Annotated in this window: 52 protein-coding genes, 1 tRNA gene and 1 pseudogene (2 of these 54 cut by a window edge); 28 read left to right on the top strand and 26 right to left on the bottom strand. The window is 72.4% G+C overall.

From position 1 onward, the window contains the following. Positions 1–1,040 carry the 3' portion of an LCP family protein gene (locus ACF08D_RS25550; protein ID WP_392225537.1) on the top strand. 727 nt of this gene lie to the left of the window's left edge, so the window shows 1,040 of its 1,767 coding nt (coding positions 728–1,767); its start codon lies beyond the left edge, outside the window; it ends in the stop codon at positions 1,038–1,040. A gap of 29 nt (positions 1,041–1,069) precedes the next feature. After that, positions 1,070–2,848 carry an LCP family protein gene (locus ACF08D_RS25545; protein WP_392225535.1) on the top strand — a complete coding sequence of 593 codons (1,779 nt, stop codon included), beginning with the start codon at positions 1,070–1,072 and terminating at the stop codon, positions 2,846–2,848. A 9-nt stretch (positions 2,849–2,857) separates the two neighbouring features. Here the strand turns inward: ACF08D_RS25545 and ACF08D_RS25540 are convergent, their stop codons facing one another. After that, positions 2,858–3,877, bottom strand: coding sequence for a glycosyltransferase family 2 protein (locus ACF08D_RS25540; RefSeq protein WP_392225533.1), 1,020 nt, complete (start codon positions 3,875–3,877; stop codon positions 2,858–2,860). Positions 3,878–4,149: 272 nt separating this feature from the next. On the opposite strand from ACF08D_RS25540, the gene ACF08D_RS25535 reads away from it, so the two are divergent. Beyond that, positions 4,150–5,517, top strand: a complete 1,368-nt coding sequence (locus ACF08D_RS25535; RefSeq protein ID WP_392225531.1) for an LCP family protein — start codon at positions 4,150–4,152, stop codon at positions 5,515–5,517. 117 nt (positions 5,518–5,634) lie between these two features. Here ACF08D_RS25535 and ACF08D_RS25530 read toward each other — a convergent pair whose 3' ends face one another. The 3 genes from ACF08D_RS25530 to ACF08D_RS25520 form a co-directional block, all read right to left on the bottom strand. After that, a complete protein-coding gene (locus tag ACF08D_RS25530) occupies positions 5,635–6,108 on the bottom strand; it encodes a hypothetical protein (protein WP_392225529.1) in 474 nt (157 codons plus the stop codon). A 140-nt stretch (positions 6,109–6,248) separates the two neighbouring features. After that, entirely contained in the window at positions 6,249–6,431 is a 183-nt protein-coding gene (locus tag ACF08D_RS25525) for a hypothetical protein (RefSeq protein ID WP_392225527.1), read from the bottom strand. Next, complete coding sequence (locus ACF08D_RS25520) at positions 6,428–6,691, bottom strand: hypothetical protein (RefSeq protein WP_392225525.1); 264 nt, start codon at positions 6,689–6,691, stop codon at positions 6,428–6,430. Before ACF08D_RS25520 ends, ACF08D_RS25525 begins: the two co-directional genes overlap by 4 nt. Positions 6,692–6,905: 214 nt before the next feature. Between ACF08D_RS25520 and ACF08D_RS25515 the strand changes: the two genes are divergently transcribed. Further along, on the top strand, positions 6,906–8,024 hold the full coding sequence (locus tag ACF08D_RS25515) for a helix-turn-helix domain-containing protein (protein WP_392225523.1): 1,119 nt from the start codon (positions 6,906–6,908) through the stop codon (positions 8,022–8,024). A 4-nt stretch (positions 8,025–8,028) separates the two neighbouring features. Here the strand turns inward: ACF08D_RS25515 and ACF08D_RS25510 are convergent, their stop codons facing one another. After that, positions 8,029–8,568: an acyl-CoA thioesterase gene (locus ACF08D_RS25510; RefSeq protein WP_392225521.1), complete on the bottom strand. Its 540-nt coding sequence runs from the start codon at positions 8,566–8,568 to the stop codon at positions 8,029–8,031. A 119-nt stretch (positions 8,569–8,687) separates the two neighbouring features. Between ACF08D_RS25510 and ACF08D_RS25505 the strand changes: the two genes are divergently transcribed. Next, positions 8,688–9,935 (top strand): LCP family protein, encoded by a 1,248-nt coding sequence (locus tag ACF08D_RS25505; protein WP_392225519.1) that lies wholly within the window; start codon positions 8,688–8,690, stop codon positions 9,933–9,935. 68 nt (positions 9,936–10,003) lie between these two features. Here ACF08D_RS25505 and ACF08D_RS25500 read toward each other — a convergent pair whose 3' ends face one another. Further along, complete coding sequence (locus ACF08D_RS25500) at positions 10,004–11,161, bottom strand: acyl-CoA dehydrogenase family protein (protein WP_392225517.1); 1,158 nt, start codon at positions 11,159–11,161, stop codon at positions 10,004–10,006. A gap of 200 nt (positions 11,162–11,361) precedes the next feature. On the opposite strand from ACF08D_RS25500, the gene ACF08D_RS25495 reads away from it, so the two are divergent. Together ACF08D_RS25495 and ACF08D_RS25490 are read left to right on the top strand one after the other, a co-directional pair. Next, positions 11,362–12,705, top strand: a complete 1,344-nt coding sequence (locus ACF08D_RS25495; RefSeq protein ID WP_392225515.1) for a UDP-glucose dehydrogenase family protein — start codon at positions 11,362–11,364, stop codon at positions 12,703–12,705. 143 nt (positions 12,706–12,848) lie between these two features. Next, positions 12,849–13,220, top strand: a complete 372-nt coding sequence (locus ACF08D_RS25490) for a VOC family protein (protein ID WP_392225634.1) — start codon at positions 12,849–12,851, stop codon at positions 13,218–13,220. A 10-nt stretch (positions 13,221–13,230) separates the two neighbouring features. On the opposite strand, the gene ACF08D_RS25485 is transcribed toward ACF08D_RS25490, so the two are convergent. The 4 genes from ACF08D_RS25485 to ACF08D_RS25470 all read right to left on the bottom strand — a co-directional run bounded on the left by ACF08D_RS25485 (position 13,231) and on the right by ACF08D_RS25470 (position 17,344). Further along, on the bottom strand, positions 13,231–14,316 hold the full coding sequence (locus ACF08D_RS25485) for a dipeptidase (protein ID WP_392225513.1): 1,086 nt from the start codon (positions 14,314–14,316) through the stop codon (positions 13,231–13,233). 168 nt (positions 14,317–14,484) lie between these two features. After that, a complete protein-coding gene (locus ACF08D_RS25480) occupies positions 14,485–15,675 on the bottom strand; it encodes a dipeptidase (RefSeq protein ID WP_392225632.1) in 1,191 nt (396 codons plus the stop codon). 8 nt (positions 15,676–15,683) lie between these two features. Next, positions 15,684–16,208, bottom strand: coding sequence for a 5-(carboxyamino)imidazole ribonucleotide mutase (gene purE, locus ACF08D_RS25475; RefSeq protein ID WP_392225511.1), 525 nt, complete (start codon positions 16,206–16,208; stop codon positions 15,684–15,686). Then, positions 16,205–17,344: a 5-(carboxyamino)imidazole ribonucleotide synthase gene (locus ACF08D_RS25470; RefSeq protein ID WP_392225509.1), complete on the bottom strand. Its 1,140-nt coding sequence runs from the start codon at positions 17,342–17,344 to the stop codon at positions 16,205–16,207. Before ACF08D_RS25470 ends, purE begins: the two co-directional genes overlap by 4 nt. Positions 17,345–17,461: 117 nt before the next feature. Here ACF08D_RS25470 and ACF08D_RS25465 point away from each other — a divergent pair, with 117 nt between their 5' ends. After that, positions 17,462–17,974 carry a GtrA family protein gene (locus tag ACF08D_RS25465; protein WP_392225507.1) on the top strand — a complete coding sequence of 171 codons (513 nt, stop codon included), beginning with the start codon at positions 17,462–17,464 and terminating at the stop codon, positions 17,972–17,974. A gap of 64 nt (positions 17,975–18,038) precedes the next feature. On the opposite strand, the gene ACF08D_RS25460 is transcribed toward ACF08D_RS25465, so the two are convergent. Continuing rightward, the gene (locus ACF08D_RS25460; RefSeq protein WP_392225505.1) at positions 18,039–19,316 is read right to left on the bottom strand and encodes an ATP-binding protein; all 1,278 of its coding nucleotides are present in this window, start codon (positions 19,314–19,316) and stop codon (positions 18,039–18,041) included. Positions 19,317–19,325: 9 nt separating this feature from the next. Then, positions 19,326–20,003 (bottom strand): response regulator transcription factor, encoded by a 678-nt coding sequence (locus ACF08D_RS25455; RefSeq protein WP_392225503.1) that lies wholly within the window; start codon positions 20,001–20,003, stop codon positions 19,326–19,328. 487 nt (positions 20,004–20,490) lie between these two features. On the opposite strand from ACF08D_RS25455, the gene ACF08D_RS25450 reads away from it, so the two are divergent. Continuing rightward, positions 20,491–22,011 carry a peptide MFS transporter gene (locus ACF08D_RS25450; protein ID WP_392225501.1) on the top strand — a complete coding sequence of 507 codons (1,521 nt, stop codon included), beginning with the start codon at positions 20,491–20,493 and terminating at the stop codon, positions 22,009–22,011. A gap of 242 nt (positions 22,012–22,253) precedes the next feature. Here the strand turns inward: ACF08D_RS25450 and ACF08D_RS25445 are convergent, their stop codons facing one another. Both ACF08D_RS25445 and ACF08D_RS25440 read right to left on the bottom strand, forming a co-directional pair. Next, positions 22,254–22,835, bottom strand: a complete 582-nt coding sequence (locus ACF08D_RS25445; protein ID WP_392225499.1) for an ATP-binding protein — start codon at positions 22,833–22,835, stop codon at positions 22,254–22,256. A 149-nt stretch (positions 22,836–22,984) separates the two neighbouring features. Then, entirely contained in the window at positions 22,985–23,353 is a 369-nt protein-coding gene (locus ACF08D_RS25440) for an STAS domain-containing protein (protein WP_392225497.1), read from the bottom strand. A gap of 240 nt (positions 23,354–23,593) precedes the next feature. On the opposite strand from ACF08D_RS25440, the gene ACF08D_RS25435 reads away from it, so the two are divergent. Further along, positions 23,594–24,490: an RNA polymerase sigma factor SigF gene (locus ACF08D_RS25435; protein ID WP_392225495.1), complete on the top strand. Its 897-nt coding sequence runs from the start codon at positions 23,594–23,596 to the stop codon at positions 24,488–24,490. A 137-nt stretch (positions 24,491–24,627) separates the two neighbouring features. Here the strand turns inward: ACF08D_RS25435 and ACF08D_RS25430 are convergent, their stop codons facing one another. Both ACF08D_RS25430 and ACF08D_RS25425 read right to left on the bottom strand, forming a co-directional pair. Next, positions 24,628–25,320, bottom strand: coding sequence for an aspartate/glutamate racemase family protein (locus ACF08D_RS25430; protein ID WP_392225493.1), 693 nt, complete (start codon positions 25,318–25,320; stop codon positions 24,628–24,630). Positions 25,321–25,391: 71 nt separating this feature from the next. After that, on the bottom strand, positions 25,392–26,270 hold the full coding sequence (locus tag ACF08D_RS25425) for an LLM class F420-dependent oxidoreductase (protein WP_392225491.1): 879 nt from the start codon (positions 26,268–26,270) through the stop codon (positions 25,392–25,394). A 424-nt stretch (positions 26,271–26,694) separates the two neighbouring features. On the opposite strand from ACF08D_RS25425, the gene ACF08D_RS25420 reads away from it, so the two are divergent. From ACF08D_RS25420 to ACF08D_RS25405, 4 genes are all read left to right on the top strand, one after another. Beyond that, positions 26,695–29,580: a hypothetical protein gene (locus ACF08D_RS25420; protein WP_392225489.1), complete on the top strand. Its 2,886-nt coding sequence runs from the start codon at positions 26,695–26,697 to the stop codon at positions 29,578–29,580. After that, entirely contained in the window at positions 29,577–30,437 is an 861-nt protein-coding gene (locus tag ACF08D_RS25415) for an immunity 49 family protein (RefSeq protein WP_392225487.1), read from the top strand. Before ACF08D_RS25420 ends, ACF08D_RS25415 begins: the two co-directional genes overlap by 4 nt. Positions 30,438–30,531: 94 nt before the next feature. Beyond that, the gene (locus ACF08D_RS25410; RefSeq protein WP_392225485.1) at positions 30,532–30,738 is read left to right on the top strand and encodes an Imm49 family immunity protein; all 207 of its coding nucleotides are present in this window, start codon (positions 30,532–30,534) and stop codon (positions 30,736–30,738) included. Positions 30,739–30,772: 34 nt separating this feature from the next. Further along, positions 30,773–31,558 (top strand): hypothetical protein, encoded by a 786-nt coding sequence (locus tag ACF08D_RS25405; protein WP_392225484.1) that lies wholly within the window; start codon positions 30,773–30,775, stop codon positions 31,556–31,558. Positions 31,559–31,669: 111 nt separating this feature from the next. Here ACF08D_RS25405 and hutI read toward each other — a convergent pair whose 3' ends face one another. The 4 genes from hutI to hutU form a co-directional block, all read right to left on the bottom strand. Continuing rightward, positions 31,670–32,917 (bottom strand): imidazolonepropionase, encoded by a 1,248-nt coding sequence (hutI, locus tag ACF08D_RS25400; protein WP_392225630.1) that lies wholly within the window; start codon positions 32,915–32,917, stop codon positions 31,670–31,672. A 104-nt stretch (positions 32,918–33,021) separates the two neighbouring features. Beyond that, positions 33,022–34,356: a formimidoylglutamate deiminase gene (locus ACF08D_RS25395; RefSeq protein ID WP_392225482.1), complete on the bottom strand. Its 1,335-nt coding sequence runs from the start codon at positions 34,354–34,356 to the stop codon at positions 33,022–33,024. Further along, entirely contained in the window at positions 34,347–35,537 is a 1,191-nt protein-coding gene (locus ACF08D_RS25390; RefSeq protein WP_392225629.1) for an allantoate amidohydrolase, read from the bottom strand. The genes ACF08D_RS25395 and ACF08D_RS25390 overlap by 10 nt, the downstream gene beginning before the upstream one ends. A gap of 107 nt (positions 35,538–35,644) precedes the next feature. Continuing rightward, positions 35,645–37,309, bottom strand: a complete 1,665-nt coding sequence (gene hutU / locus ACF08D_RS25385) for a urocanate hydratase (protein WP_392225480.1) — start codon at positions 37,307–37,309, stop codon at positions 35,645–35,647. A gap of 151 nt (positions 37,310–37,460) precedes the next feature. Here hutU and ACF08D_RS25380 point away from each other — a divergent pair, with 151 nt between their 5' ends. The 7 genes and pseudogenes from ACF08D_RS25380 to ACF08D_RS25350 all read left to right on the top strand — a co-directional run bounded on the left by ACF08D_RS25380 (position 37,461) and on the right by ACF08D_RS25350 (position 42,985). Next, the gene (locus ACF08D_RS25380) at positions 37,461–38,825 is read left to right on the top strand and encodes a diaminopimelate decarboxylase (protein WP_392225478.1); all 1,365 of its coding nucleotides are present in this window, start codon (positions 37,461–37,463) and stop codon (positions 38,823–38,825) included. Then, positions 38,822–40,177, top strand: coding sequence for an APC family permease (locus tag ACF08D_RS25375; RefSeq protein WP_392225476.1), 1,356 nt, complete (start codon positions 38,822–38,824; stop codon positions 40,175–40,177). Before ACF08D_RS25380 ends, ACF08D_RS25375 begins: the two co-directional genes overlap by 4 nt. 129 nt (positions 40,178–40,306) lie before the next feature. After that, a pseudogene (locus ACF08D_RS25370) lies at positions 40,307–40,513 on the top strand (roadblock/LC7 domain-containing protein); the annotation flags it as partial. 114 nt (positions 40,514–40,627) lie between these two features. Next, entirely contained in the window at positions 40,628–41,026 is a 399-nt protein-coding gene (locus tag ACF08D_RS25365; protein ID WP_392225627.1) for a hypothetical protein, read from the top strand. After that, a complete protein-coding gene (locus tag ACF08D_RS25360) occupies positions 41,023–41,886 on the top strand; it encodes a transcriptional regulator (RefSeq protein WP_392225474.1) in 864 nt (287 codons plus the stop codon). Before ACF08D_RS25365 ends, ACF08D_RS25360 begins: the two co-directional genes overlap by 4 nt. A gap of 85 nt (positions 41,887–41,971) precedes the next feature. Beyond that, complete coding sequence (locus ACF08D_RS25355) at positions 41,972–42,604, top strand: roadblock/LC7 domain-containing protein (protein ID WP_392225472.1); 633 nt, start codon at positions 41,972–41,974, stop codon at positions 42,602–42,604. A 6-nt stretch (positions 42,605–42,610) separates the two neighbouring features. Then, complete coding sequence (locus ACF08D_RS25350; protein ID WP_392225470.1) at positions 42,611–42,985, top strand: hypothetical protein; 375 nt, start codon at positions 42,611–42,613, stop codon at positions 42,983–42,985. A gap of 7 nt (positions 42,986–42,992) precedes the next feature. Here ACF08D_RS25350 and ACF08D_RS25345 read toward each other — a convergent pair whose 3' ends face one another. Next, positions 42,993–43,679, bottom strand: coding sequence for a hypothetical protein (locus ACF08D_RS25345; RefSeq protein ID WP_392225468.1), 687 nt, complete (start codon positions 43,677–43,679; stop codon positions 42,993–42,995). 147 nt (positions 43,680–43,826) lie between these two features. Then, on the bottom strand, positions 43,827–44,672 hold the full coding sequence (locus tag ACF08D_RS25340; RefSeq protein WP_392225466.1) for a MurR/RpiR family transcriptional regulator: 846 nt from the start codon (positions 44,670–44,672) through the stop codon (positions 43,827–43,829). Between the two features lie 231 nt (positions 44,673–44,903). Here ACF08D_RS25340 and ACF08D_RS25335 point away from each other — a divergent pair, with 231 nt between their 5' ends. After that, on the top strand, positions 44,904–45,353 hold the full coding sequence (locus ACF08D_RS25335; RefSeq protein WP_392225465.1) for a hypothetical protein: 450 nt from the start codon (positions 44,904–44,906) through the stop codon (positions 45,351–45,353). A gap of 373 nt (positions 45,354–45,726) precedes the next feature. Here the strand turns inward: ACF08D_RS25335 and ACF08D_RS25330 are convergent, their stop codons facing one another. Further along, a complete protein-coding gene (locus ACF08D_RS25330) occupies positions 45,727–47,112 on the bottom strand; it encodes a cystathionine beta-synthase (RefSeq protein WP_392225463.1) in 1,386 nt (461 codons plus the stop codon). 119 nt (positions 47,113–47,231) lie between these two features. Between ACF08D_RS25330 and ACF08D_RS25325 the strand changes: the two genes are divergently transcribed. The 3 genes from ACF08D_RS25325 (at position 47,232) to ACF08D_RS25315 (ending at position 51,065) form a co-directional block, all read left to right on the top strand. Continuing rightward, positions 47,232–48,218: an SGNH/GDSL hydrolase family protein gene (locus ACF08D_RS25325; RefSeq protein ID WP_392225625.1), complete on the top strand. Its 987-nt coding sequence runs from the start codon at positions 47,232–47,234 to the stop codon at positions 48,216–48,218. 144 nt (positions 48,219–48,362) lie between these two features. After that, positions 48,363–49,583, top strand: a complete 1,221-nt coding sequence (locus ACF08D_RS25320) for an acetyl-CoA C-acetyltransferase (RefSeq protein WP_392225461.1) — start codon at positions 48,363–48,365, stop codon at positions 49,581–49,583. Positions 49,584–50,123: 540 nt separating this feature from the next. After that, the gene (locus ACF08D_RS25315; RefSeq protein ID WP_392225623.1) at positions 50,124–51,065 is read left to right on the top strand and encodes a hypothetical protein; all 942 of its coding nucleotides are present in this window, start codon (positions 50,124–50,126) and stop codon (positions 51,063–51,065) included. On the opposite strand, the gene ACF08D_RS25310 is transcribed toward ACF08D_RS25315, so the two are convergent. Further along, positions 51,049–51,396 carry a hypothetical protein gene (locus ACF08D_RS25310; protein ID WP_392225459.1) on the bottom strand — a complete coding sequence of 116 codons (348 nt, stop codon included), beginning with the start codon at positions 51,394–51,396 and terminating at the stop codon, positions 51,049–51,051. The genes ACF08D_RS25315 and ACF08D_RS25310 overlap by 17 nt on opposite strands. A gap of 100 nt (positions 51,397–51,496) precedes the next feature. Between ACF08D_RS25310 and ACF08D_RS25305 the strand changes: the two genes are divergently transcribed. Continuing rightward, positions 51,497–51,727: a DUF4287 domain-containing protein gene (locus ACF08D_RS25305; protein ID WP_126889288.1), complete on the top strand. Its 231-nt coding sequence runs from the start codon at positions 51,497–51,499 to the stop codon at positions 51,725–51,727. Positions 51,728–51,812: 85 nt separating this feature from the next. On the opposite strand, the gene ACF08D_RS25300 is transcribed toward ACF08D_RS25305, so the two are convergent. Next, a complete protein-coding gene (locus ACF08D_RS25300; RefSeq protein WP_392225457.1) occupies positions 51,813–52,706 on the bottom strand; it encodes a Bax inhibitor-1/YccA family protein in 894 nt (297 codons plus the stop codon). Positions 52,707–52,878: 172 nt separating this feature from the next. Further along, a tRNA-Leu gene (locus tag ACF08D_RS25295) sits at positions 52,879–52,960 on the bottom strand. A gap of 424 nt (positions 52,961–53,384) precedes the next feature. Here ACF08D_RS25295 and ACF08D_RS25290 point away from each other — a divergent pair. After that, the gene (locus ACF08D_RS25290) at positions 53,385–54,155 is read left to right on the top strand and encodes an ABC transporter ATP-binding protein (protein WP_392225455.1); all 771 of its coding nucleotides are present in this window, start codon (positions 53,385–53,387) and stop codon (positions 54,153–54,155) included. Positions 54,156–54,236: 81 nt separating this feature from the next. Next, positions 54,237–55,773 carry the 5' portion of an ABC transporter permease gene (locus ACF08D_RS25285; RefSeq protein ID WP_392225453.1) on the top strand. The gene runs 992 nt beyond the window's last position, so the window shows 1,537 of its 2,529 coding nt (coding positions 1–1,537); the start codon lies at positions 54,237–54,239; its stop codon lies beyond the right edge, outside the window.

Below are 55,773 nucleotides of genomic sequence, written 5' to 3'. Positions count from 1 at the left end.
TCAACACCAGCCTCGGGCAGGCCGGTCGGGACCCCGGCTGCACCATGCGTACCGTCAAGCAGCTCACCGGGCTGACCGTCGACCACTTCATGATGGCCGACTTCAACGCGGTGAAGACCCTGACGACGGCGATCGGCGGCGTCGAGGTGTGCGTGGCCAAGGACGTCGACGACAAGCAGTCCAAGCTGAAGCTGACGAAGGGCAAGCACGTCATCCAGGGCGAGGACGCCCTCGCCTTCGTACGGACGCGGCACGCCTTCGGCAATGAGAGCGACCTGGACCGGATCAAGACGCAGCAGCAGTTCCTCAGTTCGATGATCCGCAAGATGAAGTCCAGCGAGACCCTCACCAGCCCGTCGAAGCTGGTGGACCTCGCGGAGGCGGCCACCGAGGCGCTGACCGTGGACACGGGGATAGGGAGCATCGGCAAGCTCCAGGACCTGGGTTCGGAGCTGGCGAAGGTGAACCCCAAGAACATCACCTTCACCACCATGCCCGTGAAGGACAACCCCGCCGAGGCGGTCAAGGCGACGGTCGTCGTGGACGACCCCAAGGCCCGTCCGCTCTTCGCGATGATGCGGGACGACGTCTCGCTCACCGAGGTGAAGAAGAAGGAGAAGGACGCCAAGAACGCCCAGGCCGCGCTGCTCAAGGGCGCGCGGGCGGAGGCGTCCGAGGTGCGCGTCGACGTCTACAACGGCAGCGGTACGACGGGGGCCGCGCAGTCGACCCTCAACTGGCTGCAGAACGAGCAGGGCGTGCTGAAGTCGGCGAACAGGAGCAACGCCCCCGAGAACATCGCCAGGACCACGCTGGAGTTCGCGCCGAACCAGGCCGACCAGGCCCGCAAGCTCGCGGACCTCATGGGCCTGCCCGCCGCGGCGCTGAAGCAGGGGGCGGCCGACGCCGGGGAGCTGGAGCCGATGAAGCTCACCCTCGGCGGGGACTTCGAGGGCGCGGGGGTGCCCATCACCCCGCCGGCGAAGGCGCCGGAGGGCGTGCAGAAGGTAGTGGCGGACAAACAGGTGTGCGCGGAATGACGCACGCCTGAACGACAGGGGGACCTGGGGTGGGACAGAGCAGCGTGCGTGGGGAGGGAACGCGGAGAAGCGTTCCGCACGCCCGTGAGCAGGGCCGGCCGGGCGGTACGCGCGAGGACGCGCCGGCCGCCGGTACGGAGGAGCCGGCCAGACCGGCGGGTGAGCGCGGCGGACCGGGCGGCACCGGTGGTGGTACCGGCGGTGCCGGGCGCCGCGGTGCCACCGGCGGGCGCCGCCGTGCCGGAAAGGGCACGGGGAAGGGCGCGGGACCGCGTGCGGGGAACGGCGCGGGGAATGGCGCGGCCTCCGGGCGGGGCAGGGGCGCCGCGAAGGGCCGGGGCGGCAGGCGCCGGGTGCTGCGGTGGAGCGCCTCGGTGCTGTCGCTGCTGATACTCGGGACGGCCGGCGCCGGATACTGGTACTACGAGCACCTCAACAGCAGGATCAAGAAGGACGATCTGACGCTCGGCAAGAACGGCATGCCCGAGCACCGGGCGAACGCCGCCGGCCAGACGCCGCTGAACATCCTGGTGATCGGCTCCGACGCGCGGAACTCGGCGGCGAACCAGAAGCTCGGCGGCGGCCGCGACACCTTCGACGGCCCGCCGCTGGCCGACGTCCAGATGCTGGTGCACCTCTCCGCCGACCGCAGCAACATCTCCGTGGTCAGCATGCCGCGCGACACCATGCTGAAGATCCCGGAGTGCAAGGACGGCAACGGCAAGGTCTACCCGGCACGCCAGTTCGCGCAGACCAACGAGTCGCTGGACCGCGGCGGCCCGGGCTGCACGGTGGCGACCTGGGTGGAGCTGACCGGCCTGCGCATCGACCACTTCATGATGATCGACTTCGCGGGCGTGGTGTCGATGGCGGACGCGATCGGCGGCGTACCCGTCTGCGTCACCAAGAACATCGAGTCCCGCACCAGCGACGGCAAGGGCTCCGGCCTCAAGCTCCCGGCGGGCACCCACCCGGTGAAGGGCGAGCAGGCGCTCCAGTGGCTGCGCACCCGGTACGGCTGGGTCGGCGGCACCGACCTGGAGCGGGCCAAGGCGCAGCACATGTACATGAACTCGATGGTGCGCGAGCTGCGCAAGAACGCGAAGCTCACCGACCCCAACAAGCTGCGCAGGCTCGCGGAGGCGGCCACCGAGGCGCTCACCGTGGACAAGGGCCTGGACACCATCGGCAAGCTGTACGACCTGGCGGACCAGCTGCGGAGCGTCCCGACCGGCCGCATCACCATGACGACGATGCCCAACTTCTACTCGACGCGGCAGCCCGGCAAGGTCGAGCCGAAGGCGGAGGAGGCCGAGGAGCTGTTCCGGATGATCCGCGAGGACATCCCGCTCGACGGCAAGCCGTCCAGGCGCGCGAAGCCCGCCGCGACCAAGGACACGGCGGCCCCGCCCGCCGAGACCGTGGTCACCGTGCAGAACGGCACCTATACGGACCAGTTCGGGTCGGCCCAGGGGCGGGCCACCACGGTCGCGGGGCTGCTGGAGGCCAAGGGCTATACGCGGGCGAAGGCCGACACGCTCACCCCGCGCACGGCCAAGACGACCGTCCAGTTCCCGAGCGCGGACCTGGAGGGCGACGCCCAGGCGGTCGCCAGGGCGCTGGGCATTCCGGCCGGTTCGGTGAAGAAGTCGGACCAGGTGCGGGGCATCACGCTCGTCGTGGGCGCCGACTGGCGCGAGGGCGACAGCTACCCGAAGCCCAAGCCGACGGGGAAGGCGCCCGGTTCGAACACCAGCAGGGCCGACCAGGCGGGCTGCATGGAGGTCGACCCCAACTTCACCTGGTGACCGCGCGCGTCACGCCGTCGTCCGGACGACCGCCGGGCGGCGGCTGGCGATGACGCGCTTCGCCAGCGAGCGCGGGCTGGTGAGGAAGCCGTACCCCCACGACATGTGCATGGTCGCCAGGGCCACCGGGATACGGAGGCGCGCCTTCAGCGGCAGGCCCCGGCCGGCCGGGACGGAGCCGGCGACGATCGCCGCGAGGTAGCCGCCGGGGACGACGAAGCCCAGCGGGGTGAGCGTCGCGCCCACCACCGCACCCGCCGCGATGGCGCAGACGGCGGCCGGCGGGGCGAGGTAGCGGAGGTTGATGGAGCCCTGGTGGTAGCGGGCGACCACATGCCGCCAGCGGCCGTAGTCCTTGTACTGCTTCGCCAGCGCCCGCACGCTGGGCCGGGGGCGGTACTGCACCTTCAGCTCCGGCGAGAACCAGATCAGGCCGCCCGCCTCGCGGATGCGGAAGTTCAGCTCCCAGTCCTGGGCGCGGATGAACTCCTCGTTGTAGCCGCCCTGCTGCTCCAGCGCCTCGCGCCGGAACACGCCCAGGTACACCGTCTCGGCCGGGCCCGCCTCGCCGCCGGTGTGGAACGCCGCGTTGCCGACGCCGATCTTCGAGGTCATCGCGGCGGCGACCGCGTGCTCCCAGTCGTTCTCGCCCTCGGCGTGCATGATGCCGCCGACGTTCTGCGCGCCGGTCTCGTCCAGGAGGCGGACGGCGGTCGCGATGTAGTTCGGCGAGAGCATGCCGTGCCCGTCGACCCGGACCACGACCGGGTGGCGCGACGCCTTGATCGCGGCGTTCAGCGCGGCGGGCGTACGGCCGGTGGGGTTGGGCACGGTGTGGACCCGGGGGTCCTCCCGTACCAGCTCGGCGGCGATCTCGTCCGTACGGTCCGAGGACGGGCCGAGGGCGATCACCACCTCCATCTCGCCGTCGTACTCCTGCTCGAGGATGTGACGGACCGAGGCGCGCAGATGCCGCTCCTCATTGAGGACCGGCATGATCACGGAGACCGGGGGCAGGGCGGCGGGCATGGTTCCTCGGGGGGTACGGGGGGCGGTTTCGGGCGCCACGTTACCGCGAACGGGGGACAGCGGTGCGCGCCGCCCGGGTGGCGGGGGCGGCAGCTGATCGTATGGGCCTACTGTGCCGACTATTCCCCCACCCGCCCGCGGAGGTGTCCTTCGTGCCCACGCCGCCCCGCCGCCCCGCCCCTCCCCGGCCGCCCGCCCCCGGCCGGCCGAGACGGGCCCCGGCGCCGGCACCGGCCGCGCGGAGGGGGCGCCCCGGGCGGTCGCGGTGGGGCATGCGGCTGGTGACCGGGCTCTCGGTGCTGGTCCTCGCGGCGGGCGGGATCGGGCACGCGATCGTCACCGGCCTGGACACGGAGATCGGCCGGGTCGACCCCTTCAAGGACATGAAGAACCGGCCCGCGCCGGGTCACGGCACCAACATCCTGGTCGTCGGCACGGACGGCCGGGACAAGATCACCGCGCGGGAGAAGGAGCGGTACCGGCTCGGCGGGGCGCCCTGCCGCTGCACGGACACGATCATGCTGGTGCACATCTCCGCGGACCGGAAGCGGGCCAGCATGGTGTCGCTGCCCCGTGACTCGTACGCGGAGATCCCGGCCCACACCGACGCCACCACCGGCAAGCCGCACCAGAAGCACCCGGTGAAGCTGAACGCCGCCTACGCGGAGGGCGGGCCCGCCCTCACCGTACGGACGGTGGAGCAGATGACCGGGGTGAAGATCGACCACTACCTGGAGCTGGACTTCACCAGCTTCATGCGGACCGTCGACGCCGTCGGCGGGGTGGAGATCTGCACGGCGAAGCCCATGAAGGACGCCTACACCGGCCTCGACCTGCCGGCCGGCACCCACAGGCTGGACGGCGGGCAGGCCCTGCAGTACGTGCGCTCCCGCCATGTCGACGGGGCGTCCGACCTGGGGCGCATGCAGCGCCAGCAGCGGTTCGTGGCGGCGCTGATCGACCGGGCCACCAGCAACGGCGTCCTGCTGAACCCGGTGCGCTTCCAGCAGGTCGTCACCTCGATGCTGGGCTCGGTGCGGGCGGACGAGGGCTTCGGCACGGAGCAGATGCTGGCGCTGGCCAAGGCGATGCGCGGCTTCACCGCGGCGTCGTCGGAGTTCACCTCCGTACCGGTCGCCAGCACCGGCTTCCCGGTCAAGGGCATCGGCTCGACGGTGAAGTGGGACCCGGTGAAGGCGAAGAAGCTGTTCGACGCGGTACGGGCGGACAAGCCGCTCGCCCCGTTCGCCCCGCGCAGCAGCGTCCGCAAGAAGCTGGTGGAGGTCTCGCCGCAGCAGATCCGGGTGCAGGTCTACAACGGCACCCTGGTGCACGGCCTCGGCGCCCGGGTCGACGCGGGGCTGAAGTCGACCGGGTTCCGCACCACCGGGAACGCCCTGAACTGGCCGCGGCGCGACGTGAACCGCACCGTCGTCTGGTTCGACCCCCGCTGGGACCGCTCCGCCCGCTCGCTGGCCACCGCCCTCCCCGGCTGCCGGCTGCTGCCGGTGGAGGGCCAGGGCCCGGTCTTCAAGGTCACGGCCGGCGCGAACTTCACGGGGGTGCTCCCGGTACGGGCGGAGAACGCCTTCCAGGGCGAGTTCGGCGCGGTCACCGGCGACCAGGTGATCTGCGGCTGAGCGGTAGGGGGGCGGGCGCGAACGTCGGCGCCCACTCCGGGTGCAGCGCCCCGGCCTGCCGGAGCGCGCGCCCCAGCTCCGTCCGGGCGGGGCGGTCCGCTCGTACGGGGTCGAGCATCATGTGCGGTGCGTCCCTTCGCCGAGGTGCTCCCAGGTGTGCGGTTCGCTGTGCCCCTCGAACAGGGAGCAGCCGTCCATGCCGCCCGGGCTGCTCGACGGGCAGTCGGTGAGTTCGGCCAGCTCCGCCCCGTCGCCGTCCCACCGCACGAACAGTGACCGCCACCGGTCCAGCGGTCCCAGCTCCGCGTGGTGCTGCCCCTCGTGGTGTGCGTCGCGCAGGCACCAGTGGCGCTCGCCCAGTGGCCCCTCCCGGCCCGGCAGCCGCGCCATCGCCGCCGCGACCGTGCCGGGCCTCAGCGTCACCGGTGCCCGGCAGTCAGGCACCACCGCGGTCGTACGGTGCGCCGGCCAGTGGAAGAACACGGCCCGTGTACGGCGCCCCGCGGCGGTGCCACCCGCGCAGGCCCGGCCCCAGCCGAGGACGACGTACCCGCCACCGCGCTCGTCGGGTACGGCCCTGACGATCGCCATGTGGTGCTCGTCCCGGTTGTGCGCGGGCCTGATACATAACGCCCAGAGCGGCAACTCGCCCGTGTACGGCACGACCAGGCGTCGCGCCTGACACAGATGCACCGCACCGAGCCGCACCCGGGAACCACACGTGCGCCCGCTCACTCGTCTTCACCGCCCGGACCGGCGGCGGGTGCGCCCTCGATCGCGTCCGCCAGCACCGGTAACGCGTCCCTCACGGCCTCCCGTACCAAGCGGGCGTCGCGCTCGGCGAGGACCAGCCCGAACCCGGCGTCCAGCTCGGCGCGCTCCTCCGCCGTGGGCACCCAGACCGGCCCGCTCACATCCGCTCCCGCATGCGGTGGCTGGTGTTCGCCGCGGCCACACCGGCCCTCAGCGCGTCGGACTGCGCAGCCGGGGCCAGTTCCTCCGCGGACGCGTCCCATTCCTCGCCGCCGCCCAGCGGGCGAAGGTGGACGCGCCCCGCCCCGTGCCCGGTGACGCGCCCCACGCGCCCCGAGGCGTCCTGCGCGACGGCGCCCACCACCCACGCGGGGCAATCCTGTCCGGCCGCGCTCGCGCGCTCGGACTCCTCGGGCGTCAAGCGGTGGAACTCCCCTCGCCCGACCGCTTCTTGAAGCTCGGCCAGGCCGCTGTGGGGCGTCCTCTGCGGCGTACCGTCACCGCTCTGGGCTGCGCCTCCACCCGCCTCGCTACCCCATGCAACGGATGGGGCTCGCTCTGTCATCGCCATGGGCAAGAAGCTAGACCTGTCCCAACTCCCGGCCCAGGGGCACGCGTAGGGGCAAGATGGGGGCATGACGCTTGGGCCGTTGATCCGGGAGCTGCGCGAGGCGCGAGGATGGAGCCAGGGACGCCTCGCCACTGTCATCAACCGCCAGTACCGAACCTCCCTGACACGGGAGTACGTGTCGCGGTGGGAGCGTTCCAAGGTGGCACCGGGTCCCTTCTACTTACGGTGCCTGTCGGCCGTCCTGGACGTGCCGCTGGCCGTGTTCGAGGACGATGTGAAGCGACGCACCTTCCTGACCGACTTCGCCGCTACCGCCATAGCTCCGCTTGCCGCACACGACCTGCTGAGCACGGGTTTCACCGCCCGCCTCACCGGTGGCCCCTCCGGTGAGGACTGGGAAGCCAAGCTGGCCACCTACGGGACGGAGTACATGAGCCTGGGCGCGGCGGACATCCAGAACCGCGTCACCCGCGAACTGCTGGTCGTCCAGCAGCAGCCGGACACGCCCCAGCTCTGGTCCGTCGCCGCGCGGCTGATGACCTTGTACGCCAAGACCTTCCCGGGGTCCGACGGGTCCAAGGCCGTGCACTGGTACACGATGGCCGCTCGCGCCGCCGACGCGTCCGGCGACGAGCGGACGCGCGTCTGGGTCCGGGGCCGCGCCGCGATCGCGCTGGGTTACGAGGGGGCGTCCCTCGGCATCGCCGAGATGCTCGCCGCCCAGGCGATGGCCATCTCGGACCGTCCGTCCCTGGGGCTGCTGAACGCCGTCATGGGGTCCGCCCACGCCCATGCCGTCCGCGGCGACGCGGACGGCGCCAGAGCCCTGATGGCACAGGGGCGGCGCGTCTTCGATGCCGCGGCTTCCGACGAGCAGACGAGTGACTACGCGGTGCCCTGGTGGCGCTACAACGTCTTCGTCTCGCTGCTGGCTGCCCGCCTGGGGGACGAACGCACCGCTGTGCAGGCGCAGGACGCGGCACGCGCCGCGCTTCCCGGCTCCCTCCCCCGGTTCGCCACGCACTTGAACATGCACAGGGGGCTCATGCTCGCCCGTGCCGGTGACGTCGAGGGCGGAACCCGGTACGCCCGCCAGGCCCTGGACGCTCTGCCGCCGGAGAAGCACTCGCTCACCCTGCGCATGCTCATGTCGGAAGTCGCATGCGGCGCGGGCGCCCGCTAGGGGCTCAGCTCTCGTCGAGGCCCTCCGCCGCGCGCTGCTCGCGGAGTTCCTTGATCGCCCGGCGGCGGGCCAGCCGGTGGGTGCGGCGGATCTGGGCCTCCTGGTAGCGGCGCTTGTCGCGCTCGGTCTCCGGGATCACCGGCGGCACGGGGCGCGGGCGGCCGTCCGCGTCGACGGCGGCGAAGACCAGGTACGCCGAGCCGACCTGGGTGGCGGGTGTGGACTCGTTCCACCGCTCGGCCAGGACCCGTACGCCGACCTCCATGGAGGACCGGCCGGTCCAGTTGACCTGTGCCTTCACATGCACCAGGTCGCCGACGCGCACCGGCTCCAGGAACACCATCTCGTCCATGGAGGCCGTGACGGCCGGTCCGCCGGAGTGGCGGCCCGCGACGGCGCCCGCCGCGTCGTCCACCAGCTTCATGATCACTCCGCCGTGCACGGTGCCCAGGAGATTGGTGTCACTGCCGGTCATGATGTGACTGAGGGTGGTGCGGGACGCCGCGGTCGGCTTTCCCTGCAGCTCAAGGGCCTGATCTGTCATGCCCTCCACCCTATGCCCGACTCCGTACCGCCCCGCATTGCATCAGCTTCGCTACAGCCCTGCCCCTATTCCCCACCCACCCTGTCGGGCCCCCGGGAGCGGACTGCACACTTATCCGCATGAACGACTGGCCCGAAGGACGGAACGACGACCGCGACGCGCGTTACGGCCGCGGCAGCGCCGGCGCCCAGCCCGAGGGCGCGCGGGTGATGCGGCACGTCCAGCGTCCCGCGCCGCCGCAGCGGCCGCCGGTCCCCCAGCAGCAGTCGCGGGGGTACGACGACGCGTACGACAGCGGCTACAACACGGGCCAGGTCTACGGCACTCCCGGAGGCGGCGGCCGGGGCGGGCGCCCGGGCCGGGGCGGCGGGAACCCGCAGGGGCCCGCGCCCGACTGGCGCCGCCGTATCAAGATCGGCTCCATCGTGCTGCTGGTGGCCGTCCTCGGCACGACCATCGGCACGTACTTCTGGGCCGACGGCAAGATGCGCCGCGAGGTGGACCTCGCCAAGGTCATCGACCGCCCCAAGGAGGGCGACTGCACCACGTATCTGATCGTCGGCTCCGACAGCCGTGAGGGCATGACGGCCGAGGAGAAGAAGAAGCTGCACACCGGCTCGGCCGAGGGCAAGCGCACCGACTCGATGATGATCCTGGCGGCCTGCGGCAGCGGCAACACCATGATCTCGCTGCCCCGCGACTCCGACGTGGAGATCCCGAGCTTCGTCGGCTCGGAGTCCGGCAAGACCTTCCCCGCCCAGGGCCGCCGGGTGAAGCTCAACGCCGCGTACGCCGAGGACGGCCCCGAGCTGCTGGTCCGCACGGTCGAGCACAACACCGGGCTGCGGATCGACCACTACGCCGAGATCGGCTTCGCGGGCTTCGCGAACATCGTCGACGCCCTCGGCGGTGTCGAGATGAACATCGAGAAGGGCTTCAAGGACAAGAAGTCCGGCGCGGACTTCCAGGCCGGCAAGCAGACCCTCGACGGCGAGCAGGCCCTCGCCTTCGTCCGCACCCGCTACGCCTTCGCCGAGTCGGACCTGGCGCGGACGAAGAACCAGCAGAAGTTCCTCGCCGCGCTGGCGAGCCAGGCCGCGACGCCCGGCACGATCCTCAACCCGTTCAGGCTCTACCCGACGCTGGGCGCGGGCCTGGACACGCTGATCGTGGACAAGGACATGTCGCTGTTCGACCTGGGCGAGATGTTCTTCGCCATGAAGGGCATCAGCGGCGGCGACGGCACCTCGATGAACATGCCGGTCAACGGCACCCGCGGCGGCAACCTGGTCTGGGACAAGGAGAAGGTGCGCCAGCTGGTGCAGCAGATCCAGAACGACGAGAAGGTCACCGTCACGGGCCAGTGAGGCCGTGGCAAAGGAGAAGGGGCGCCCCGCTCGGCGGGGCGCCCCTTCCTCCGTTCACCGGCAGGCCGTCACGGCAGGTTGCGGGCCATGACGATGCGCTGGACCTGGTTCGTGCCCTCGTAGATCTGGGTGATCTTGGCGTCGCGCATCATGCGCTCGACCGGGTAGTCACGGGTGTAGCCGTAGCCGCCGAGGAGCTGGACGGCGTCCGTGGTGACCTCCATGGCGATGTCGGAGGCGAAGCACTTCGCCGCCGCGCCCAGGTAGGTCAGGTCGGCGTCGCCGCGCTCGGAGGCGGCGGCTGCCTGGTAGGTGAGGGCGCGGGCGGCGGAGATCTTCATCGCCATGTCGGCCAGCATGAACTGCACGCCCTGGAAGTCGGCGATCGCCTTGCCGAACTGCTTGCGCTCCTGGACGTACCCCTTGGCGTAGTCCAGCGCGCCCTGGGCGATGCCGAGGGCCTGCGCCGCGATGGTGATGCGGGTGTGGTCCAGGGTCTTCATCGCGGTGGCGAAGCCGGTGCCCTCCTCGCCGATCATGCGGTCGGCGGGGATGCGGACGTTGTCGAGGTAGACCTCGCGGGTCGGGGAGCCCTTGATGCCGAGCTTCTTCTCCGGGGCGCCGAAGGAGACGCCCTCGTCGGACTTCTCCACGACGAAGGCGCTGATGCCCCGGGAGCGCTGGGACGGGTCGGTGACGGCCATCACCGTGTAGAACTCGGAGACCCCGGCGTTGGTGATCCAGCGCTTCACGCCGTTGAGGACGTAGTGGTCGCCGTCGCGTACGGCCCGGGTCTTCATGCCGGCCGCGTCCGAGCCGGCGTCGGGCTCGGAGAGGCAGTACGAGAACATCCCGTCGCCCTTGGCGAGCGGCGTCATGTACTTCTTCTTCAGCTCCTCGGAGCCGGAGAGGATCACGGGCAGCGAGCCGAGCTTGTTCACGGCCGGGATCAGGGAGGACGAGGCGCAGACCCGCGCCACCTCCTCGATGACGATCACGGTGGCGAGCGCGTCGGCGCCGCCGCCGCCGTACGACTCGGGGACGTGCACCGCGTGCAGGTCGTTCGCGGTCAGCGCGTCGAGGGCCTCCTGCGGGAAGCGGGCCTCCTCGTCCACCGCCGCGGCGAACGGCGCGATCTTCGCCTCGGCGAGCGAGCGGACGGCGTCGCGGAGCATGTCGTGCTCCTCGGACGGGCGGTACAGGTCGAAGTCAGGCGTTCCCGCCACTCTCACTCACTCCCCTGAGCTGGTGCTAATTACCGTTAAGTAACCTCGATGGTAGACCCCCCTCGGCGCGTCGGCATAGGTGATGTTGCCGACAGCGGGGCCGTCACGGCCGCCGCCGGCCGCACGCGCGAACCATGCCCGGGGCGGGTCACGGCTATGCTCGGGCGGGCACTCCCTCCCGTCCGTCAATGGAGCACCGCATGGCCCTCAGGATCACCGTGATCGGCACCGGATACCTCGGCGCCACCCACGCGGCGGCGATGGCGGAGCTGGGCTTCGAGGTGCTCGGCCTCGACGTCGTCCCCGAGAAGATCGAGATGCTCTCGGCGGGCCGCGTCCCCATGTATGAGCCGGGGCTGGAGGAGCTGCTGCGCAAGCACGTCGCCGGCATCGAGGGCTCCACCGGGCGGCTGCGCTTCACCACCTCCTGGGAGGAGGTCGGCGAGTTCGGCGACGTCCACTTCGTCTGTGTGAACACTCCGCAGAAGCACGGTGAGTACGCCTGCGACATGCGGTACGTCGACGCCGCCTTCACCTCGCTCGCCCCCCACCTGCGGCGGCCCGCGCTGGTCGTCGGCAAGTCCACCGTGCCGGTGGGCAGCGCGGAGCGGCTGGCGCGGGTGCTCGCCGACCTCGCGCCGGTGGGCGCCGACGCGGAGCTGGCGTGGAACCCGGAGTTCCTGCGCGAGGGCTTCGCCGTGCAGGACACCCTGCGGCCCGACCGGATCGTCGTGGGCGTCGACAGCGCGGCGGCCGAGAAGCTGCTGCGCGAGGTGTACGCCACTCCCGTGGAGGAGGGCGCCCCCTTCGTGGTGACCGACTTCCCCACCGCCGAGCTGGTCAAGACGGCCGCCAACTCGTTCCTGGCGACCAAGATCTCCTTCATCAACGCCATGGCCGAGGTCTGCGAGGCCGCCGGCGGCGACGTCGCCAAGCTCGCCGAGGCCATCGGGTACGACGACCGCATCGGCGCCAAGTTCCTCCGCGCCGGCATCGGCTTCGGCGGCGGCTGCCTGCCCAAGGACATCCGGGCCTTCATGGCGCGCGCCGGTGAGCTGGGCGCGGACCAGGCGCTGACCTTCCTGCGCGAGATCGACTCCATCAACATGCGCCGCCGGGGCCAGATGGTCGGGATGGCCCGCGAGGCCCTGGGCGACGGCACCTTCCTCGGCAAGCGCGTGGCGGTGCTGGGCGCGGCCTTCAAGCCCGACTCCGACGACGTCCGGGACTCCCCCGCGCTGAACGTCGCCGGCCAGATCCACCTCCAGGGCGGGCAGGTCACGGTCTACGACCCCAAGGGCATGGACAACGCCCGGCGGCTGTTCCCGACGCTCGGCTACGCCGACAGCGCGCTGGAGGCGGTGCGCGGCGCGGACGTGGTGCTGCACCTCACGGAGTGGCGCGAGTTCCGCGAGCTGGACCCGGCCCGGCTGGGCGAGGTCGTGGCCTCCCGGGTCGTCCTCGACGGCCGCAACGCCCTGGACCCGGAGCGCTGGCGCGCGGCGGGCTGGACCTTCCGCGCGATGGGCCGCCCCCGGGCCTGAGCCCCTCCCCTGGCCGACCGCTCCCGCCCGGCGGCTCCCGGCTCCCGGCTCCCGGCTCCCGGCTCCCGGCTCCCGGCTCCCGGCTGCCGGCTGCCGGCTGCCGGCTCCCGCATGGTTGACCGGTGGCGGGGCACCCGGGCGGCATGGGCTTCGCGAAACTCGCACTGACCGCGATCGACTGTCCCGAGCCGCGCCGGCTCGCCGAGTTCTACGCCGCGATCCTCGGCGGCACGATCGAGGGCGACGGCGACGAGCGCTGGGTCGACCTCCAGTTGCCGGACGGGCAGCGGCTGGCCTTCCAGCGGGCGGACGACCTCGTCCCGCCTGAGTGGCCCCGCGCCGACCGCAACTCCCAGCAGCTCCACCTCGACCTGGACGTCGAGGACCTGGACTCCGCCCAGGAACGGGTCCTCGCGCTGGGCGCCCGCCCGCTGGACACCGACGACGCCGGCGAGCGGGACTTCCGCGTGTACGCCGACCCGGCGGGGCACCCCTTCTGCCTGTGCCGGGCCTGAGCCCGCCCGCCTACGGGGCCGGCTGCGCCGCGTCCGCCGCCTCGCGTACCACCCGTGCCGCGTTGCCCCAGGTCAGGGCGGCGACATCGGCTTCGGCCCAGTCGCGGCGCAGCAGCTCCGCGATCAGGTTCGGGTAGCAGGAGGCGTCCTCCAGGCCGACGGTGTGCGGGGCGTCGTTGCTCATGCCGTACGAGCCGGCCAGGCCGACGCACTGCGGTCCGGCGACCTCCCGGACGTGCTCGACATGGTCCGCCACGTCCCAGAGGGTTGCGGGCTGGTCCGCCCGGCGGGTGACCTGGTCGGGCGCGAAGCTCACCATGCAGACGCCCCGGTTGGCGGCCAGCCGGCGCAGGACGTCGTCCGGGGCGTTGTCCGCGTGCGGGGTGAGCGCCCGGGCCGCCGAGTGGGACAGGACGACCGGTGCCTTGGAGAGGTCGAGGACCCGTTCCATCGTGGCGCCGGACGACCCCGTGAGGTCGGCGATGACCCCGAGGCGGTTCATCTCGCGGATCGTCTCCTCCCCGAACGGCGTCAGCCCGGCGGGGTCGGCCGTCCACCCCGTACCGGCGAGGGACAGGCTGCGGACGCCGAGCGCGTGGTAGGCGCGCAGGGTGCCCAGCGAGTCGCCGAGCGCGGCGCCGGAGACAGGGCCGAGGAGGGACGCGATCCGGCCGCAGTCGCGGGCCTGGACCATGTCGGCGGCGGTGAGGGCGAGCCGGAGCGCCTCGGGGCAGGACGCGATCAGGGTCCGTACCGCGTCGATCCGGTCCAGGGTCTCCTGGACGGCGCCGGGGCCCGGTGGCACGTGCAGCGACCAGAACTGCGCGCCGACGCCGCCCGCGCGGATGCGGGGGATGTCGGTGTCGAGGAACGCCGAGCCGTGCTGGAGGTCGTGCCAGTGGGTGCGGTCCAGTTCCTGGGCGAGGGTGTTGTGCCCGTCGACGACGAGCTGCGCGGCGAGCAGGACGCGGGCCCGCTCGATGTCGGTCTCGGCGGGCGTGGGCGCCTCGGCGAGCCCGTCGGGGGCGTCGGTCGTGTCGGCGGGTATGCCGATCGGGGTGGGCGCCACGTAGAGGTGGTCCTGCAGGTCAGCCATGGGGGAGCTCCGCTCCGGGACGGGCGACGAGCCGTTGTTCGATACGGCCACGGTGGCACGCGCCGGTGCGCGGAAGCGCGGTGACGTACTGCGTACGGGTGACGGCGGGGCGTCGCTTCCCGTACGAGAGCCCGTACGAGAGCCCCGTACGGGAAGCGAGCCCCCGGGTCAGCCGTCCAGCGAGGCGAGCGTGGCCGTGGAGGGCGCCCGGGAAGACTGGTCGCGGGCGACCGCCTCCGCGTCCCGCAGCACCCGGACCGCGTTCTGCCAGGTGAGCTTCGCCAGGTCGGTGCGCGACCAGCCCCGGCGCAGCAGCTCCGCGATCAGGTTCGGGTAGCCCGACACGTCGTCCAGGCCCGCCGGGGTGAACGCCGTACCGTCGAAGTCCCCGCCGATGCCCAGGTGGTCCGGGCCCACGACCTCGCGCATGTGGTCGAGGTGGTCGGCGACGGTGGCGACGGTGGCGACCGGGCGGGGGTGCGCCTCCTCGAAGGCCGCGTGGACGCGCATCGCCTCCGGGGTGGTCTCCAGGTGGTGGAAGCCGTGCGCCCGCATGTTCTCGTCGGCCCGCCGGGTCCACTCGACGGCGGCGGGGAGGACGAACTTGGGGACGAACGTCACCATGGCGACGCCGCCGTTGCCCGGGAGCCGTTCCAGCACGTCGTCGGGGATGTTGCGGGGGTGGTCGCACACGGCCCGCGACGAGGAGTGGGAGAAGATCACCGGCGCCGCCGAGGTGGCGAGGGCGTCCCGCATCGTCGTGTCGGCCACGTGCGAGAGGTCGACCAGCATGCCGAGCCGGTTCATCTCCCGTACGACCTCGCGGCCGAAGGCCGACAGGCCGCCGACGCCGGGCTCGTCGGTCGCGGAGTCGGCCCACGGGATGTTGTCGTTGTGCGTCAGGGTCATGTAGCGGACGCCGAGCGCGTACAGCGCGCGCAGGGTGGCCAGCGAGCTGTTGATGGAGTGGCCGCCCTCGGCGCCCTTCAGCGAGGCGATCCGGCCGGCGGCCCGCGCGGCCTCCATGTCGTCGGCGGTCAGCGCGGGCGCGAGGTCCGCCGGGTGGCGGGCGAGGAGCCGGTCGACGCAGTCGATCTGCTCCAGCGTGGCGCTGACCGCGTCGTCGCCGGCCATGTCGCTGCGCACGTACACCGACCAGAACTGGGCGCCGACGCCCCCGGCCCGCAGCCGGGGGATGTCGGTGTGCAGCCGGCCCGTCTGGTCCCGGCCCACGTCGAGCCGGTCCAGGTCGTAGCCGCCGTGCTGCCGCAGCGCCCAGGGCAGGTCGTTGTGCCCGTCCACCACGGGGAAGGCGGCGAGCAGCTCGCGCGCCCCGGCCGCCTCGTCCCCGTGGCCCATGGCGTCCGTCACCGGGCGAAGCCGAACGACGCCGAGCCCTCGACCTTGGCCCGCAGCCGCTTGCCCTTGTCGGTGGCCTGGTCGTTCAGCTCCTGCTGGAAGTCGGTCATCCGGGAGAGGAGGTCCGGATCCGCGGTGGCGAGGACGCGCGCCGCGAGGAGGCCCGCGTTGCGCGCGCCGCCGACGGAGACCGTGGCGACCGGGACGCCCGCGGGCATCTGCACGATCGACAGCAGGGAGTCCATGCCGTCGAGGTACTTCAGCGGGACCGGCACCCCGATCACGGGCAGCGGCGTGACGGAGGCGAGCATGCCCGGGAGGTGGGCGGCGCCGCCGGCGCCCGCGATGATCGCCTTCAGGCCCCGGCCCGCGGCGTTCTCGCCATACGCGATCATCTCGCGGGGCATCCGGTGCGCGGAGACGACGTCGACCTCGTACGGGATCTCGAACTCGTCCAGCGCCTGCGCCGCGGCCTCCATGACGGGCCAGTCGGAGTCGGAGCCCATGACGATGCCAATGAGGGGGCTGCTCATTCGGTGATCGTTCCTCGCAGGTAGCCGGCGGCGTGACGCGCGCGGTCCAGCACGTCGTCCAGGTCGTCGCCGTAGGTGTTGACGTGCCCCACCTTGCGGCCGGGCTTCACGTCCTTGCCGTACATGTGGATCTTGAGCTGGGGGTCCCGGGCCATGCAGTGCAGGTACGCCGTGTACATGTCGGGGTAGTCACCGCCCAGGACGTTCGCCATGACCGTCCAGGTGGCGCGCGGCCGGGGGTCGCCGAGCGGCAGGTCCAGCACGGCCCGCACATGGTTGGCGAACTGCGAGGTGACCGCGCCGTCCTGGGTCCAGTGCCCGGAGTTGTGCGGGCGCATCGCCAGCTCGTTCACCAGGATGCGGCCGTCGCGGGTCTCGAAGAGCTCGACGGCCAGGTGGCCCACCACGTCCAGCTCCTTGGCGATCCGCAGCGCCAGCTCCTGCGCCTGGCCGGCCAGGTCGGCCGGCAGGCCGGGGGCGGGGGCGATCACCGTGTCGCAGACGCCGTCGACCTGCCGCGACTCCACGACCGGGTACGCCACGGCCTGGCCGTGCGGCGAGCGGACGATGTTGGCCGCCAGCTCGCGCACGAAGTCGACCTTCTCCTCCGCGAGGACCGGCACGCCCGCGAGGAACGGGTCGCGGGCGTCCTCCTCGGAGCGTACGAACCACACGCCCTTGCCGTCGTACCCGCCGCGCACCGTCTTGAGGATGATCGGGAAGCCGCCGCCCTCGGCGGCGAAGGCGGCCGCGTCGGCGGGGTCCGCCACGATCCGGTGCCGCGGGGACGGCGCGCCGATCGCGTCGAGCCGGGCGCGCATCACGCCCTTGTCCTGGGCGTGCACCAACGCGTCGGGCCCCGGACGGACGGGGATGCCGTCCGCTTCCAGGGCCCGCAGGTGCTCGGTCGGTACGTGCTCGTGATCGAACGTGATCACGTCGCAGCCGCGCGCGAACTCACGCAGCGTGTCCAGGTCGCGGTAGTCGCCGATGACGACATCGCTCACGACCTGGGCCGCGGAGTCCTGGGGGGAGTCGCTGAGGAGCTTGAACCTGACCCCGAGCGGGATGCCCGCCTCATGGGTCATACGGGCGAGCTGACCGCCGCCCACCATGCCTACTACCGGGAACGTCACCCTCTTAGGGTATCCGGACCGTCCGGCACCCCTTTCGGCGTCCCCGAGCGGGGTCCGGGGCGGGTGGTTAGCATGGCTTGGTTGACCCACTCGACCGGACGGGGCTGAAAGATCACCATGAGTGAACGAGGCGCACTGCGGGTGCGGCTGGACCAGCTCGTCCGCGAGATCGCCAAATTCGGTGTCGTCGGCGGGCTCGGGCTCCTGGTGAACATGGCCGTCTTCAACCTGCTGCGGCACACCACGGAGCTGCCGGTCGTGCGGGCCAGCCTGCTCGCCACGGTGGTCGCCATCGTCTTCAACTACGTGGGCTTCCGGTACTTCACCTACCGGGACCGCGACAAGAGCGGCCGGACCAGGGAGCTGACCCTGTTCCTGCTGTTCAGCCTGGCCGGGCTGGTCATCGAGAACGGCGTGCTGTACGCGGCGACGTACGGCTTCGGCTGGGACAGCCCGCTGCAGAACAACTTCTTCAAGTTCTTCGGCATCGGGGTGGCCACCCTCTTCCGCTTCTGGTCCTACCGCACCTGGGTCTTCCGCACCCTGCCCGCGCACGAGGCCGTGCAGACCGCCGAATCGTTCCTGGAGCAGCGGCGCCACGAGCCCGAGCCGGTCGCCCCGCGCCGGTAGCCGCCCGCTGGTAGCGCTCGTTCCGCGCCGGTAGCCGCCCGCCGGCGGCGGCCGTCCCGCGCCGTCAGCGCACGGTGGGGGGCTCCGGGTGGGCCCGGTCCTTGCGGCGGCGGCTCTCGCGGCTGAGGAACAGCGCGAAGACCGCCGGCTGCTGCTGGAGCAGTTCGAGGCGCCCGCCGTCGGCCTCGGCGAGGTCGCGGGCGACGGCCAGCCCGATGCCGGTGGAGTTGCGGCCGCTGATCGTGCGCTCGAAGATCCGGGCCCCGAGGTCCGGCGGCACGCCCGGCCCCTCGTCGGTGACCTCCACGACGGCCTGGTTGCCGGTGACGCGGGTGCGCAGGGCGACGGTGCCGCCGCCGTGCATCAGCGAGTTCTCGATCAGCGCGGCCAGCACCTGCGCGACCGCGCCCGGAGTGCCCACCGCCCGCATGCCGACCTTGCCCGACCGGACGATGGCCCGGCCCGCGCTGCGGTACGCCGGCCGCCACTCCTCGATCTGCTGCTTGACCACCTCGTCGAGGTCGAAGGCGATCGCCGAGCCGGTGCGCGGGTCGCGCGAGTTCGTGAGCAGCCGCTGCACCACGTCGGTCAGCCGCTCGACCTGGGTCAGGGCGATGTGCGCCTCGTCCTTCACGGTGTCGGGGTCGTCGGTCTCGGCGATCTCCTCCAGCCGCATGGACAGCGCGGTCAGCGGCGTACGGAGCTGGTGCGACGCGTCCGCCGCCAGCCGCCGCTCGGCCGTGAGCATCCGGGCGATCCGCTCGGCCGAGGCGTCCAGGACGTCGGCGACCCGGTCCAGCTCCGGGACCCCGTACCGCTTGTGGCGGGGCCTCGGGTCGCCGGAGCCCAGCCGCTCGGCGGTCTCCGCGAGGTCGGTCAGCGGCGAGGCGAGGCGGTTCGCCTGCCGTACGGCGAGGAGGACGGCGGCGATCACGGCGAGCAGCGCGACGGCGCCGATGATCAGCAGCGTGCGGCCCACCTCGCGGGTGACGGTGGAGCGGGGCTCCTCGACGGTCACCCGCTCGCCGCGCTTGCCGTCGGCGCTGCCCCGGATGACGCTGCCGTCGGGGCGGTCGCCGATCTCGATGTCCGGACGGCCGGGGATCTCGACCAGGGCGTACCGCTTGGCGCCGCTCTGCCGGCCCAGGATCTGCGGGTTCACCGGCTCCCCGCCCACGAGCCGGCTCTCCACGATGCTGACCAGCCGGACGGCCTCGGAGTCGACGCTCTCCTGGGCGCTGCTGCTGATGGTGCGCGTCTCGACGATGACGAGGGAGACCCCGAAGACGGCGATGACGACGAGGACCACGGCGAGCGTGGAGTTGATCAGTCGGCGGCGCACGGTGCCCGCTCAGCTCTTTTCGAAGCGGAAGCCCACACCGCGCACGGTGGCGATGTAGCGCGGGTTCGCCGCGTCGTCGCCGAGCTTCTTGCGCAGCCAGGAGATGTGCATGTCGAGGGTCTTGGTGGACGACCACCAGGTGGTGTCCCACACCTCGCGCATCAGCTGGTCGCGGGTGACGACCCGGCCGGCGTCGCGGACGAGGACGCGCAGCAGGTCGAACTCCTTGGCGGTGAGCTGCAGCTCCTCCTCGCCCATCCAGGCGCGGTGCGACTCCACGTCGATGCGCACCCCGTGGGTGGCGGGGGCCGGGGCCGGCTCGGTGGCGCCGCGCCGCAGCAGGGCCCGGACGCGGGCGAGCAGCTCGGCGAGGCGGAACGGCTTGGTGACGTAGTCGTCGGCGCCCGCGTCCAGCCCGACCACGGTGTCGACCTCGTCGGCGCGGGCGGTCAGCACCAGGATGGGCACCGTCAGCCCGTCCGAGCGCAGGCGCCGCGCCACCTCCAGCCCGTCCATCCCGGGCAGCCCCAGATCCAGCACGACCAGGTCGACATGGCCCTGGAGCCCGGTGTCGAGCGCGCTGGGCCCGTCCTCCCGCACCTCGACCTCGTAACCCTCCCGCCGCAGGGCGCGGGCCAGCGGTTCCGAGATGGATGCGTCGTCCTCGGCGAGCAGTACACGGGTCATGGGGTGATGGTAGTCCGCACCCGTCCTGGTGAGAGGGGGGATCGCACGATGATCGTTACGCCCTGCGAGTATGGGGCGGCATCCTGGGGAATACCTTCGAAACAGCTCTGACGGTTCCAGCGACACCTGTGATCCATCTCTCAAGTCCTTCCATATGCCTCCCTGTCGTGTCGTATGGTGGCGAGACGCCTGATGCACTATCCGGGGACCTTTGGCCCACTTCGCGCCAAGGGTCTCTTTCTGCGTGAGGCCGGTCCGGTGGACCGGGCTCACGACAGTGAATGACCTGTGGGCCGGGCCCCGCCATGCAATGACATGTCCGGGGCGTGGATCCCGGTGCGGACTGTCCCCCCGATCCGTATGCCGTACGGGCGGACCCCTGTGGGCGTGGGGGTGGGGCGGAACCCGTGCCGGTGCCGGCCGCCCCCCACCGGGCGCGTGACCGCTCACGAAGCGCAGCGCGTCCCGAGCAAGCAAGGATCGACCCATGGCGTCCAGCCTGACGAAGGACGCCGCCGGAACACCCACTGGCGGCAAGACCTTCTTCGGCCACCCCCGCGGCCTGGCCACTCTCTTCCTGACCGAGATGTGGGAGCGCTTCAGCTACTACGGCATGCGCGCCCTGCTCGTGTACTACCTGGTCTCGGGCGGCGCCGACGCCGCGACGGGCAGCCAGGGCGGCGGCCTTGCGATGACCGCGGCCACGGCCACGGCCATCTACTCCGTCTACGTCTCGATGGTCTACCTGATGGCCATGCCGGGCGGCTGGTTCGGCGACCGCGTCTGGGGCGCCCGCAAGACGGTCGCGATCGCCGGTGCCGTGATCATGACGGGTCACCTGTCGCTGGCCCTGCCCGGCCAGGCGATGTTCTTCGTCGGCCTGGTGCTGGTCGCCGCCGGTTCCGGTCTGCTGAAGGCCAACATCTCCACGATGGTGGGCCACCTCTACGACGGCCCCGAGGACCCGCGCCGCGACGGTGGCTTCACGCTCTTCTACATCGGCATCAACCTCGGTGCCTTCGTCGCCCCGTTCGTCATCGGCACGGTCGGCAAGGAGCACAACTGGCACTTCGGCTTCGCGCTCGCCGCGCTGGGCATGGGCCTGGGCCTGCTCCAGTTCCTGCTCGGCACGCGCCACCTGAGCCCGAAGAGCAACGTCGTACCGAACCCGCTGAGCCCGGAGGAGCGCCGCGCGATCCTCCTGAAGGTCACCGGCGCGGTGCTCGCGGCCGCGGTCTTCTACGGCGTCGTCGTCGCCATCGGCGCGTTCACCCTGAACTGGGCGCTGGTCCCGCTGACCCTCGCCGGCCTGGTGATCCCGGTCGCCGTCCTCGTCCGCATCAAGCGCGACAAGGAGCTGTCGGTCACCGAGCAGTCCAAGATGAACGGCTACATCTGGTTCTTCGTGGCCGCCGCCATCTTCTGGATGATCTACGACCAGGGCGGCTCGACCCTGTCGCTCTTCGCGGACAGCAAGACCGCGGACAGCGTCTTCGGCTTCGTCTTCTCGGCGACCTGGTACCAGTCGCTGAACCCGCTGTTCGTCATGGCGCTGGCCCCGGTCTTCGCCTGGCTGTGGCTGTGGCTGGCGCGGAAGAACCAGGAGCCGAACACCGTCGTGAAGTTCGCGATGGGCCTGGTGCTGGTCGGTGCGTCGTTCTTCGTCTTCATCGTCCCGATGGGCATGGCGGGCGACGGCACCAAGGTCTCCCCGATGTGGCTCGTCTCGATCTACATGATCCAGACCATCGGTGAGCTGTGCCTCTCCCCCGTGGGCCTGTCGGTGACCACCAAGATGGCGCCGCAGAAGTACGCCTCGCAGATGATGGGCGTCTGGTTCCTCGCGGTCACCGCGGGCGACTGCACCACCGGTCTGCTCTCGCTGGCGGGGGTCGACCTGAACGGCACCGGGATCATCGCGATGGAGGCCACACTGGCGGCCCTCGCGGGTGTGGCGGTGTTCATGTACCGCAAGAAGGTGCAGACGCTGATGGGCAACGTCCACTGACGGGACGCCCGCTGACGCAGCGATAGGGCCGCTGTACCGGATTCGTCCGGTACGGCGGCCCTTTTCGTGTCCCTTCGTGTCCATGCGTGTCCGGGTCGTACGGGGGGGTGGCGGGGCCGGGGAAAAGCAAAGAGCACGGCGGCTGCCGTGCTCCACGTCCCCGTACGGGCTTCCGCGGGCCCCCGGTGCCGCCCGTGCCGTCTCCCGGCGGCGGGCGGGCGTCCGGCGGCGTACGCCTCCGGCTAGGCGGGGGCCGCCAGTTCGGCCCAGACCGTCTTGCCGGGCGCGTCGTCGGCGCGGACGACTCCCCAGTCGAGGCAGAGCCGCTGGACGATGAACATGCCGTGTCCGCCCGGGCGTCCGGCGCGGTGGGGCGTACGCGGCGCGGGCTGGCCGGCCCCGCGGTCCTCCACCTCCAGCCGCAGCACCTTCGAGTCCAGCGAGACGCGCAGCTCCTCGGGGCCCTCGGCGTGCAGACAGGCGTTGGTGACGAGCTCCGAGACCACGAGGAGGACGTCCTCGGCGGCGGCCCGCCGGTCGGCGGTGGCCGCGGGGAGCCAGCCCCAGTCGTACAGCGCCTGCCGAGTGAAGTCCCGGGCGAGCGGCACGATCCCGCTGGCACTGCCCAGCGAGAGACGCCGCGTCCGGCGTCCAGCGGGCGTGGCCCCGGGCTCCGACCCGGACGCCGCACCTGACATGTCGGACCTCACCTCCGGCGTGGTGAACGCGGCGGAGGAAGCCGGTACCGACGCGCCGGCACCGAGGCCGGAACCGTCCGGCTGGGGGCCGAGATCGCTCGGCGGATGCTGCTGGGTGATACCCATCAGCGCTTCACCTCACCGATTTCACCAAGTCGCCATTACGTCGTCACAGGGCAGTGAGGGGGCCGTCACTGCGTGTGCGGAGCCCCTCCGTACAGTTGCCGCGGGGTTCTTCTGCCCGGCCGATCCGGGACAACACCCGCTTTGTCGCCTCAGTCGGCGAGTGCCGATTCCAGCGAGTCGTGGACGGTGAAGACCGCCTCCGCGCCGGTGATCTCGAACACCCTGGCCACCACGGGCTGCATGCCCGCGAGGTGGACCGCGCCGCCCGCGGCCTCCGCCTTCAGGCGTGCGCCGAGCAGCACGTTGAGCCCGGTGGAGTCGCAGAACGCAAGCTGCGAGCAGTCGACCACCAAGCGTGTGCGGCCCTGATCGAGTGCGGCGTCCAGCGGCTCGCGCAGCAGCTCGGCGGTGTGGTGATCGAGCTCACCCGCCGGCGTCAGTACTTCGCTGCGGCCTTCCGTCCGGACCCCGACCTTGAGCCGGCCCTGATTCGCGCTGCCGACCGTCCCGCGGTCCATGCCGTCCCTCTTCGCCGATGCCGTTGAGTCGGTAGAACCCTACGCCTTCTGAACGGCGGTCGGTAGTCAGGACTTAACCACAAGACGGACATATGGAACAATTGACACTTGCAACGATCCGTGTGAAGCGGGTAGGGCTAGTAGGGACACAACCAACACGGCCGGCTTTGGAGGCGCCGCACACCGCAGCCACACTCTTTGGGCATCGGCGGCCATATGCCGAGAACGATGGAGGACCCCATGTCACCCCGGCTCGACGAGACGCGTACCCAGGACGCGGCGTCGGCAACTCCGTTCCAGCACGATCATCTGTACGAGCAGACCGTGACCGCAGATCTCGGCCTGCCCGACATCCCTCCGTACGACGAGGTCGAACCGCTCGACGCGAGGGCCCTCTCCAAGACGCTGTTCGCGCGCCTCGAAACGCTCGAGGAAGGGACGTACGAGCACGCGTACGTCCGCAACACGCTGGTGGAACTCAACCTCGCACTGGTCAAGTTCGCCGCCTCCCGGTTCCGCTCCCGCAGTGAGCCGATGGAGGACATCGTCCAGGTCGGCACCATCGGTCTGATCAAGGCCATCGACCGCTTCGAACTCAGCCGAGGGGTCGAGTTCCCCACCTTCGCGATGCCAACCATCGTCGGAGAGATCAAACGGTTCTTCCGCGACACCTCCTGGTCGGTACGCGTCCCGCGCAGGCTCCAGGAACTCCGCCTCGACCTGGCCAAGGCCGGGGACGAGCTCGCCCAGCAGCTCGACCGCTCCCCCACTGTGGCCGAACTCGCGGACAAGCTCGGGATCACCAAGGAGGAGGTCGTCGAGGGGATGGCGGCGAGCAACGCCTACACGGCCAGCTCGCTCGACGCCCAGCCCGAGGAGGACGACTCCGAGGGCGCGCTCGCGGACCGCATCGGCTACGAGGACCACGGGCTGGAGGGCATCGAGTACATCGAGTCCCTCAAGCCGCTGATCGCCTCCCTCCCGGCGCGCGACCGGAAGATCCTGTCGCTGCGCTTCGTCGCGGGCCTCACGCAGTCGGAGATCGGCGAGGAGCTGAACATCTCGCAGATGCACGTCTCGCGGCTGCTCTCCCGCACGCTGACCAAGCTGCGCAAGGGGCTCACGCTCGACGAGTGAGAGACGAGTGAGAGACGCGTCACAGGCACGTCGCGTGTCTGTGGCTGGGAAGGGCCCGTTCCGCTGCCGGGACGGGCCCTTCGTACGGGCCTTTCCCGTACGTACGTTGCCGGCGTTGCCGGCGCGGGCGCGGCGGTTCAGGGGCGGAGGGCGGCCGTGACGGCGGCCTCGGCGTGCAGCCGGGTGGTGGGGAAGACCGGTACGGGGCTGTGCTCCTGGCCGTACAGCAGCTCGATCTCGGTGCAGCCGAGGACGATGCCCTCCGCGCCGTCGGCCACCAGCTGGTCGACGACCCGCCGGAAGGTGTCGCGGGAGGCGTCGTCCACCACGCCGAGGCACAGCTCCTCGTAGATGATCCGGTGCACCTCGGCCCGCCCCTCCGGCTCGGGCACCAGCACGGTGAGGCCGTGCCCGGCGAGCCGGTCGCGGTAGAACGCCTGCTCCATGGTGAACGCGGTGCCCAGCAGCCCCACCGTCTTCAGCCCGGCCGCCCGTACGGCGTCGGCGGTGGCGTCCCCGAGGTGGAGCAGCGGTACGGGGACGGCGTCCTCCACCTGCCCGGCGACCTTGTGCATCGTGTTCGTACAGATCAGCAGCAGGTCCGCCCCGGCGGCGGCGAGCCCGCGCGCGGCCTCGGCGAGCACCTCGCCGGCCTGCTCCCACTCACCGGAGACCTGGAGCCGCTCGATCTCGGCGAAGTCGACGGAGTGCAGGATGCACCGCGCCGAGTGCAGCCCGCCGAGGCGTTCGCGTACGAGCTGGTTGAGGAGCCGGTAGTACTCCGCGCTGGATTCCCAGCTCATGCCGCCGATCAGTCCGATGGTCTTCATCGGGCCAGATTGCCATGATCGGCCGCCGGGCCCTCCGGCGGTACGGAAGGGCCCGGGGCCGGGGACACGCGTCAGTTTCCGGGGCCGGGGGTGAGCGGGCGGACCTGCCGGGCCAGTTCGGCCAGCCGGGTGCGGGCCGCGTCGGTGGACGGGTCGGGCAGGGCGACGATGACATGCCCGATGCCCTGCTCGGCGAGTTCGCCGCAGAGCTGGACGGTCTCGGCCACGGACTGTTCGTCCGGCACGCGCATGTGGAGCGTCTTCTCGATCGCCTCGTACGGACGCCGCTCCGCCTCGCAGTGGGCGCGCAGCACCCGGAGCTTGTGGGGCACGTCGGCGCCGAGGAAGAGGTTGCAGGCGTCCGCGTACCGCGCCACGAGCCGCAGGGTCCGCCGCTCGCCCCCACCGCCGACCAGGATCGGCGGGCGGGGGCGGGAGAGGGACTGCGGGGAGTTGAGGGTGCGGCCCAGCTGGTAGTGCCTGCCCTCGTACGGGGTGTCCTCGGCGCTCCACATGCGCGTGGCGATCCGCAGCGTCTCCTCCAGCCGCTCGAACCGCTCGGCGACCGGCGGCAGCCGGAACCCGAGGCCCCGGTGCTCCTCCTCGTGGAACCCGGCGCCGATCCCGAGCACGGCCCGCCCGCCGGACAGCACGTCCAGGGTGGTGACCTGCTTGAGGAGCAGACCGGGCGCGCGGTACGTGACGCAGGTGACGAGGGTGCCGAGGGTGACACGGCGGGTGAGGGCGGCGGCGTACGAGAGGAGGCTGTACGCCTCGGGCATCGGGTCCTCCGGGGCACCGAAGTTCGGTATCTGGAAGAGGTGGTCCATCACCCAGAAGCTGTCGAGCCCGGCGTCCTCCGCGCCGCGTACGACGTCCCCGAACCGGGCCGCGAGGGCGGGCGTACCGCCGGGCCAGACGAACCGGGGGCAGGTGAGTCCGAGCTTCATGGATGTCTCCTCGCGGGCACGACGAAGAGCCCGCCGGACGGGCGGGCTGCTGGCTGGGGGATCGACGGGAGCCTACGACCGGGGACGGCGCGGTGTCGAGACGACCGGGGACGGGCGCGGTGTCGGGACGACGGGGGACGGGCGCGGTGTCGAGACGACCGGGGACGGGCACGGTGTCGAGACGACCGGGGACGGGCACGGTGTCGGGACGACCGGGGACGGGCGCGGTGTCGGGGCCATCGCGCGGTCCCCGCACGCGTGCGTCCGGGCATCCTTCCCGTCCGCGAACCCCGGTCGACGCACGCATGGTGCGGGGCTGGCCCGGAGACGGGCCGGAACTGGCGCGATTGCCGATTGCACCCGTGACGACGGGGTTGATAGGCATGTCGTACACAAGATCCATTCGTTCGGGGGGAACGACGAGTTGAGCAGCGACGCGCCGGTCGACCCGGCGGAAATACCGCGGTTCACCGGTGACGAGACGGAACTCGCCGCGAAGGTGAAGGCACTGTCCGGCGCGGGGGCCAGGATCTCCACGGCCGCCGGTGACGTGCACAGCTCCTTCGGTGGCCTGAGCGCCTACTACAAGGCGCCGGAGGCCGACCAGCTCTTCGCCACGACGAAGCCGGTGCAGGACCTGGCCCTCGACGTCGGCGGGGACCTGTGCGTGATCGCCGGTGCGCTGGGGACGTACGCCGACGAGATCCGGCCCCTGGTGAAGAGGCTGGACGAACTGCGGCGGTCCGCCGCGGAGTTCCGTGCCAAGGTCGCCGGTGACGAGACCTGGCGCGAGGACGGCGACCTGATCGACGAGAACCTCGGCCGCCGCAATGAGGTCGCCGAAGTCTGGGCCCGGTTCCAGGCGGCCGAGCGGACCTGCCACGACACGATCGTGGCCCTGGTCGGGAAGCCGCCGCTGAAGGTGGACGACGGCTCGCACCAGCCGGGGATGTACGGCTACGACGCCGAGGTGCTCAAGCAGGTCAAGGCCCTGCCGTGGGGCGAAGCGGTCGCCGAGTCCACCCCGGGGTGGCAGGTCTGGGAGCACACCGGCGACTTCCTGGAGGGCTTCTTCGTCGACGGTGTGTGGGGCACCGTCACCAGCCTCGGCACGCTGGTGGGCGTCCATGGCTGGGACGAGGCCGGACAGGCGTGGAAGGGCCTGGGCATGGTCGCGACGGGACTGGCGATCAGCTCGGTCCCGGTCGTGGGCGGGTGGTACGGCTCGGCGCGCGACGAGGAACTCCCCGGCTGGCTGCGGGACTCGCGTACCGCCACGAAGGAGGCGGGCAAGGCGTTCCTGGCCTGGGACCAGTGGAAGGAGAACCCCGGCCGGGCGGGCGGGGCGGTCACCTTCAACTTCCTGAGCACCGTCTTCACGGGCGGGGCCGGGGGCGCGGTCGCGGGCGCGGGGCGGACGGCCAGGGCGATCTCCTTCGTGGGCAGGGCGGGCCGGGCGGTGGACCCGACGGTGTACCTGTTCAAGGGCGCCGCCGCGAGCCTGTCGCGGATCGGTGACGTCATGAAGGGCCTGCGCGGCATGGGCCGGGTCGACGTGAGCCTTCCGCCCGGCACGGTCGAGCTGCCGGCGGGGGCCTCCGTCCTGCCCGACGGAACGTTGCGCCTCCCGGCCGGCGCCGAGGTCCCCGCGGGCGTCCTGGAGGTCCCCCCGGGCACGGTCCGCCTCCCCGCCGGCACCCCGGCCCCGCGGGGCTCGGTCGACCTCGGCGACGGCCTGGTCCGCCTCCCGGCCGGCACCCCGGCCCCGCCCGGCGCGGTGCCCGTACCGGAGGGCACCCTCAGGGTCACCGACGGGACGCTCACCCTCCCGCAGGGCACGGTCCGGCACACCGACGCCCAGGGCGACACGGTGTACCTCACGCCCCGCGGCGACCTCTACGACGCGAACGGCACGCTGCTCCAGGCCGCCGAGGAGGCCCGCCGAGAAACCCGCCCGGCCCCCGCCCGCCAACCCGCCCTGGTCGGCGCGGACGCCCGCGCGACGGAGGGCACGGCCGGCGGCGGCCCGGACGGGACGCCGGGGGACGTGGGGCGGATCGGCACCGATCCCGCCGCCCCCGATCCGGACCGCACACCAGGCGGACGCGTCGGTGAGCACATGCCGTCCAACGCCCTGGGCGACTCCGGCCCGGACCGCGGGGACAGCTCCGACGCCCACCCGAGCACCGGAGACCGTGCGAGCGGCTCGCCGGCCGGTGAAGGGCACGACAGGGGGCCTGGTTCCACGACTTCCGGGAACGGCCACGGTGGTCCTGCCACTTCTGACCACGGTGCTCGCGCGACGACACGCCCCGACCCCTCTGGCTCGGACCCTGTCCCTGCCCCGCATGGTGAGGGTGCCACTGGCTCGGCCGATGCCGGACAGGTCAACGGTGAAGCAGGGCAGCCCGCCCGGACGGACGGAGGAGCGGGGAACGAAACGGGCGACCAAACGCCGCCCCGTTCGGCCGAGGAGAAGAAGCGAATCCAGGACGAGCACGTTCGGCTGGCGAATGAGGACCCGGCCTGGCGCCACGCTCACTACGACGCTCGCTTCCACCGCCGGGATGCGGACAGATACGTGGACGGGCAACTGCTTCCCAAGCTGACCGAATTGCCCGACGGCCGACTGATCGCAACGAACGAACTGCCTTACGCGGACCGCGAGTACTACCGGTTGAAACCGAAGAACATCGGGCTGGACTCAGTGCGGCGTGAAGTCAGATCCGAGCTCGACGAGCTGGCCGAGGCTCACAAGGCCTACCTCGATCTCGGCGACGCCCAGAGATCTCACGAAAGGGGGCCGACCGCCGACACCCTGCGAGCTCTGGAGAGCGCCCGTGCGGCGATGGGTGACCGACCCAACAATACGCAGATCGGCGAGCAGCTCGGCGAAGGAGCGGCGCGGCTGCACGCCATCCCCAAGGCATTCAAGAACGCCGCGGAGATCTCGCTCATGGAGACGGGAAATGGGGCGAGAAGATTTGACCAGTTGTACCGTCTGGACAACGGCAAGGGTGACTTCGTCATTGTCGAGGCAAAGGCGCCTGGCGGGACACTGGACTGGCGCAAGGGAGCAGGGCCGGAGAGTCGGGCAATGGTGAAGCAGGGGACGATCGAATACGTCCGGACCATCCTCCACGAGATGACCAAACGTGGCGATCCGGACAAGGGGATCGCCGAGGACATGGGGCGCGCGCTGCGTAACAGGAAGGTGCAATACGTCCTCGTTCACGCCAACGACCATCCCGGAACCTATGCTGGGGCCAATCTTCAGTACTTCGACCTCTACAGGGAAGGACGCCAGTGACCGTCGTCGTCCCCCGCCATGACATTCCTGCGGACAACGCCCCGGGGCGCGAGCCGGTCCTCGACCGTGGGACCGTCTGGGCGCTGGAGGACCTGCACGAGTCTCCTCAGGCCATCGCTGACGCGATGAGTACGTCGTTGATCCTGGCGCGGGCCAGGACTGCCGCCGATCCCACGGCGCAGTGGCTGGAGACCTGGGACGTGTGGGTCACAGCCATGCAGTCCGGCTCAGCCATGTTCGCAGCGGCCACGACCTCGGCTCCGAGTGTGGAATCACGTATCCACCACGAGATACGCACGGTCCCGGCGACGGGCCCCCAGCCGTGGATCGACGCGGGCAACTGGTTGACGGCCTTTTGGCTGGCCGTCATCTGCCGCGACAAGGAACGCATCGACGGCTTGTGCGAGGTGCCGGTTTCGCTTCTCCGCCAGTCCAGTTCGGTCTATGACGAGTACGTCTTCGCCTGGATCGAGACGCTGCAAACGTACTGGTCGGGGCGCGGGGACGTGGGGCAGAAGCTGGTGGAGGCCGCCCGCGGGGCGGCCCCGGGAGCCGCCCCGATCGCCGGACCGGAACTGCTGTCGAAGATCCTGTGGCCGCACATCGACCTGTTCCACCGGTTTGTCACCGGTGATCACGAGCGTTTCACCACCTCACTGGCCAACGCCCTGAAGTGGCACAAGGAATACTGGACCGCCGACACCGAGCGCGCCCAGGACAGTGACGGGTTCGTCGCCGTCGGGCCACTCGCGGTGGCCTGTCTCGCTCATGACGCCGGCTTCCCGATCGAGGTCGAGTCGGAGTATCTGCCGCGGCACCTCTTGCTGGGTACCTGGGTGGGCGAGTTCACCACCTGAACGTCACCGGCCCGGTGCGAATCGGAGGTCGTGGGCGGAGCCCTGTTCCGGGTGACGAGCGCCACGGAGGGGGTGCAAGAGCGCCGTATCCATCATGCGGTCCGACGACTCCCAGCCATGGGGCTCCGGGCCTTCCGCCCATGCCTTCCACTTGATCGAGGCGTGCTGGTACGGCGTCGTCTGCAGCGACCAGCAGCGGATGACCGCGTTGTGCCAGGTCCCCCTGGAGCGTCTCCGGACTTCGGGTGCCGAGCACAACGAGTACCTGTACCACCGGGTCGGCGCCCTGCAGGCGTACTGATCGCGCCGCCCGCCCAATTGGGATTGGGACAGGAATGACCGACCGGCCTGCACGGACCATGCTGCACCGCCTGCACGCGGTCGATTGGGTGGGGGACTGGGACATCTCGTTCCGGCACGTCATGTCGCGCCGCCTCCTGATGCGTGAGTACCTACGGCGCGCGGCTCTGTGGGCCCGGCACTACTCAGCCGAACGCGAGTGGCCCTTCTTCGACGCGACGGAGTACGCGCACCCCGGGTTCCGTCTCTCGCCGGAGCTTGCTTCAGACCTTGAGGAGCTCCTTCGCAAGGTCCCCGGCAGCTCACTGAGGACCACCTGCGCGGGCGCCGTACGGATGGCGGAACTGAGGAACGGGAAACCCTCCGCCCTGCCCGACTTGCCTGACCTGTACGAACCCCTGGTTCTCTTCTACGAACGCGGCGGAGAGTTCGTACAGGACGATGCCGGCGCCCTAGACCTGACCGGAGTGTCTTTTCGGCCGGGCACGCCGCAGGGCAACCTCCAGACGCCTGCTTTCCTGGCGCTCAGCGATGCCGTACTCGATGCCGTTGACGCCGCGGGGCGCATCTCGTACTACGCCCCGTCCAGTGGGCAAGGCCCCCTCCTGAGGCGTCGCCTGGTTCGTGGCGAGCGGTACGACGAAGAATTCGGTGACGATCTGCGCTGGTCTGCGACCGGCCGACTCCCCGACACGGAGGAAGCCATCGCGGCTGCGGGCTTGGTCCCGGTCGGCGAGATCGCCGCGGCCGGGCTGATCGGGTCGGTCGTCGAAGGACGGCGGAACTCCGGCACGAGCATCGGACACACGACAGAGCAGTAACACCGGGGAGCCCGAGTGACCGTCTCGGTCCCTCGCCACGACGGGGCCGGGCCGGGCCCGGGCGGGGCTTCAGGGGCATTGCTCCGGAGGCCACGCCCGTGCAGGGGACCGTCAGACGACCCGTTCGCCGGCGCGCCAGACTGCTGCGGTCAGGGGGACCCCCGGGCGGTAGGCCAGGTGGACGTGCGAGGGGGCGTCCAGGAGCGTCAGGTCGGCGCGGGCGCCGGGGGTGAGGCGGCCGATGTCGGTGCGGCGGAGGGCGGCCGCGCCGCCGGCGGTGGCGGACCAGAGCGCCTCGTCGGGGGTCATCCCCATGTCCCGTACCGCCAGGGCGATGCAGAACGGGACGGACGACGTGAACGACGAGCCCGGGTTGCAGTCGGTGGAGAGGGCCACGGTCACGCCCGCGTCGAGCAGGCGGCGCGCGTCGGGCCACTCGGCGCGGGTGGAGAACTCGGCGCCCGGGAGCAGGGTCGCCACCGTGGCGCCGCTCGCGAGGGCGTCGACGTCGGCGTCGGTGAGGTGGGTGCAGTGGTCGGCGCTCGCCGCGTCGAGCTCGACGGCGAGCTGGACGCCGGGCCCGTACGACAGCTGGTTGGCGTGGATCCGCGGGTGCAGGCCGCGCGCCTGGCCGGCCGTGAGGATCGCGCGGGCCTGGTCGCCGTCGAAGGCGCCCTTCTCGCAGAACACGTCGATCCAGCGGGCGTGCGGGGCGCAGGCGTCGAGCATCTCGCCGGTGACGAGGGCGACGTAACCGGCCGGGTCGTCGGCGTAGTCGGGCGACACGATGTGCGCGCCGAGGTAGGTGACCTCGTCGGTGTGGCGGGCGGCGATGCGCAGCGCGCGGGCCTCGTCCTCGACGGTGAGGCCGTAGCCGGACTTGGTCTCGAAGGTGGTGGTGCCCTGGCGCAGCGCCTCCCGCAGGTAGTGGGTGACGTTGGCCTCGAGGGCCTCGTCGGTGGCGGCGCGGGTGGCGGCGACGGTGGTGCGGATGCCGCCGGCGGCGTAGGGCTGCCCGGACATGCGGGCGTTGAACTCGGCGGTGCGGTCGCCCGCGAAGACGAGGTGGGAGTGGGAGTCGACGAAGCCGGGGATCACGGCCCGGCCGCCGGCGTCGACCCGGTTGTCAGTGGCGGGTGCTTTGCTTGATTCACCGATCCAGGAGACGCGGTCGCCGTCGATGACAACGGCCGCGTCCCGGATCAGTCCGAGGGGGGATCCATCACCGAGGGAGGGGTCGTTGGTGACCAGGCTGGCGATGTTGGTGATGACGGTGGCCGTCGCCGCGACGGGGTTGTTCGCCGTCGCGGGGGCGGCCGTCGCCGGGGGGTTGTTCGTGGTGTCGGGGCCGCTGTTGATGCTGTTCATGGTGAGGGGTGTCTCCTTCAGCGGTGTCCGCGGTCGTCTCGGCGGGGACGGGCGGCTCGGGGGCGGTCGTCTCGGCGGGGGCGGCGGTGCGGGGTTCAGCTCCGCAGCGCCGCGATCGCGTCCGCGAGGGCTCGGGGTACGTCGGGCACCAGGGAGTGGTTCCCGTCCTGGACGACATGGCGACCGCCCACGACCGTATGGCGCACATCCGCTGCCGACGCGGCGAATACCGCTGTCTCAGCTGCCAGACGCGGTACCGGTCCCGCTGTCCTGACCGTGTCGAGGGCGATCGTCGTGAAGTCGGCGAGCGCCCCGGCCTCCAGGCGGCCCGCGTCGGGCCGGCCGAGCGCGGCGTGCCCGTCGGCGGTGGCGGCGCGCAGCAGCGCGGCGGCCGTCCAGTGGCCGCGGGTGCGGGAGCGGAGGCGCTCGTCGAGCTCCATCGCCCGTGCCTCTTCGAGCAGGTCGATCACCGCGTGGCTGTCGCTGCCCAGCGACAGGGGCGAGCCGGCGTGCTGGAGGGCGACGGCCGGGCCGATGCCGTCGGCGAGGTCGCGTTCGGTGGTGGGGCACATGCAGGTGCCGGTGCCCGACCCGCCGATGAGCGCGATGTCGGCGTCGGTGAGGTGGGTGTTGTGGACGCCCGTGGTGCGGGGCCCGAGGACTCCGTGGTCGGCGAGCAGCTCGGCGGGGGTGCGGCCGTGGGCGGCCAGGCAGGCGTCGTTCTCCGCCGTCTGCTCGGAGAGGTGGACGTGCAGGGGCGCCCCGCGTTCGCCGGCCCACTGGGCGACGGTGGCCAGCTGGTCGGCGGGGACGGCGCGGACGGAGTGGATGGCGGCGCCGACGCGGACGCCGGCGCGTTCCTTGAGCCCGGCGGCCCGTTCGGCCCACGCCTCGGCGGTGCCGTCGGAGAAGCGGCGCTGGTGCCGGTCGGGGGCGGCGCCGAAGCCGGAGGAGAGGTAGGCGGTGTCGAGCAGGGTGATGCGGATGCCCGCCTCGCCTGCCGCCGCGATCAGCGCCTCGCCCATGGCGTTGGGGTCGGCGTAGGGGGTGCCGTCGGGCCCGTGGTGGAGGTAGTGGAACTCTCCGACCGCGGTGATGCCGGCGAGGGCCATCTCCGCGTACACGGCGCGGGCGAGGGCGTGGTAGCTGTCGGGATCGAGCCGGGAGGCGACCTGGTACATGACCTCGCGCCAGGTCCAGAAGGTGCCGGAGCCGACCTGGACGGTGCCGCGCAGGGCGCGGTGGAAGGCGTGGCTGTGGGCGTTGGCGAGGCCCGGCAGGGTCAGGCCGCGCAGGGTCACCGCGCCGGGCGGCGGGGTTCCGACGCCGGTGCGGACGGCGGTGATGCGGCCGTCGGACACGTCGAGGGCGACGCCCGGCTCGGCGACCGGGTCGAGCCAGGCGTGTTCGGCCCAGTAGGTCAGCGGCATGCCAGGCCCTCCAGGACGTCGGCGAGGGCGTGGACGCCGGCCACGCAGTCGTCCTCGGCGGCGAATTCGGCCGGGGAGTGGGAGACGCCGGTGGGGTTGCGGACGAACAGCATGGCGGTGGGGACGGAGGCGGACAGGATGCCCGCGTCGTGTCCGGCTCCGGTGCCGAGCACCGGGACCTGCCCGCCGAGGATCTTGGCCAGCTCGTCCCGCAGGGCGTGCTCGAACTCGACGACGGGGGTGAAGGATTCGCGGACGACGGTGAGGTCGATGCCCTGGCGGCCGGCCGCCTCGCGGGCGGCGGCCTCGATGCCGGAGACGACCGTGTCGAGGGTGGCCTGGTCGGCGGCGCGGGAGTCGAGCCAGCCGCGTACGAGGGAGGGGATGGCGTTGACGCCGTTGGGCTCGACGGCGATCTTGCCGAAGGTGGCGACGGCGCCCGCCAGTTCCGCCTCGCGGCGGGCGGCGAGGACGGTCTCGGCGTACGTGAGCATCGGGTCGCGCCGGTCGGCGAGCCGGGTGGTGCCCGCGTGGTTGGCCTCGCCGTGGAAGTCGTACCGCCAGCGGCCGTGGGGCCAGATGGCGGAGGCGATGCCGATCGCGTCGCCGGAGAGGTCCAGGGCGCGGCCCTGCTCGACGTGGAGCTCGACGAACGCGCCGATGCGGGCGAGGCGTCCGGGGTCGGGGCCGATGGCCTCGGGGTCGTATCCGGCGGCCTCCATCGCCTGCGGGAGGGTGGTCCCGTCGGCGTCCACCAGCCGGTGCGCGGCCTCCTTGGTCAGCTGTCCGGCCGTGAGGCGGGAACCGACGCAGGCGAGACCGAAGCGGGCGCCCTCCTCGTCACCGAAGTTGGTGATGGCCAGGGGCCGGCGGAACTCCGCTCCCCTGTGGCGGAGTTCGTCGAGGGCGGCGAAGGAGGAGACCACGCCCAGCGGGCCGTCGAAGGCGCCGCCGTCGGGGACGGAGTCGAGGTGCGAGCCGGTGACGACGGCGTCCTCGCCGAGGGGGTCGCCGAGCCAGGCCCACTGGTTGCCGTTGCGGTCGGTCTCGTAGGTGAGGCCGCGGGCCTCGGCCTGTTCCTGGAACCAGGTGCGGCAGTCGGCGTCGGCCCCGGTCCAGGCGTGGCGGCGGTAGCCGCCGCTCGCCGGGTGGCGGCCGATGGGGGCGAGGTCGGCCCACATGGTGTGGAACGAGTCGCCGGTGGCCGCCGCCTCCGGGCGGGGGGCCGGGGCGGGCCGGTCGGCCGGGCGGGTGGGCCCGCCGTGCTCCGCGGGCCGGTCGGCCGGGTTCATGACGCCTCACCCTCGCGCATCGGGACGCGGACGCCGCGCTCGCCGGCGACGGACTCGGCGATGTCGTAGCCGGCGTCGACGTGGCGGATGACGCCCATGCCGGGATCGTTGGTGAGGACGCGGCGGATCTTCTCGCCGGCGAGCGGGGTGCCGTCGGCGACGGTGACCTGGCCGGCGTGGATGGAGCGGCCCATGCCGACGCCGCCGCCATGGTGGAGGGAGACCCAGGAGGCACCGGAGGCGACGTTGACCATGGCGTTGAGGAGCGGCCAGTCGGCGATGGCGTCGGAGCCGTCGAGCATGGCCTCGGTCTCGCGGTACGGGGAGGCGACGGAGCCGCAGTCGAGGTGGTCGCGGCCGATGGCGAGGGGGGCGGACAGCTCGCCGGCGGCGACCATGTCGTTGAAGCGCTCGCCGGCGCGGTCGCGTTCGCCGTAGCCGAGCCAGCAGATGCGGGCGGGCAGGCCCTGGAAGTGGACGCGTTCGCCGGCCATCTTGATCCAGCGGGCGAGCGACTCGTTCTCGGGGAAGAGGTCGAGGATCGCCTTGTCGGTCTTGTGGATGTCGGCGGCGTCGCCGGACAGGGCGGCCCAGCGGAAGGGGCCCTTGCCCTCGCAGAACAGGGGGCGGATGTAGGCGGGGACGAAGCCGGGGAAGGCGAACGCGCGGTCGTAGCCGGCGAGCCGCGCCTCGCCGCGGATGGAGTTGCCGTAGTCGAAGACCTCGGCGCCGGCGTCCATGAAGCCGACCATCGCCTCGACGTGCCGGGCCATCGACTCCCGGGCGCGGGTGGTGAAGCCGGCCGGGTCCTTGGCCGCCAGGGACGCCATGTCGTCGAAGTCGACGCCGACGGGGAGGTAGGAGAGGGGGTCGTGGGCGGAGGTCTGGTCCGTCACAATGTCGATGGGCGCGCTCTCGGCCAGCATGCGCGGGAGCAGGTCGGCCGCGTTGCCGAGGAGGCCGATGGACAGGGGGCGGCGGGCGTCGCGCGCCTCGACCGCGAGTTGGAGGGCGTGCTCCAGGGAGTCGGCCCGGACGTCCAGGTAGCGGTGCTCGATGCGGCGCTCTATGGCGCGCGGGTCGCAGTCGACGCAGATCGCCACGCCGTCGTTCATGGTGACGGCGAGCGGCTGGGCGCCGCCCATGCCGCCGAGGCCGGCGGTGAGGGTGATCGTCCCGGCGAGGGTGCCGCCGAACTTCTTCGCGGCGACGGCGGCGAAGGTCTCGTACGTACCCTGGAGGATGCCCTGGGTGCCGATGTAGATCCAGGAGCCGGCGGTCATCTGGCCGTACATGGTCAGGCCGAGCTGCTCCAGCCGCCGGAACTCCTCCCAGTTCGCCCAGTCGCCGACCAGGTTGGAGTTGGCGATCAGGACGCGCGGCGCCCACTCGTGGGTCTGCATGACGCCGACGGGGCGGCCGGACTGGACGAGCATCGTCTCGTCCTGCTTGAGGGTGCGCAGGGTGCGGACCATGGCGTCGAAGGACCGCCAGTCGCGGGCGGCCTTGCCGGTGCCGCCGTAGACGACGAGCTTGTCGGGGTGCTCGGCGACCTCGGGGTCGAGGTTGTTCTGCAGCATCCGCAGGGCGGCTTCCTGCTGCCATCCCAGGGCGCTCAGTTCCGTACCGCGCGGGGCTCGTACGGGGCGGGGTCCTGACATGGGGATGCCTCCTCGGTCGCGGTTCGCGGCCCGGCCCGGCGGCCCCCGGGACCGGCACCACGATTGCAGATTCAGTTATTCACATCTTGCAGTGCTGAATAGACGTAGTCAACGGCTGCGTCCGGCGACACCGGATGATTGGCTGGGACCCATGGCTTCAGACCGTCGCGACCTGGCCGTCCGAGCAGCAGTCGACCAAGCCCTCCTCACCGGTACCGCCCCCGTCGCCGCCCTCCTCGACACCGACGGCGTCCGCGCCTCCGCCGCCGCCCTGCGCGCCGCCTTCGCCGCCGTCACCGACGCGCCCGTCCTGCACGCCTTCGCCGTCAAGGCGTCCCCGCTCGTCCCCGTCCTGCGCCTGCTGTACGAGGCGGGGCTCGGCGCCGAGGTCGCGAGCCCCGGCGAGCTGGCCCTGGCCCGCGCGGCCGGGGTCGACCCCGCCCGCATCGTGCTGGACTCCCCCGCCAAGACGATGGCCGAACTCGGCGAGGCGCTCGCCCTCGGGATCGCCGTCAACGCCGACAACTTCCAGGAGCTGGCCCGCCTCGACGCCCTCGTCGGGCGCCGCCCCACCCGCTCCCCGATCGGGCTGCGCGTCAACCCCCAGATCGGCGCCGGCGCCATCGACGCGCTGTCCACGGCCACCGCCACCTCCAAGTTCGGCATCGCCCTGCGCGACGAGGGCGCCCGCGCCCGCGTCGTCCGCGCGTACCTCGACCGCCCCTGGCTGACCCGGCTGCACACCCACTCCGGGTCGCAGGGCGTGCCGCTCCCCCTCCTCGCCACCGGCATCCGGGAGGTGTACCGGCTGGCCGAGGAGATCAACGCGGCGGCCGGCCGCCGGCAGATCGACACCCTCGACATCGGCGGCGGCCTGCCGGTGAACTTCTCCTCCGACGAGGAGACCCCGACCTACGCCGAGTACGCCCGGCTGCTCGCCGACGGGGTGCCGGGGCTGTTCGACGGGCGGTACGGCCTGGTGACCGAGTTCGGCCGGTCGCTGCTGGCCAAGCACGGCACCGTCCTGGCCCGCGTCGAGTACACCAAGACGTCCGGCGAGCGCCCCATCGCCGTCACCCACGCGGGCGTGCAGGTCGCCACCCGCACCGTCTACGACCCGGACTCCTGGCCGCTGCGCATCGCCGTCTACGACGCCAAGGGGATGCCCAGGACGGGTGGCGGGGCCGTCGAGCAGGACGTGGCCGGACCGGCCTGCTTCGCGGGCGACCTGCTGGCCGTGGGCCGGCGGCTGCCCCCGATCGAGCCGGGCGACATCGTGGCGGCGCTCGACACCGGCGCGTACTACTTCGCGCACCACTACGCGTACAACTCCCTCGCGCGCCCCGGTGTGTACGGTTTCACGGTCCGGGAGGGCGGGGACGTCCGCTTCGCCACCGTACGGCCGCCGCAGACCCTCGCCGAGATCGTCGCCGAGGCAGGTGGCGGACGCCCGGACGTGCTGCTCATGGACGCGGCGGGCATCCCCCCGGCCGGCCGGGGCAAAACCCTTCCATGACCACCACGGAACAGCCCGCGGGGGCTCACGGAGAGCCGGCCCTCAAGCGGGTCATCGGGCCGAAGCTGCTCATCCTGTTCGTCATCGGCGACATCCTCGGCACCGGCATCTACGCCACCACCGGCGCGGTCGCGGGCAAGGTCGGCGGCGCGCTGTGGCTGCCGTTCGTCATCGGCTTCGTCGTCGCCATCCTTACGGCGGCCTCGTACGTCGAACTCGTCGGCAAGTACCCGCAGGCGGCCGGCGCCGCGCTCTACACCCAGAAGGCGTTCAAGGTCCCCTTCCTGACCTTCATCGTCGCCTTCATGGTGATGTGCTCCGGCCTGTCGTCCGCGAGCGCCGCCGCCCGCGCGTTCAGCGGCGACTACCTCTCCGAGTTCACCCGGGGCGCGATCCCGCCGACCCTGGTGGCGATCGTCTTCATCCTGGTGCTCGCCGCGCTCAACCTGCGGGGCGTGTCGGAGTCCGTGAAGACCAATGTCGTCCTCACCCTGGTCGAGCTGACCGGCCTGGTGATCATCCTCGCCATCGGCGCGTGGGCCGTCCTCACCGGGGGCGGGGAGCCCTCGCGCCTGGGCGACCTGGAGGCGAGCGGCACGGGGTACGCGCTGATCACCGGCGTGCTGGGCGCCACGGCGCTCGGCTTCTTCGCCTTCGTCGGCTTCGAGGACTCGGTCAACATGGCGGAGGAGACCCGCGACCCGGTCCGCACCTTCCCCAAGGCGATCTTCACCGGTGTCGCGGTCACCGGCACCATCTACGTCCTGGTGGCGCTGGTCTCGTCCCTCCTGGTCGACTACCGCACCCTGGAGGAGTCCAGCGGGCCGCTGCTGGAGGTCGTCAAGGCCGGCGGGGTCGACTTCCCGCCCAAGGCGTTCGCGCTGATCGCGCTGTTCGCCGTCACCAACTCGGCCCTGATCAACATCATGATGGCCTCGCGCCTCTGCTACGGCATGGCCAACGAGCGGATCCTGCCGCGCGCCATGGGCCGGGTGCTGAGCGGGCGCCGGACCCCCGTGGTGGGCATCGTGTTCGTGTCGCTCCTGGCGATCGGCCTCGTCTCGACCGGGGAGATCGAGGGCCTGGGCGACACCACGGCGTTCCTGCTGCTGTGCGTCTTCGCGGTGGTCAACATCGCCGTCCTGGTCCTGCGCCGCGACCCGGTCGAGCACCGGCACTTCCGTACGCCGACGGCGCTCCCGGTCCTCGGCGCGATCACCGCGCTGATCCTGGCCAGCCCGCTCGCCGACCGGGACGCCGACGTGTACATCCGGGCGGGGGTGCTGGTGGCCGTCGGCATCGTGCTGTGGGCCGTCAACAAGCTGGTGATGCGGCTCCGCGGCGAGTCGTAACCGCCGACCATATCCCGGGCGGGGCACGTTCCTTCGGAAAATGCCAGAACTCCCACCAGGGGTGCGAACGATGCGTAGCGTCGTCGTCACCGACCTGAAGCGCAACGGGGAACTGGGAGGGGAGCCCGCGTGCCCGGAATCGACGAGTGCCTGCGCGAAGTGATGAGCCTGCCGGGCGCGCGGGGAGCGGCACTCGTCGACTGGACCAGCGGTCTCGCCCTCGGCACGGCCGGGCAGTCCCCCGTCGGCGACCACGACACCACGGCGGCGGAGACGGCGGAACTGGCGCGCGCGGCCGCGGAGTACGAGTCGTTCGCCCCCGACACCCCCGGCGACGGGCCGCCGGCGCCCTCCGCGTCCGGTGGTACGCCAGGGACCGGCGCTTCCGGTGGTACGCCGCGGACCGGCGCTTCCGGTGGTACGTCGCCGGCCGGCGCGGCGCCGGGGGCGGTGAACGGCGCGGCGGCCGGCCCCGGGGGCGGCGGGCCCGGCACGGCGTCAACCTCCGCCGCCTCGGCCCTGGTCCCCGTACCGTCACCCCTCCCGGCCGGCCCGCACGCGGCGGCCGGCGGAGGCCCCCCGGCGGCCGGCGCCCCGGTCGCGGGGAGTGTCCCGGGCGCGGCGGGCACCGCGCTCCTGCCCGTTCTGCCCGGGGGCGTCGACCCCAAGGCCCCGCCCGTCGAGGACGTCATCGTCACCACCCGTACCAGCTACCACGTCCTGCGGTTCGTGGAGACGACCTTCGACAGCAGCGTCTTCCTGCACCTCTGGCTGGACCGGTCCACCGGCAACCTGGCCATGGCCCGCCTCCGGCTGCGCGAACTGGCCGAGCGGCTGGTGCTGGTATGAGCACCCGCACCCGGACCGCCACCAGCGTCGTCTCGCCCATGCTGCTGCGCCTCGCCCGTGAGCGGGCCACCGGCGCGATGGTGCGCGACCACGGCACGCTGTACCTGGTCGACGGGCACGTCGCCCACGCCGAGAGCCCCGTCGCCCCCGGCCCCGACGTCCTGCTCACGGCGGGCGGACGGCTGGCCCGGCACGGCCGGGTGGCCGCGGGCGAGCTGGAGATATGCCAGCTGGGCGCCCTGTTCGACGCCGCGTTCTTCGCGCTGGCGCCGGGCCGCCGCCCGGCCCACTTCCAGTACGGGGCCGTCGCCGGGACGCACGCCGTGCGCGCCGTACGGCCCGTGTCCGCCGCCGACGTGGAACGCGAGACGCTCCGCCGCCGCGAGCTGCTCGACCACGTGTGGCCCTACCCCGCCGTCGACGCCGCGCCGGTCGTCCCCCGCCCCGCCGCGCCTGGCCAGACCGTCACCGCCCGCCAGCGCGCCCTGCTGGCCCAGGCGGACGGCAGCCGCACCCCCGCGCAGCTCGCCTGGGTCCTCGGGCGGCCGGCCTTCCACACGCTGCTGGACATCCGGCGGCTGGCCGCGGCCGGGCTGGTGGCCACGCCCCTGGAACCGCCCCGGCGTACGCCCTCCCTGGCGTACGAGCCCCTGGCCCACGCCCGCGCCGGAGCGCGGGACCCCCGCGAGCATCCCGGCCCCCTCGAAACTCGGGCGCATCCCGGCCCGCTCGAACCTCACGCGCCCCGCGCGCCCCGCGAACCCTCGGTGGTCCCGGCCGACTTCCCGGCGGACTTCTCGGCCGACCCGGACATCGCCCTGCTCCGCCGGCTCCGTGACGCCCTGGAGGCCCACCTGTGACCGCCCGTACGCCCCGGCACCGCTCATGAGGCGAGCCCTGCGACAGCGCGCCGAGAAGAGCCGGAGGAGCGAGAGGAGACAGCTGATGACGGCGGCCGAAGCCGAGGTGCTCGGCGAGCTCAGACGCCTGCGGGCCCGGGTGCCCCAGGTGACCGGCGCGCTCGCGGCCAGCACCGACGGCATGGTCCTGGCGCGGGACACGGCCGACGCCGACGCGGCGGAGGGCGTCGCGGCGCTCACCGCCGCCGCGCTGGGCGTGGCGCTGCGGCTGACCGACGCCACCGGACAGGGCGGCTTCCGCGAGCTGCTGGTCCGCGGCGAGCACGGATACGTCGCCACGTACGCGGCCGGCGGCTCCGCCGTGCTGACGCTGCTGGCCGAGCCGCGGATCAATGTGGGCCGGCTCCACCTGGAGGCGCGGCGCGCCAGTGTGCGCATCGGCGAGCTGGTGGACGGCGCCTTGGACCGGCGCGAGGCCCCGGCGGCCTCCGCGCCGGGACCGGTCCCGGCACCGGCTCCGGCGCCCATTTCCGTACGTACGCCGGCGGTCGCGCCGGAGCGCGCGGCGCGTGCCACGCCCGCCGCCACGGCGCGTACGCCCACGGCGACCGCCCCCTCGGCCTCGGCCACTCCCCCGGCGGCGGGGACCCACCCCGCGCTGCCCGTACGACAGACCACCATTCCGCCCCTCCCGTCCCACAAACCGAAGGAAGCGTGACGTCCCATGGCCAACACCGAAACCGCCCTCAAGGAAGCGACCACCGTCATCGACGGCGCCGTCGGGGCCGCTCTCGTCGACTACACGAGCGGAATGGCCCTCGGCACGATCGGCGGCGGCAAGGACCTCGACCTGACGGTCGCCGCCGCGGGCAACACCGACGTGGTGCGCGCCAAGTTGCGCACCATGGAGATGCTCGGGCTGAAGGAGGACATCGAGGACATCCTCATCACCCTGGGCAGTCAGTACCACCTGATCCGGCTCCTCAGGGGCCGGGGCACCGACGGTCTGTTCCTCTATCTGGCGCTGGACAAGAGCCGGGCCAACCTGGCGATGGCCCGCCACCAGCTCCGCAAGATCGAGGCGGACCTGGAGGTCTGACGCGGGGTCAGCGGCGCCGCGCCCCGCCCGGCGCGGCATCGCCCGCTGCGATCCCCGTCGACCGGTATCCCGCCGACCCGGGTCCCACAGGCCGGGGCCCCATCGGCCGGTGTCCCGTCGGCCGGTGCTCCCGGGGCCCGTTCTCCGCGGACCCGGCCCCGTTCGCCGCGGCCCCGTTCGCCGTCGCCCGGGTCCTCCTCGGGGTCCTGCCGGCCGGCCCCGCGCCGAGCCGGTCGACGGGCACCCACCACAGGGTCTCCTCGGTACGCTCCAGGCGGCCGAGCCACCCGGCCCGCAGCCACAGCCCGGCGCCCGCGCCCGCCAGCCACAGCCCGCCCGCCCCGGGCAGGGCGAACGAGGAGGCGAGGGCGGCGAGGAAGGCGCCCAGCAGCCACCAGCGGCGGGAGCGCCGCCAGAGCCGTACCGTCACGGCCCGGTCCTGGAGGAAGTCCGCCCGCGCGGCCCTGGTGGCCCCCGCGATCAGCCGGGTGTGGCGCCCGCGGCGTACGGTCGCCACCGCGGCGGCGGTCACCAGGAACAGCGCGGCTCCCGACAGCAGCCCGATGCGCCGCCCGGTGAGCCCGGGGAGCAGGGCGCCCGCCGCGGCGGCCGTCAGCCCCAGCCACCACAGGGGTGCGGCCCCCGCCCGTACGATCACGGCCACCCTCGCCAGCGCCTGTCCGCCCCGCGCCACGTCCGCCTCCCTGTGTCAGGATCCGCCCTCGAATGCGGCGGAAGGCTAACGCGCCCTCCTTAAAGGCACATGAGAGGGCTCGGGGGCCGGTCCGGGGCACCCCGCACAGGGGCGGCGGCTACTCCACGAACAGGCCCCGGGCGGCGGCTACTCCACGAACAGGCCCCGGGCGGCGGCGGCCGTGTCGAACTCCTCCAGCCGCGCCTGGGCGTCCGGCAGCCCGTCGCACATCGCCTCCAGCAGCACCCGCCCCAGCAGCATGGGCGCGCAGGCCGTGTCGAAGGCCAGGCCCGTGCCGACGGCCGCCGGGACGAGCAGGTCGCTGTGCTTGGCGACCGGGGCGAAGGCGGAGTCGGCGACCGTGACGACGGTGAGCCCCGCATCGCGTGCGTAGGCCAGGGCGTCCACGACCTCGCGCGGGTGCCGGGGCAGCGCGAAGCAGAGCAGCACGGTCGCACCCGCGCGCACGGCGGCGTCGATCCGGTCGGCGAGCATGGTGCCGCCCTCGTCGAGCAGCCGGACGTCCGGGTGGACCTTCGCGGCGAAGTACGCGAACCCCCGGGCCTGCGAGGACGCGGCGCGCAGGCCGAGCACCAGGAGCGGACGGGACGTGGCGAGCAGGCGCCCGGCGCGCTCGACCGGCCCGGGGTCGGCGAGCAGGTCGGCGAGGTGCCGCAGGTTCTCGATCTCCCCGAGCACGGCCTGCTGGTACTCGTTGTACTCGGTCTCGCCGGCCGCCCCGGGCACCGGTTCGGCCGGGGCCACCTCGCGCAGGTGCTTGCGCAGCGCGGGGTAGCCGTCGAAGCCGAGGGCGACGGCGAAGCGGGTGACGGACGGCTGGCTGACGCCGGCCAGCTCGGCGAGTTCCACGCTCGACAGGAACGGTACGTCGGCGGCGCGGCGCACCATCGAGTGGGCGATCCGGCGCTGCGTGGGCGTCAGCCGGTGCCCCTCGAAGAGCGCCTGCACCCGTGCGGCAGGGCTGTCGCTCATCCCGTCCCCCTCTTCGGCCACGTGGGATATTCAGTCTCCTAAGACTTTGCATGACGGTATGCAGCCGGGCAAGCGGCCCCTTGTCGCGCGCCCCGGCGGCGGACGGCTGCGCCCCGATCGGTTCCGGCGACCCGGGGGGTGCGCCCGGGGGTGTGCGGGGGGCGTGCCGGGGGTGGAATACGGGGGCTGGCCCTACCGACAGGGCGGCCCGGGATCCGTACCGTTGTGCGCATGGAAGCCCGCGAAGTCAGCGAAGTACGCGCAGCCCGCGACACGGAGCTGGAGAAGGAGCTCGACGCCACGCTCCAGGCCCGGCGCGAGCTGGGAAGTGAGTACGAGTCGGCGCTGGTCGAGTCGTTCCTGGAGAAGGTGGAGCAGCGGCTCGACACCACGGTCGACCGCCGTGTGCGCCGCCGGCTCGCCGAGCAGCAGACGCTGGTCGCCCGGGGCGGGCGCCCGGGTGGCGGCACCCGGCCGTTCGAGGAGGGGTTCGGCGAGCGGTTCGGCTTCGGGATCGTCTCGCTGATCCTCGCGGTCCCGCTGTCGGCGATCGGTGCGGCCCACCAGGGACTGGAGGGCCTGATCGTCGCCTGGGCCGGCATCGTCGGCATCAACATGGCGCACTCGCTGCGCGGGATATCCCGCCGTCGCGACCGGAGCGGCACGGACCCCGACTTCTGATCCCCCGGCCGGGGCGGGGGCCGGGGCCGGGGCACGGGCGGGAACCAGGGTACGGGCGGGAGCCGCGGTACGGGCGGGAGCTGCGGCCCGCCGAGCCTCAGCGGGGGCAACGGGCAAGTCAGAGGCGCGGGGAGGTGGCGCGGGGACCGCCGCACCCCCGTTGCCGGGGGGCGGGACGACGGCGGTCCCCGCGGGGGACACGGGCCCGGGTCAGGGCCGGTCTCCGCGTCCGCGGCGCACAGGTGGGTCGTCCGGGAGCCGCTCCGGAGGGCCTTGGCGCCGACACGAACAACGATGCACGACGAGTGTTAAGGGGGTGCTGCCACGACGTGTCGTGCTCGTACCGAATGCGCGAAGCGCCTTCCCCTGGTGGCTACTTGCCGTCCTTGGCGAGGAAGGCCAGCAGGTCCTGACGGCTCACCACACCGGTGGGCTTGCCCTCGACCAGCACGATCGCCGCGTCGGCGGTGCCCAGGACCGACATGAGGTCGGCGACCGGCTCGCCCGAGCCGACCTGGGGCAGCGGCGGGCTCATGTGCTTGTCGAGCGGGTCGTCCAGCGAGGCGCGCTTGGTGAACAGGGCGTCCAGCAGCTCCCGCTCGACGACGGAGCCGACGACCTCGGCGGCCATCACGTCGGGGTGGCCGGCGCCCGGCTTGACGATGGGCATCTGCGAGACGCCGTACTCGCGCAGGACCTCGATCGCCTGGCCGACCGTCTCGTCCGGGTGCATGTGGACGAGCGTGGGGATGGCGCCCTCCTTGTGGCGGAGGACGTCGCCCACGGCGGCGGAGGTGCCGGCCTCCTCCAGGAAGCCGTAGTCGGCCATCCACTCGTCGTTGAAGATCTTGGACAGATAGCCCTTGCCGCTGTCGGGAAGGAGGACGACCACCACGTCGTCGGGGCCGAGGCCCTCGGCGACCCGGAGCGCCGCGACGACGGCCATGCCGCAGGAGCCGCCGACGAGGAGGCCCTCCTCCTTGGCGAGGCGGCGGGTCATCTGGAAGGAGTCCTTGTCCGAGACGGCGACGATCTCGTCCGTGACGGTCCGGTCGTAGGCGCTGGGCCAGAAGTCCTCGCCGACGCCCTCGACCAGGTAGGGGCGGCCGGAGCCGCCGGAATAGACGGAGCCCTCGGGGTCGGCGCCGACGACGCGGACCGTGCCGTCGCTGATCTCCTTCAGGTACCGGCCGGTGCCGGAGATGGTGCCTCCGGTGCCGACGCCGGCGACGAAGTGGGTGATCTTCCCGCCGGTCTGGTCCCACAGCTCGGGACCGGTGGTCTCGTAGTGCGAACGGGGGTTGTTCGGGTTGGAGTACTGGTCCGGCTTCCAGGCACCCGGCGTCTCACGGACGAGGCGGTCCGAGACGTTGTAGTAGGAGTCGGGGTGCTCGGGGTCGACGGCCGTGGGGCAGACGACGACCTCGGCGCCGTACGCCCGCAGCACATTGATCTTGTCGTTCGAGACCTTGTCGGGGCAGACGAAGATGCACTTGTAGCCCTTCTGCTGGGCCACGATGGCAAGGCCGACGCCGGTGTTGCCGGACGTGGGCTCGACGATGGTGCCGCCGGGCTTGAGGGCGCCGCTCTCCTCGGCCGCCTCGATCATGCGCAGGGCGATGCGGTCCTTGACCGAACCGCCGGGGTTGAAGTACTCGACCTTGGCCAGGACGGTCGCCTGCAGGCCCTGGGTCACACTGTTGAGTCTCACCAGCGGGGTGTTGCCGACGAGGCTGATCATCGAGTCGTGGTATTGCACCGTAGTCTCCGGGGTCTCCGTATGGGTCCCGCCAGCGTATGCGTAGTCGGAGTCGAGTACGGGGCAGTTACCTCTTGTACCGGATCGAGGAGGTGGCTGCCCCTATGTCGAGGGCGAGTATGGCGCGGCGGATCGCTGCCGGAGCGGCGTACGGGGGCGGCGGGATCGGCCTGCTGGGGGCCGCGGCCGTAGGAGTGCTGCTGACGGAGGTGCAGCTGGCGAAACGTTCGGTGGGCGGGGGCGTGGCGCCGCTGCCGCCGTGCGCGGACGGACTGTACGGCCGGGGGTACGGGGGCGGCGCGGAGCCGCTGCGGCTCGCCCTCGCGGGTGATTCCACGGCGGCGGGGCAGGGGGTGCGGCGGGCGGGACAGACGCCGGGCGCGCTGCTCGCCTCGGGGCTGGCGGCGGTCGCCGAGCGTCCGGTGGAGCTGCGGAACGTGGCGCTGCCGGGGGCGCGGTCGGACGACCTGGAGCGGCAGGTGGCGCTGCTGCTGCTCCATCCGGGCCGGGTTCCGGACGTGTGCGTGATCATGATCGGGGCGAACGACGTGACGCACCGGATGTCCCCCACGCAGTCGGTGCGGTACCTCTCCACGGCGGTGCGGCGGCTGCGCGCGGCGGGCGCGGAGGTGGTGGTCGGCACCTGCCCGGACCTGGGCACCATCGAGCCGGTCTACCAGCCGCTGCGGTGGCTGGCGCGGCGGGTGTCGCGGCAGCTGGCGGCCGCGCAGACGATCGTGGTGGTGGAGCAGGGCGGCCGGACGGTGTCGCTGGGCGACCTGCTGGGCCCGGAGTTCGCGGCGAACCCGCGCGAGATGTTCGGGGCGGACAACTACCACCCGTCGGCGGAGGGGTACGCCACGGCCGCGATGGCGGTGCTGCCGACGCTGTGCGCGGTGCTGGACGTGTGGCCCGAAACGGACCGGCTGGAGGCGGACCGGCGGGAGGGCATGCTGCCGGTGGCCAAGGCGGCGGCGGAGGCGGTGGAGGAGGCCGGTACGGAGGTCACGGGCGCCCGTGCCCCGTGGGCGCTCCTCAAGCACCGGCGCAGGCGGCGGCTGCCGTCCGTCCAGGACCCGGCACCGCTGCGGGACGCCCGCCCCTGAGGGGCCGTCCCGGGAGTACCCTGGCACCACGGGTGAGCGAGCGCTTAGAAATGCGGCCCGCATCACACGCCCTGTCCGATGACCTCCGCGATACGTACGGGTAACTTCCCTCTCAGTCCTGCCCTTCGCCCCTCAGGAGCCGTGATGCCCGAAGCCGTGATCGTCTCAGCCGCCCGCTCCCCCATCGGCCGGGCCTTCAAGGGGTCTCTGAAGGACCTGCGGCCGGACGACCTGACCGCCACGATCATCCAGGCCGCGCTCGCCAAGGTGCCCGGGCTCGACCCGCGCGACATCGACGACCTGATGCTCGGCTGCGGCCTGCCCGGCGGCGAGCAGGGGCACAACCTGGGCCGTATCGTCGCCGTGCAGATGGGCATGGACCACCTGCCCGGCTGCACCATCACCCGGTACTGCTCCTCGTCGCTCCAGACGTCGCGGATGGCCCTGCACGCCATCAAGGCCGGAGAGGGCGACGTCTTCATCTCGGCCGGCGTCGAGATGGTGTCCCGCTCCGTGAAGGGCACCAGCGACGGTCTGCCCGACACCCACAACCCGCTCTTCGCCGAGGCCGAGGCCCGCACCGCCGCCCGCGCCGAGCAGGAGGGCACCGACTGGCACGACCCGCGCGAGGACGGCCAGATCCCGGACGCGTACATCGCCATGGGCCAGACCGCGGAGAACCTGGCCCGCCTCAAGGGCGTGACCCGCCAGGACATGGACGAGTTCGGCGTCCGCTCGCAGAACCTGGCCGAGGAAGCCATCAAGAACGGCTTCTGGGAGCGGGAGATCACCCCCGTCACGACGCCCGACGGCACGGTCGTGTCCAAGGACGACGGCCCCCGCGCGGGCGTCACCATGGAGGGCGTGCAGGGCCTCAAGCCGGTCTTCCGCCCCGACGGCCTGGTCACCGCCGGCAACTGCTGCCCGCTGAACGACGGCGCCGCCGCGCTGGTCATCATGAGCGACACCAAGGCGCGGGAGCTGGGCCTGACCCCGCTGGCCCGGATCGTCTCCACCGGCGTCTCCGGCCTCTCGCCCGAGATCATGGGGTACGGCCCGGTCGAGGCCAGCCGGCAGGCGCTCCGGCGCGCGGGGCTGACCATGGACGACATCGACCTGGTCGAGATCAACGAGGCGTTCGCCGCGCAGGTGATCCCGTCCTACCGCGACCTGGACATCCCGCTGGAGAAGCTGAACGTCAACGGCGGCGCGATCGCCGTGGGCCACCCCTTCGGCATGACCGGCGCCCGCATCACCGGCACGCTGATCAACAGCCTCCAGTTCCACGACAAGCAGTTCGGCCTGGAGACGATGTGCGTGGGCGGCGGCCAGGGCATGGCGATGGTCATCGAGCGGTTGAGCTGAGCGGTAGCGGAGGGTGGGGGTCGCCCCGTCCCCGGCACGGCACCACCCGGCGCCCGGGCGGCACCTGCCCGCAGCGGTCGCGAAGCACAGCGCGACCGAGAAAACGCGCGGCTGAGCTGAGCGGTAGCGGAGGGTAGGGGTCGCCCCGCCCCCGGCACGGCACCACCCGGCGCCCGGGGCGGCACCTGCCCGCAGCGGTCGCGAAGCACAGCGCGACCAACAAAACGCGCGGCTGAGCTGAACCGAGCCGAACTGAGCCGAGCCGGACTCAACTGAACCGAGCCGAACCGTGGCGGAGGGTAGGGGCCGTCCCGCTCAACCCCCTCGCGTCCCAGCCGTGACCGAATCTCCCCCAGGATGTGACCTATCTCCCGGGGGAGATTCGTTTGTGCAGGTCAGGCTCGGCATCCCGGAAACCCACGAGGCCAAAGACCTGTCCTGTTCGTGACGTAATGCACTGACAGGGGGCGCGGGGGCAGGTCAAGCTGATGTAGGAAGTGCGGGGGATCGATTGAAACCGGGAGTAAGTCAGTGAGCGCCATGTCTCTCGCCCTGCTGCTGACCACGGCCACCGCCACGGCCGTGGGCGCCGCTGCCCTGCATGCCGCCCACGGGCTGCGCGGGCAGGTCACCGCGCTGCGCGCGGAGCTCGCCGCCTCGCGGACCGCCGACCGGGGCCCGACGGTGCCCCACGCCCGTACCACCGAGGACATACGGTCGGCCGTGGCCGAGGCGCTCGCCGAGGAGCGGGAGCGGGAGCTGGCCGAGGCGCGGGCCTTCTGGGCCGCCCAGGAGGCGCGGGACGCCTCGGACGGGCCCGGGGCGCTGTTCGGCGGGTTCGGCACCCTGAGCGGGCCGGGCGCGCCGGGAGAGGCCCCCGCGGGGCCGGGCGGGCCGTTCTTCCTGCCGCGCCAGGCGGACTTCGCCGGGCTGGAGGCCATGGACGCGCTGGACGCCCTGGACCTGGGCGCCGAGCGCGCGGAGTACGCCGACGGCGCCGCCGCCCCGGACGACCTGGACGCCCTGGCGGAGCTGCCCGACATCCCGGGGATCACCGGCACCGCGGGCATCACCGACAACCCGTACCCCGAGGACTCCCCCGAGCTGGCCGCGGCCCGCCGGCGGCACCCCTCGCACCCCGACTTCGTCCCCGTCCAGACGCCCGTCGTCACCGACCACGAGCGGACCGTCTCGCGGCTGGAGGAGCTGGCCGAGACCCGCACGGCGCTCACCGACGTACGGCCCGGGCCGCTCGGCACGCTGGACGTGTACGTCTTCGCGGACGGCACCACCCTGTGCATGACGCCGGGGCACCGGGAGACCGCCGAGCGGCTCGCGGACGCGCTGCGCGACGGCGAGGCGCCGGTGCTGCTGGGCGGCTCGGGAATCTCCGGGGCGTACGCGCTGACGTTCTCCTGCGGCAGCGGCGACGACGCCGAGAACGTCTACATCCTCGCCGACCGCGTCATAGCGTCGCTGTAGCGGCGGCCCGCCGCACCGCCGCCACCGCGTCCGCCAGCTCCGCGCGGAGCCGCTCCGGGGACGGCCCGGCGGCGCCCGGCCCGGCGCGGAGGATTTCCGCCAAGTCGCGGGCGGCCACCACCAGCTGGTCCCCGACCGCGAAGACCCCCGCGTCCGGCATGGTCCGCGGCGGGGTGCCCGGCTCCTCCAGGCGCTGCGCCCGCCGGGCCAAATCCCTGGCCAGGGCCAGCCCCTCGGCCGCCGCGCCCCGCTGGAGGCGGCTCTGCGGGGCGGCCCGCAGCCGGTCGGCGAAGCGTTCGGCGGCGGCGGTCAGTTCTGTCGTATCGAGCACCCCGCGACCCTACGCGCCGTCGCCGGACTGTTGCCAACGGGCGAACGCTCGGGCACGGTGACGTGAAGGACCACACGCGCAGAAGCGTCCGGAGGCGCCGATGTCCCATGTCTTCTCCGAAGAGACCCACCGCAATCTGCTCTCCCGCATTCCCCACTGCACGGGCCGGCAAGTGTCCGAGTGGCTCCGCACCGTCGAGGAAGGCCCCTCCCTCGTCCGCTTCGAGGAGAAGGTGAGCTGGCTCCGGGGCGAGCACGACCTCAGTTACGGGCACGCCAAGGCGATCATCCACGAGTACGACCTGAGGCGGGCCGCCCGCAAGCTCCTCTGAGGGCCGGGCCCCCGCACGGCGAAGGGCCCGCCCGGCGGTCGCCGGACGGGCCCTTCGTACCGTCCCGTGCAGGGACGGCGGACGATCAGTCGTCGCCCTGGAGGATCGACAGCAGTCGCAGGAACTCCAGGTAGATCCACACCAGCGTCATGGTGAGGCCGAAGGCCGCCAGCCACGACTCCTCGCGCGGGGCACCGTAGGTGACGCCGTCCTCGACCTGCTTGAAGTCGAGGGCCAGGAAGCACGCGCCGAGGATGATGCCGATGACACCGAACAGGATGCCGAGGCCGCCGCTGCGGAAGCCGAGGCCGTCACCGCCGCCGAACACGGCGAACAGCAGGTTCACCGCCATCAGCAGGACGAAGCCCAGCGCCGCCGCCATCACGAAGCCGTAGAAGCGGCGGGTGACGCGGATCCAGCGCATCTTGTACGCGATCAGCACACCGGCGAAGACCGCCATGGTGCCGAGCACCGCCTGCGGGACGACGCCGGGCGAGACGTACGTCGAGACGGCGCTGGAGATCACGCCGAGGAAGACGCCCTCGAAGGCCGCGTACAGCAGGATCAGCGCCGGCGACGCCTTGCGCTTGAAGGACTGGATCATGGCGAAGACGAAGGCCACGAGGGCCGCGCCGATGCCGATGCCGTACGACGTGCCGAGGTTCGCCGGGTCGACCGGCAGCAGGAACCAGGCGAGCACCGCGGTGACGAAGACCGTACCGAGCGTCATCGCGGTGCGGGACACCACGTCGTCGATGGTCATCGCCCCGGGGCGCGCCGGGGCCTGGGCGGGGGCACCCTGGGGGGCGCCCTGCGCGTAGGGGTCGGTCGCGTACGGGTTCGTCGCGTACGGATTGGTCGCGTACGGGTTCGCTCCAGCGGCGGGGCCCCCGGCCTGCGGCTGCTGCGCGTTGAAGCCCGCATAGCCGTTGTCGCGGCTGAACCCCCGTCGCGAGAAGACCGGGTTGCTGCTCCTCATCTCACTCCTCCATGGCCGCCGTGCGCGGCCTTGGAACAAGAGTAATGGGCAAGCAAAAGAAACACCCTAGTGCTGGGGGAGGATCTTTCCCTCCTGTCACACTGGTGCCTGGCCGAATCCTGCCGGTCGTCCGGTTTCTTTGTGGGACCGCTCCCGTGATGGGGATCAGGAGTGCCCGGAACCGGACTCGAACCGGTACGGCCCGAAGGCCAGCGAGGTTTAAGCTCGCCGTGTCTGCATTCCACCATCCGGGCGTTACCCCGCGGCTACGCGTTGGCACATGAGCCTATCGGGGCGCGTCCCCCGAACAGCGGAACGGTGGCACGATGTTGTCTTGTTTTATTGACGCCTGAGGGTGCGTCAGCCCTGGTGGGCGGCGTGTCCCGGCAGGGCCGACCGGCCCCCAGGCGGAAAAGGCCCCGCAGAGGAATGACGGAAAGTCGACGGCGGACCGCACCCCGCCGAGGGGTCCGCCCAGGGCTCCGCCGGGGCCCCGCCGCCGCCCCCGGTGACCCGGCCGCCTCTCAGGGCTCCCGTCATACCTCAGGAGGAGGGGCCGCCCGCCCGGTCCGACTCCAGGCGGCCATGGATACGGGCTCGCGGAGGGACGCCCCGGGGGGTGCCGGGCGCCGACGATGGAGGGGTCCTCACAGCAGCGTCCCCGACAGGAGCCCCTTCGTGACCACCACCTCCACCGCCTACCGCGCCACCGCGGTGGCCGCCCGCGCCACGGATCTGTCCAAGGTCTACGGACAGGGCGAGACCCAGGTGGTCGCCCTGGACCGGGTCACGGTGGACTTCCACCAGGGCGAGTTCACCGCGATCATGGGCCCCTCGGGCTCCGGCAAGTCGACGCTGATGCACTGCGTGGCCGGGCTGGACACCTTCAGCAGCGGCTCGGTCCGCATCGGGGACACCGAGCTGGGGTCGCTGAAGGACAAGCAGCTCACCCAGCTGCGCCGCGACAAGATCGGCTTCATCTTCCAGGCGTTCAACCTGCTGCCGACGCTGACCGCCCAGGAGAACATCACCCTCCCCATGGACATCGCGGGCCGCAAGCCCGACAAGGAGTGGGTGACCAAGGTCATCGACATGGTCGGCCTGTCCGGGCGCCTGGGCCACCGGCCCGCGCAGCTCTCCGGCGGCCAGCAGCAGCGCGTCGCCGTGGCCCGCGCGCTGGCCTCCCGCCCCGAGATCATCTTCGGTGACGAGCCGACCGGAAACCTGGACTCCCGCTCCGGCGCCGAGGTGCTGGGCTTCCTGCGCAACTCCGTACGCGAACTGGGCCAGACCGTGGTGATGGTCACCCACGACCCGGTCGCCGCCTCCTACGCCGACCGCGTCATCTTCCTCGCCGACGGCCGGATCGTCGACGAGATGCTCCGCCCGACCGCGGACGGCGTGCTGGACCGCATGAAGGAGTTCGACGCCAAGGGCCGCACGAGCTGACGCCCCGCCGGGGCGCCCGCCCCGGACCGACGCCCTCGGCGGCCGACCGCCGGACCCTCTTCACCCCAGGACTCACACCTCATGTTCCGTACCGCCTTGCGCAATGTGCTCGCGCACAAGGCCAGGCTGCTGATGACCGTGCTCGCCGTCATGCTCGGCGTGGCGTTCGTCTCCGGCACCCTGGTCTTCACCGACACCCTCTCCAACGCCTTCCGCAACCAGTCGGCCAAGAGCTACGACGACGTCGCCGTCGCCGTCTCCTCGTACGCCGACCCCGACGACGCCTCGCAGGAGCCGGGCCTCTCCCAGCGCACGGTCGACCGGATCGGCGCGCTGGACGGGGTCGCCTCCGTCACCGGGCGGGTGGACGGCTTCGCCGGCGTCGCCGACCCGCAGGGCAAGCTGATCGGCGTCGGCTGGTCCAACAAGGGCGCCAACTTCGCCCCCGGCAAGGACGGCAAGGACCGGGCCTACGCCTTCACCGAGGGCTCCGGCCCGGTGAAGGACGACCAGATCGCCCTGGACAAGGACACCGCCGCCAAGGGCGAGTACCAGGTCGGCGACCGGGTCCGCGTCGCCACCAACGGGCCGGTCAAGGAGTACACCCTCGCCGGTGTCTTCACCACCGACGACGGCGCGGTCAACGCCGGCGGCAGCCTGGTGCTGTTCGACACCTCCGTGGCCCAGCAGCTCTACCTGAAGCCGGGCTACTACACCAGCGTCACCGCCTTCGCCGCCCCCGGCGCCGACGACGACAAGATCCTCGCCGCGGTGAAGCCGCTGATCCCGGAGAACGCCGACGCCCAGACGGGCGCCGCGCTCGCCGCCGAGCAGGCGAAGCAGATCGAGCAGGGGCTGGACGGCCTCAACCAGATGCTGCTGGGCTTCGCCGGCATCGCGCTCTTCGTCGGGGTCTTCCTGATCTCCAACACCTTCACCATGCTGGTCGCCCAGCGCACCAAGGAACTGGCGCTGATGCGCGCCGTCGGCGCCTCGCGCAAGCAGATCACCCGCTCGGTGCTCGCCGAGGCCGGGGTGGTCGGCCTGGTGGCCTCCGTGATCGGCTTCGGCCTGGGTGTGGCGCTGGCGGTCGGCCTGCGCTCCGGCATGGCCTCGTTCGGCATGAAGGTCCCCGACGGGCCGCTGGTCGTCGGGACGACGCCGCTGCTGTCCGCCCTGGGCGTCGGCGTGCTGATCACCATGCTCGCCGCCTGGCTGCCCGGCCGCCGGGCCGCGAAGATCCCGCCGGTCGCCGCCATGAGCAGCGTCCACGCGATCGCGACCACCAAGTCGCTGGTCGTCCGCAACTCCATCGGCGCGGCCATCACCGCCATCGGCGCCGCGCTGATCGTGGCGGGCGCCGCGGCCGGCTCCGACGGCCGGTGGACCATCGCGGGCGGTGCGTTCCTCGCGCTGATCGGCGTGATCGTGCTGATCCCGCTGCTGTCCCGCCCCGTCATCGCCCTCGTACGGCCGCTGATGGTCCGGCTCTTCGGGGTGTCCGGCAAGCTGGCGAGCCAGAACGCGGTCCGCAACCCGCGCCGCACCGGCGCCACCGCCTCCGCCCTGGCCATCGGTCTGACGCTGGTCACCGGCCTGTCGGTGCTGGGCGCCACGG

It is taken from the genome of Streptomyces sp. NPDC015131, from assembly GCF_043079975.1.
In the GTDB taxonomy this organism is placed as follows: domain Bacteria; phylum Actinomycetota; class Actinomycetes; order Streptomycetales; family Streptomycetaceae; genus Streptomyces.
This window is presented reverse-complemented; position numbering and strand designations above follow the sequence as displayed.

Excerpts from the sequence above, each read along its gene's own strand:
- ACF08D_RS25510 (WP_392225521.1), bottom strand. The coding sequence starts at position 8,568 with ATGACAGATCAGGCCCTTGAGCTGCAGGGAAAGCCGACCGCGGCGTCC.
- ACF08D_RS25480 (WP_392225632.1), bottom strand. The coding sequence starts at position 15,675 with ATGGGCCACGGGGACGAGGCGGCCGGGGCGCGCGAGCTGCTCGCCGCC.
- ACF08D_RS25535 (WP_392225531.1), top strand. The coding sequence starts at position 4,150 with ATGCGGCTGGTGACCGGGCTCTCGGTGCTGGTCCTCGCGGCGGGCGGG.
- ACF08D_RS25315 (WP_392225623.1), top strand. The coding sequence starts at position 50,124 with ATGTCTCTCGCCCTGCTGCTGACCACGGCCACCGCCACGGCCGTGGGC.
- ACF08D_RS25455 (WP_392225503.1), bottom strand. The coding sequence starts at position 20,003 with ATGACCCGTGTACTGCTCGCCGAGGACGACGCATCCATCTCGGAACCG.
- ACF08D_RS25340 (WP_392225466.1), bottom strand. The coding sequence starts at position 44,672 with ATGAGCGACAGCCCTGCCGCACGGGTGCAGGCGCTCTTCGAGGGGCAC.
- ACF08D_RS25530 (WP_392225529.1), bottom strand. The coding sequence starts at position 6,108 with ATGGCGATCGTCAGGGCCGTACCCGACGAGCGCGGTGGCGGGTACGTC.
- ACF08D_RS25325 (WP_392225625.1), top strand. The coding sequence starts at position 47,232 with ATGGCGCGGCGGATCGCTGCCGGAGCGGCGTACGGGGGCGGCGGGATC.
- ACF08D_RS25360 (WP_392225474.1), top strand. The coding sequence starts at position 41,023 with ATGAGCACCCGCACCCGGACCGCCACCAGCGTCGTCTCGCCCATGCTG.
- ACF08D_RS25515 (WP_392225523.1), top strand. The coding sequence starts at position 6,906 with ATGACGCTTGGGCCGTTGATCCGGGAGCTGCGCGAGGCGCGAGGATGG.
- purE (WP_392225511.1), bottom strand. The coding sequence starts at position 16,208 with ATGAGCAGCCCCCTCATTGGCATCGTCATGGGCTCCGACTCCGACTGG.
- ACF08D_RS25380 (WP_392225478.1), top strand. The coding sequence starts at position 37,461 with ATGGCTTCAGACCGTCGCGACCTGGCCGTCCGAGCAGCAGTCGACCAA.
- ACF08D_RS25350 (WP_392225470.1), top strand. The coding sequence starts at position 42,611 with ATGGCCAACACCGAAACCGCCCTCAAGGAAGCGACCACCGTCATCGAC.
- ACF08D_RS25540 (WP_392225533.1), bottom strand. The coding sequence starts at position 3,877 with ATGCCCGCCGCCCTGCCCCCGGTCTCCGTGATCATGCCGGTCCTCAAT.
- ACF08D_RS25305 (WP_126889288.1), top strand. The coding sequence starts at position 51,497 with ATGTCCCATGTCTTCTCCGAAGAGACCCACCGCAATCTGCTCTCCCGC.
- ACF08D_RS25410 (WP_392225485.1), top strand. The coding sequence starts at position 30,532 with ATGCGGTCCGACGACTCCCAGCCATGGGGCTCCGGGCCTTCCGCCCAT.
- ACF08D_RS25450 (WP_392225501.1), top strand. The coding sequence starts at position 20,491 with ATGGCGTCCAGCCTGACGAAGGACGCCGCCGGAACACCCACTGGCGGC.
- ACF08D_RS25505 (WP_392225519.1), top strand. The coding sequence starts at position 8,688 with ATGAACGACTGGCCCGAAGGACGGAACGACGACCGCGACGCGCGTTAC.
- ACF08D_RS25300 (WP_392225457.1), bottom strand. The coding sequence starts at position 52,706 with ATGAGGAGCAGCAACCCGGTCTTCTCGCGACGGGGGTTCAGCCGCGAC.
- ACF08D_RS25320 (WP_392225461.1), top strand. The coding sequence starts at position 48,363 with ATGCCCGAAGCCGTGATCGTCTCAGCCGCCCGCTCCCCCATCGGCCGG.
- ACF08D_RS25355 (WP_392225472.1), top strand. The coding sequence starts at position 41,972 with ATGACGGCGGCCGAAGCCGAGGTGCTCGGCGAGCTCAGACGCCTGCGG.
- hutU (WP_392225480.1), bottom strand. The coding sequence starts at position 37,309 with ATGTCAGGACCCCGCCCCGTACGAGCCCCGCGCGGTACGGAACTGAGC.
- ACF08D_RS25485 (WP_392225513.1), bottom strand. The coding sequence starts at position 14,316 with ATGGCTGACCTGCAGGACCACCTCTACGTGGCGCCCACCCCGATCGGC.
- ACF08D_RS25375 (WP_392225476.1), top strand. The coding sequence starts at position 38,822 with ATGACCACCACGGAACAGCCCGCGGGGGCTCACGGAGAGCCGGCCCTC.
- ACF08D_RS25435 (WP_392225495.1), top strand. The coding sequence starts at position 23,594 with ATGTCACCCCGGCTCGACGAGACGCGTACCCAGGACGCGGCGTCGGCA.
- ACF08D_RS25465 (WP_392225507.1), top strand. The coding sequence starts at position 17,462 with ATGAGTGAACGAGGCGCACTGCGGGTGCGGCTGGACCAGCTCGTCCGC.
- ACF08D_RS25390 (WP_392225629.1), bottom strand. The coding sequence starts at position 35,537 with ATGTGGGCCGACCTCGCCCCCATCGGCCGCCACCCGGCGAGCGGCGGC.
- ACF08D_RS25490 (WP_392225634.1), top strand. The coding sequence starts at position 12,849 with ATGGGCTTCGCGAAACTCGCACTGACCGCGATCGACTGTCCCGAGCCG.
- ACF08D_RS25495 (WP_392225515.1), top strand. The coding sequence starts at position 11,362 with ATGGCCCTCAGGATCACCGTGATCGGCACCGGATACCTCGGCGCCACC.
- ACF08D_RS25335 (WP_392225465.1), top strand. The coding sequence starts at position 44,904 with ATGGAAGCCCGCGAAGTCAGCGAAGTACGCGCAGCCCGCGACACGGAG.
- ACF08D_RS25395 (WP_392225482.1), bottom strand. The coding sequence starts at position 34,356 with ATGCCGCTGACCTACTGGGCCGAACACGCCTGGCTCGACCCGGTCGCC.
- ACF08D_RS25445 (WP_392225499.1), bottom strand. The coding sequence starts at position 22,835 with ATGGGTATCACCCAGCAGCATCCGCCGAGCGATCTCGGCCCCCAGCCG.
- ACF08D_RS25440 (WP_392225497.1), bottom strand. The coding sequence starts at position 23,353 with ATGGACCGCGGGACGGTCGGCAGCGCGAATCAGGGCCGGCTCAAGGTC.
- ACF08D_RS25430 (WP_392225493.1), bottom strand. The coding sequence starts at position 25,320 with ATGAAGACCATCGGACTGATCGGCGGCATGAGCTGGGAATCCAGCGCG.
- ACF08D_RS25425 (WP_392225491.1), bottom strand. The coding sequence starts at position 26,270 with ATGAAGCTCGGACTCACCTGCCCCCGGTTCGTCTGGCCCGGCGGTACG.
- ACF08D_RS25405 (WP_392225484.1), top strand. The coding sequence starts at position 30,773 with ATGACCGACCGGCCTGCACGGACCATGCTGCACCGCCTGCACGCGGTC.